54 protein-coding genes and 1 pseudogene (1 of these 55 only partly in view) are annotated in these 52184 nt (G+C 66.0%); 27 read left to right on the top strand and 28 right to left on the bottom strand.

Translation table 11 applies throughout. The features are described 5' to 3' along the window. The first annotated feature begins 89 nt into the window (after positions 1-89). The 3 genes from J0X27_RS17795 (at position 90) to J0X27_RS17785 (ending at position 1526) form a co-directional block, all read left to right on the top strand. Positions 90-437 (top strand): ArsR/SmtB family transcription factor, encoded by a 348-nt coding sequence (locus J0X27_RS17795; protein WP_207270470.1) that lies wholly within the window; start codon positions 90-92, stop codon positions 435-437. Beyond that, a complete protein-coding gene (locus tag J0X27_RS17790; RefSeq protein WP_207270469.1) occupies positions 434-745 on the top strand; it encodes a DUF7521 family protein in 312 nt (103 codons plus the stop codon). Before J0X27_RS17795 ends, J0X27_RS17790 begins: the two co-directional genes overlap by 4 nt. Before the next feature lie 391 nt (positions 746-1136). Continuing rightward, the gene (locus J0X27_RS17785) at positions 1137-1526 is read left to right on the top strand and encodes a universal stress protein (protein ID WP_207270468.1); all 390 of its coding nucleotides are present in this window, start codon (positions 1137-1139) and stop codon (positions 1524-1526) included. On the opposite strand, the gene J0X27_RS17780 is transcribed toward J0X27_RS17785, so the two are convergent. The 3 genes from J0X27_RS17780 to J0X27_RS17770 form a co-directional block, all read right to left on the bottom strand. Then, positions 1523-2311 carry a VOC family protein gene (locus tag J0X27_RS17780; protein ID WP_207270467.1) on the bottom strand — a complete coding sequence of 263 codons (789 nt, stop codon included), beginning with the start codon at positions 2309-2311 and terminating at the stop codon, positions 1523-1525. The two genes, J0X27_RS17785 and J0X27_RS17780, sit on opposite strands and share 4 nt — an antisense overlap. A gap of 48 nt (positions 2312-2359) precedes the next feature. Continuing rightward, complete coding sequence (locus J0X27_RS17775) at positions 2360-4075, bottom strand: Na+/H+ antiporter NhaC family protein (RefSeq protein WP_207270466.1); 1716 nt, start codon at positions 4073-4075, stop codon at positions 2360-2362. A gap of 210 nt (positions 4076-4285) precedes the next feature. Then, positions 4286-5398 (bottom strand): OBG GTPase family GTP-binding protein, encoded by a 1113-nt coding sequence (locus J0X27_RS17770; protein ID WP_207270465.1) that lies wholly within the window; start codon positions 5396-5398, stop codon positions 4286-4288. Positions 5399-5631: 233 nt separating this feature from the next. On the opposite strand from J0X27_RS17770, the gene J0X27_RS17765 reads away from it, so the two are divergent. Then, complete coding sequence (locus J0X27_RS17765) at positions 5632-7260, top strand: COG1361 family protein (RefSeq protein ID WP_207270464.1); 1629 nt, start codon at positions 5632-5634, stop codon at positions 7258-7260. An 11-nt stretch (positions 7261-7271) separates the two neighbouring features. On the opposite strand, the gene J0X27_RS17760 is transcribed toward J0X27_RS17765, so the two are convergent. Then, positions 7272-8579, bottom strand: a complete 1308-nt coding sequence (locus J0X27_RS17760; protein ID WP_207270463.1) for a tRNA(Ile)(2)-agmatinylcytidine synthase — start codon at positions 8577-8579, stop codon at positions 7272-7274. A gap of 175 nt (positions 8580-8754) precedes the next feature. Here J0X27_RS17760 and J0X27_RS17755 point away from each other — a divergent pair, with 175 nt between their 5' ends. Together J0X27_RS17755 and J0X27_RS17750 are read left to right on the top strand one after the other, a co-directional pair. Further along, on the top strand, positions 8755-8952 hold the full coding sequence (locus J0X27_RS17755; RefSeq protein ID WP_207270462.1) for a DUF8141 family membrane protein: 198 nt from the start codon (positions 8755-8757) through the stop codon (positions 8950-8952). Between the two features lie 214 nt (positions 8953-9166). Continuing rightward, complete coding sequence (locus J0X27_RS17750; protein ID WP_207270461.1) at positions 9167-10132, top strand: transcriptional regulator; 966 nt, start codon at positions 9167-9169, stop codon at positions 10130-10132. A gap of 161 nt (positions 10133-10293) precedes the next feature. Here the strand turns inward: J0X27_RS17750 and J0X27_RS17745 are convergent, their stop codons facing one another. Further along, a complete protein-coding gene (locus tag J0X27_RS17745) occupies positions 10294-10539 on the bottom strand; it encodes a glutathione S-transferase N-terminal domain-containing protein (RefSeq protein ID WP_207270460.1) in 246 nt (81 codons plus the stop codon). A gap of 127 nt (positions 10540-10666) precedes the next feature. Beyond that, positions 10667-12094 carry an NCS2 family permease gene (locus tag J0X27_RS17740; protein WP_207270459.1) on the bottom strand — a complete coding sequence of 476 codons (1428 nt, stop codon included), beginning with the start codon at positions 12092-12094 and terminating at the stop codon, positions 10667-10669. A gap of 203 nt (positions 12095-12297) precedes the next feature. On the opposite strand from J0X27_RS17740, the gene J0X27_RS17735 reads away from it, so the two are divergent. Further along, complete coding sequence (locus J0X27_RS17735) at positions 12298-12960, top strand: potassium channel family protein (RefSeq protein ID WP_207270458.1); 663 nt, start codon at positions 12298-12300, stop codon at positions 12958-12960. 216 nt (positions 12961-13176) lie between these two features. On the opposite strand, the gene J0X27_RS17730 is transcribed toward J0X27_RS17735, so the two are convergent. Beyond that, the gene (locus tag J0X27_RS17730; protein WP_207270457.1) at positions 13177-14238 is read right to left on the bottom strand and encodes a DNA methyltransferase; all 1062 of its coding nucleotides are present in this window, start codon (positions 14236-14238) and stop codon (positions 13177-13179) included. 119 nt (positions 14239-14357) lie between these two features. Between J0X27_RS17730 and J0X27_RS17725 the strand changes: the two genes are divergently transcribed. Beyond that, positions 14358-15335 carry a calcium/sodium antiporter gene (locus J0X27_RS17725; protein WP_207270456.1) on the top strand — a complete coding sequence of 326 codons (978 nt, stop codon included), beginning with the start codon at positions 14358-14360 and terminating at the stop codon, positions 15333-15335. A gap of 181 nt (positions 15336-15516) precedes the next feature. Further along, positions 15517-16590, top strand: coding sequence for a glutathione S-transferase family protein (locus J0X27_RS17720; protein WP_207270455.1), 1074 nt, complete (start codon positions 15517-15519; stop codon positions 16588-16590). A gap of 15 nt (positions 16591-16605) precedes the next feature. Here the strand turns inward: J0X27_RS17720 and J0X27_RS17715 are convergent, their stop codons facing one another. From J0X27_RS17715 to J0X27_RS17700, 5 genes are all read right to left on the bottom strand, one after another. Next, a complete protein-coding gene (locus J0X27_RS17715; protein ID WP_207270454.1) occupies positions 16606-16944 on the bottom strand; it encodes a DUF7535 family protein in 339 nt (112 codons plus the stop codon). Between the two features lie 126 nt (positions 16945-17070). Then, on the bottom strand, positions 17071-17613 hold the full coding sequence (locus J0X27_RS17710; RefSeq protein WP_224214527.1) for a hypothetical protein: 543 nt from the start codon (positions 17611-17613) through the stop codon (positions 17071-17073). After that, positions 17610-17864 carry a hypothetical protein gene (locus tag J0X27_RS18050; RefSeq protein WP_224214528.1) on the bottom strand — a complete coding sequence of 85 codons (255 nt, stop codon included), beginning with the start codon at positions 17862-17864 and terminating at the stop codon, positions 17610-17612. Before J0X27_RS18050 ends, J0X27_RS17710 begins: the two co-directional genes overlap by 4 nt. A gap of 84 nt (positions 17865-17948) precedes the next feature. Then, the gene (locus tag J0X27_RS17705; RefSeq protein WP_207270453.1) at positions 17949-18752 is read right to left on the bottom strand and encodes an NAD-dependent epimerase/dehydratase family protein; all 804 of its coding nucleotides are present in this window, start codon (positions 18750-18752) and stop codon (positions 17949-17951) included. 88 nt (positions 18753-18840) lie between these two features. Continuing rightward, complete coding sequence (locus tag J0X27_RS17700; RefSeq protein WP_207270452.1) at positions 18841-19854, bottom strand: alcohol dehydrogenase catalytic domain-containing protein; 1014 nt, start codon at positions 19852-19854, stop codon at positions 18841-18843. A gap of 106 nt (positions 19855-19960) precedes the next feature. Here J0X27_RS17700 and J0X27_RS17695 point away from each other — a divergent pair, with 106 nt between their 5' ends. Beyond that, positions 19961-20335, top strand: a complete 375-nt coding sequence (locus J0X27_RS17695; RefSeq protein ID WP_207270451.1) for a 2Fe-2S iron-sulfur cluster-binding protein — start codon at positions 19961-19963, stop codon at positions 20333-20335. A 77-nt stretch (positions 20336-20412) separates the two neighbouring features. Beyond that, complete coding sequence (locus J0X27_RS17690; RefSeq protein WP_207270450.1) at positions 20413-20847, top strand: thiol-disulfide oxidoreductase DCC family protein; 435 nt, start codon at positions 20413-20415, stop codon at positions 20845-20847. Positions 20848-20904: 57 nt separating this feature from the next. Here the strand turns inward: J0X27_RS17690 and J0X27_RS18045 are convergent, their stop codons facing one another. The 3 genes from J0X27_RS18045 to J0X27_RS17680 form a co-directional block, all read right to left on the bottom strand. Further along, positions 20905-21078: a cupredoxin domain-containing protein gene (locus J0X27_RS18045; RefSeq protein WP_242634250.1), complete on the bottom strand. Its 174-nt coding sequence runs from the start codon at positions 21076-21078 to the stop codon at positions 20905-20907. Positions 21079-21128: 50 nt separating this feature from the next. Further along, complete coding sequence (locus J0X27_RS17685) at positions 21129-22319, bottom strand: hypothetical protein (RefSeq protein ID WP_224214529.1); 1191 nt, start codon at positions 22317-22319, stop codon at positions 21129-21131. Positions 22320-22489: 170 nt separating this feature from the next. After that, positions 22490-23770 carry a DUF7405 family protein gene (locus tag J0X27_RS17680; RefSeq protein WP_207270449.1) on the bottom strand — a complete coding sequence of 427 codons (1281 nt, stop codon included), beginning with the start codon at positions 23768-23770 and terminating at the stop codon, positions 22490-22492. 108 nt (positions 23771-23878) lie between these two features. Here J0X27_RS17680 and dps point away from each other — a divergent pair, with 108 nt between their 5' ends. Then, on the top strand, positions 23879-24538 hold the full coding sequence (dps, locus tag J0X27_RS17675) for a DNA protection during starvation protein (protein WP_207270448.1): 660 nt from the start codon (positions 23879-23881) through the stop codon (positions 24536-24538). Positions 24539-24651: 113 nt separating this feature from the next. Beyond that, a complete protein-coding gene (locus tag J0X27_RS17670; RefSeq protein WP_207270447.1) occupies positions 24652-25131 on the top strand; it encodes an SRPBCC domain-containing protein in 480 nt (159 codons plus the stop codon). Positions 25132-25160: 29 nt separating this feature from the next. On the opposite strand, the gene J0X27_RS17665 is transcribed toward J0X27_RS17670, so the two are convergent. Further along, the gene (locus J0X27_RS17665) at positions 25161-25820 is read right to left on the bottom strand and encodes an HAD family hydrolase (protein WP_207270446.1); all 660 of its coding nucleotides are present in this window, start codon (positions 25818-25820) and stop codon (positions 25161-25163) included. A 258-nt stretch (positions 25821-26078) separates the two neighbouring features. Here J0X27_RS17665 and J0X27_RS17660 point away from each other — a divergent pair, with 258 nt between their 5' ends. Continuing rightward, a complete protein-coding gene (locus J0X27_RS17660; RefSeq protein WP_207270445.1) occupies positions 26079-27569 on the top strand; it encodes an HTTM domain-containing protein in 1491 nt (496 codons plus the stop codon). 152 nt (positions 27570-27721) lie between these two features. Then, a complete protein-coding gene (locus J0X27_RS17655; RefSeq protein ID WP_207270444.1) occupies positions 27722-28315 on the top strand; it encodes a DUF6735 family protein in 594 nt (197 codons plus the stop codon). 20 nt (positions 28316-28335) lie between these two features. On the opposite strand, the gene J0X27_RS17650 is transcribed toward J0X27_RS17655, so the two are convergent. Then, the gene (locus tag J0X27_RS17650; RefSeq protein WP_207270443.1) at positions 28336-30111 is read right to left on the bottom strand and encodes a DNA mismatch repair protein; all 1776 of its coding nucleotides are present in this window, start codon (positions 30109-30111) and stop codon (positions 28336-28338) included. A 313-nt stretch (positions 30112-30424) separates the two neighbouring features. Between J0X27_RS17650 and purF the strand changes: the two genes are divergently transcribed. Then, entirely contained in the window at positions 30425-31897 is a 1473-nt protein-coding gene (gene purF / locus J0X27_RS17645) for an amidophosphoribosyltransferase (RefSeq protein WP_207272109.1), read from the top strand. Between the two features lie 174 nt (positions 31898-32071). Here the strand turns inward: purF and J0X27_RS17640 are convergent, their stop codons facing one another. From J0X27_RS17640 to J0X27_RS17630, 3 genes are all read right to left on the bottom strand, one after another. After that, positions 32072-33301: an ArsA family ATPase gene (locus tag J0X27_RS17640; RefSeq protein WP_207270442.1), complete on the bottom strand. Its 1230-nt coding sequence runs from the start codon at positions 33299-33301 to the stop codon at positions 32072-32074. Between the two features lie 229 nt (positions 33302-33530). Then, entirely contained in the window at positions 33531-34226 is a 696-nt protein-coding gene (locus J0X27_RS17635) for a CPBP family glutamic-type intramembrane protease (protein ID WP_207270441.1), read from the bottom strand. 4 nt (positions 34227-34230) lie between these two features. Beyond that, positions 34231-34518 (bottom strand): DUF5789 family protein, encoded by a 288-nt coding sequence (locus tag J0X27_RS17630; RefSeq protein ID WP_207270440.1) that lies wholly within the window; start codon positions 34516-34518, stop codon positions 34231-34233. Positions 34519-34645: 127 nt separating this feature from the next. On the opposite strand from J0X27_RS17630, the gene J0X27_RS17625 reads away from it, so the two are divergent. Then, positions 34646-35650 (top strand): cell division protein CdpA domain-containing protein, encoded by a 1005-nt coding sequence (locus J0X27_RS17625; RefSeq protein WP_207270439.1) that lies wholly within the window; start codon positions 34646-34648, stop codon positions 35648-35650. Positions 35651-35706: 56 nt separating this feature from the next. On the opposite strand, the gene J0X27_RS17620 is transcribed toward J0X27_RS17625, so the two are convergent. Both J0X27_RS17620 and J0X27_RS17615 read right to left on the bottom strand, forming a co-directional pair. Then, positions 35707-36192 (bottom strand): metal-dependent hydrolase, encoded by a 486-nt coding sequence (locus J0X27_RS17620; protein WP_097378945.1) that lies wholly within the window; start codon positions 36190-36192, stop codon positions 35707-35709. Positions 36193-36401: 209 nt separating this feature from the next. Next, entirely contained in the window at positions 36402-36914 is a 513-nt protein-coding gene (locus J0X27_RS17615; protein ID WP_207270438.1) for a CinA family protein, read from the bottom strand. Between the two features lie 145 nt (positions 36915-37059). Here J0X27_RS17615 and J0X27_RS17610 point away from each other — a divergent pair, with 145 nt between their 5' ends. The 3 genes from J0X27_RS17610 (at position 37060) to J0X27_RS17600 (ending at position 40308) form a co-directional block, all read left to right on the top strand. Beyond that, on the top strand, positions 37060-38160 hold the full coding sequence (locus tag J0X27_RS17610) for a pyridoxal phosphate-dependent aminotransferase (RefSeq protein WP_207270437.1): 1101 nt from the start codon (positions 37060-37062) through the stop codon (positions 38158-38160). A gap of 147 nt (positions 38161-38307) precedes the next feature. Beyond that, entirely contained in the window at positions 38308-40035 is a 1728-nt protein-coding gene (gene ilvD, locus J0X27_RS17605; RefSeq protein ID WP_207270436.1) for a dihydroxy-acid dehydratase, read from the top strand. 117 nt (positions 40036-40152) lie between these two features. Next, positions 40153-40308, top strand: coding sequence for a hypothetical protein (locus tag J0X27_RS17600; protein WP_207270435.1), 156 nt, complete (start codon positions 40153-40155; stop codon positions 40306-40308). 16 nt (positions 40309-40324) lie between these two features. Here the strand turns inward: J0X27_RS17600 and J0X27_RS17595 are convergent, their stop codons facing one another. The 3 genes and pseudogenes from J0X27_RS17595 to J0X27_RS17585 form a co-directional block, all read right to left on the bottom strand. Beyond that, complete coding sequence (locus J0X27_RS17595) at positions 40325-40759, bottom strand: FAD synthase family protein (protein ID WP_207270434.1); 435 nt, start codon at positions 40757-40759, stop codon at positions 40325-40327. A 100-nt stretch (positions 40760-40859) separates the two neighbouring features. Beyond that, positions 40860-41357 carry a Mov34/MPN/PAD-1 family protein gene (locus J0X27_RS17590; protein ID WP_207270433.1) on the bottom strand — a complete coding sequence of 166 codons (498 nt, stop codon included), beginning with the start codon at positions 41355-41357 and terminating at the stop codon, positions 40860-40862. Positions 41358-41465: 108 nt separating this feature from the next. Further along, positions 41466-41570, bottom strand: a pseudogene (locus J0X27_RS17585) (AbrB/MazE/SpoVT family DNA-binding domain-containing protein); the annotation flags it as partial. Positions 41571-41789: 219 nt separating this feature from the next. Between J0X27_RS17585 and han the strand changes: the two are divergent. Further along, a complete protein-coding gene (gene han / locus J0X27_RS17580) occupies positions 41790-43694 on the top strand; it encodes a Hef-associated nuclease (RefSeq protein ID WP_207270432.1) in 1905 nt (634 codons plus the stop codon). A 240-nt stretch (positions 43695-43934) separates the two neighbouring features. Here the strand turns inward: han and J0X27_RS17575 are convergent, their stop codons facing one another. Next, positions 43935-44258, bottom strand: coding sequence for a ribbon-helix-helix protein (locus J0X27_RS17575; protein ID WP_207270431.1), 324 nt, complete (start codon positions 44256-44258; stop codon positions 43935-43937). 122 nt (positions 44259-44380) lie between these two features. Between J0X27_RS17575 and J0X27_RS17570 the strand changes: the two genes are divergently transcribed. The 4 genes from J0X27_RS17570 to J0X27_RS17555 all read left to right on the top strand — a co-directional run bounded on the left by J0X27_RS17570 (position 44381) and on the right by J0X27_RS17555 (position 49696). Further along, entirely contained in the window at positions 44381-45316 is a 936-nt protein-coding gene (locus J0X27_RS17570) for an A/G-specific adenine glycosylase (RefSeq protein ID WP_207270430.1), read from the top strand. Between the two features lie 102 nt (positions 45317-45418). Further along, the gene (gene purS / locus J0X27_RS17565; protein WP_097378934.1) at positions 45419-45670 is read left to right on the top strand and encodes a phosphoribosylformylglycinamidine synthase subunit PurS; all 252 of its coding nucleotides are present in this window, start codon (positions 45419-45421) and stop codon (positions 45668-45670) included. Next, positions 45671-46363, top strand: a complete 693-nt coding sequence (gene purQ / locus J0X27_RS17560; protein WP_207270429.1) for a phosphoribosylformylglycinamidine synthase I — start codon at positions 45671-45673, stop codon at positions 46361-46363. A gap of 117 nt (positions 46364-46480) precedes the next feature. Next, on the top strand, positions 46481-49696 hold the full coding sequence (locus J0X27_RS17555; RefSeq protein ID WP_207270428.1) for a PAS domain S-box protein: 3216 nt from the start codon (positions 46481-46483) through the stop codon (positions 49694-49696). On the opposite strand, the gene J0X27_RS17550 is transcribed toward J0X27_RS17555, so the two are convergent. Both J0X27_RS17550 and J0X27_RS17545 read right to left on the bottom strand, forming a co-directional pair. Then, entirely contained in the window at positions 49693-49857 is a 165-nt protein-coding gene (locus J0X27_RS17550; RefSeq protein ID WP_207270427.1) for a hypothetical protein, read from the bottom strand. The two genes, J0X27_RS17555 and J0X27_RS17550, sit on opposite strands and share 4 nt — an antisense overlap. Positions 49858-49914: 57 nt before the next feature. Then, a complete protein-coding gene (locus J0X27_RS17545; RefSeq protein WP_207270426.1) occupies positions 49915-51015 on the bottom strand; it encodes an archaeosine biosynthesis radical SAM protein RaSEA in 1101 nt (366 codons plus the stop codon). Positions 51016-51460: 445 nt separating this feature from the next. On the opposite strand from J0X27_RS17545, the gene J0X27_RS17540 reads away from it, so the two are divergent. Together J0X27_RS17540 and J0X27_RS17535 are read left to right on the top strand one after the other, a co-directional pair. Next, a complete protein-coding gene (locus J0X27_RS17540) occupies positions 51461-51721 on the top strand; it encodes a HalOD1 output domain-containing protein (protein WP_207270425.1) in 261 nt (86 codons plus the stop codon). 115 nt (positions 51722-51836) lie between these two features. After that, positions 51837-52184, top strand: partial view of an ATP-dependent helicase gene (locus tag J0X27_RS17535; RefSeq protein ID WP_207270424.1) — the 5' portion only. Its footprint extends 2484 nt past the window's final position; only the first 348 of its 2832 coding nucleotides appear in the window; it begins with the start codon at positions 51837-51839; its stop codon lies beyond the right edge, outside the window.

The raw sequence follows: 52184 nt of genomic DNA, 5'->3' as shown, positions 1-52184 counted from the left end.
GGTGCCCGTCGAGTCGCGAGCGCAGCGTTTTCTGAGCCAGAAAAACCGGACCGCTTTTCATATCGATACCGGAACGAAGGAGTAGACCAGTGAGTGAGGAAACTGACCTGTCGACCCTGCTTTCGGTCCTCGACGACGACTACGCACGGGACATCCTCACCCACACGAGCGTCGAACCCATGTCTGCCAGTACACTGAGCGAACGGTGTGACGCCTCCCTGCCGACGATCTACCGGCGACTCGACCGTCTCGAGGAGTGTCACCTCGTCACCGAAGAAACGGAACTCGCACCGGACGGGAACCACTACAGCGTCTACAGTGCGAACCTCGACCGGCTCGAACTGTCACTGGAAGATGGGTCGTTCTCACTCGAGATGTCCTATCGTGAGGAAGACGTCGCCGACAAGTTCACTCGCATGTGGGAGGGGATGCGATGAGCCGGAGCGTCGTTCGGATCGGCGAAGCGACGCTCCTCGAGTTGTTGACCGTGGCGAGTCTCTTCCTCGTTGCCCTTTTCGGGACGATCATCGCGTACCAGGCCTACCGTGGCTACCGCCGCAACGACGCCACGTCGATGTTCTATCTCGCCGTCGGACTCCTCCTGTTGACGCTGTTCCCGTTCCTGATCAACGTCGTCATCACGACGGTCGTCGATCCGGAGCAAATCGTCATCGCACTGCTCGAGAACGTGAGTCGACTGTTGGGGCTGGTTTCGATCACCTATTCGCTGTACGGCCGCCATTGACCGGTGACGCCGTCGGCTGGAGGTCGCTGAAACGACAGCCCAGAACGAGGATTTCAGCCATCGTCGACCGATATCTGGCGACCGCGTCGGGCCGAAGCGATCTGAGAGACGCTGCATCTACTGGCACGGAACGAAGCCGAGTGACACAGTACGTCCCCGCACGAGGGGGAGATAGCGGGGACGCGTGAGGTGGGTGTCGCAACCCGGGATGATCGGATACGGAGTCGCGGGGGACCGCCAAGGCGTGCGGGGATGGCCTCTCTCGTCCCCCACGCTCCCCTTTCGGTGCTGTCGTATTAGTACCGGAACCGCGTTTTCTCGGTCGGAAAATCCGAAAGTGTCAGCCGGGAACGTCCGCAGGTTCTTTGCGAGTACCGCCGTAGGGGTCGCTATGCACTATCTCGTCGGAACGGATTCCGTCCACACGATGGCAGCGGCCTGTGATTATCTCGACGATCGGGCGACCGCCGAGGATACCGTTACCGTGATCGCCGCCGCGCCGGCCGACGATCCACCGGCGCGCCGAGATGGCCAGGAAGCGCTGAACGTCGCTCCCGTTCGGCTCGCCACCGTCGGCGAAGTCGAGACGGCGCTTCGATCGGGGCCCCCCGCCGAGACGCTCCGCGAGGCGGCGGCCGAGCACGAGGTCGACGAAATCGTCGTCGGGGCCCACAGCGGCGATCCCGAGGCGACGCGCGAACTGGGATCGACCGCGCGACGACTCCTCGCGGCTGCGAGCCGGCCGGTCGTCGTCGTTCCGATCCCCGATCTCTCCGGTTAGAACGGGAACAGCGAGTCGGCCTCGAGGTCGCGCTCGAGGAGTTCGATCTCGTGGCCGTCCTGGTCTTTCGTGAAGGCGTACATGTCGTCGCAGCTCTCGGGGTCGCGGTAGTCGGCAGCGTCGCGTTCCATGAGCTGCTCCCAGTCCTCGTGGAGGTCGTCGAGGCGGACACAGAGGTGCCCCCAGGCGTCGCCCATGTCGTACGTGCGGCCGTCGTAGTTGTAGGTGAGTTCGACGGCCATCGCCTCGTCGGCCGCGTCCCGTGGCTCGACGAAGTAGTTCGCGAAGGTGTCGGATTCCCAGCGGCGGGTCTCGTCGTACTCGAACTTGCGGGTCCAGAAGCCAAGCGCCTCGTCGGCGTCCTCGACGCGGATCATCGTGTGATCGAGCGACCAGAGCGCACCCTCCTCGCGCTGGACGATCTCGATCTCGTGGCCGTCGGGGTCTTTCACGAACGCGTAGCGACCGCCACAGGATTCGGGATCGCGGTAGTCCTCGACGCCCTCGTCCATCAGTTGCTGGTAGTAGCCCTCGAGTTCGCCCTCGGGGACCCGGACGGCGATGTGGCCCCAGGCGTCGCCCACCTCGGGCTCTTCGCCCTCGTTGTGGGTGATCTCGAGCATCGCACCGTCCTCGTGCATCTCCTCGGGACCGAGATAGACGATCGTGAAGCCGTCGCCCTCGTGGCGATCCTTCTCCTCGTACTCGAGGTGGGTCTGGTACCAGTCGAGCGATTCCTCGAGGTCGGCGACGCGGATCATGGTGTGGTCGAGCGTTCCGTCCATAGACAATCACTGGCCTGCAGACGGCAAAAATATGGCGGAGATGGCGGCCTAGTCGAGGTCTTCCGGGGCGGATCCCGGTTCGGCGTCCGGCGTGCGATCCGTGCGGTCGACATCGACCGAGGACGCCCTGGGAACGAGGCCCTTGCGCTGGGCATCCACTGCCGACAGTCCGTAGACGAGTCCGACCAGCAAGACGACTCCCAGCGGCAGGAACAACACGGGTGAGACGCCCAAGAAGCCATAGAGCGCGTAACAGACGATCACGACGAACAGAACGGTGCCGGCGTAGTAGAGTTGCGTACGGATGTGATCGATGAGATCGGCCCCGGTGAACGTCGCCGAGAGCACCGAGGTGTCGGAGATCGGCGACGAGTGATCCCCGAAGATCGCACCCGAGAACACCGCGCCGACCATCACCGGCATGAGTTCGAACGTGCCGGTGAGTTCGTAGGCGACGCGGATCGAGATCGGCGTGACGATACCCATCGTCGCCCACGACGACCCCATGGTGAACGCGACGAACGCGGAGACGAGCAACACGACGATCGGGAGGACGGCCGGTGAGACGACACCTTCCGCGATGCCGGCGACGTAGCTGCCCGTACCGAGTTCCTCGGCGACCGCACTGATCGACCAGGCGAGGACCAGAATCGTCACCGCGGTCAGCATGAGGGCGAACCCGTCGAGTACCGTCTCGACGCCGTCACCGAGATCGAAGAGGTCGTAGGCCAGTCCGAAGAGGATCAGGGTCGCGACCATCGCGAACGACCCCCAGACGAGCGCGGCGGCGAAGTCGCCGGCACCGACGACGTCGACCAGTACCTGCACGAGGCCGTCGTTGTCGACAGCCGTCTCGAGCGACGTCGGCGCACCCGCCTCGGCCTGGTCCGAGACCCACGTCTGATAGCCGGTCCAGAACGCACCCGAGAGCGTGACCGCGATCAACACGAGGATCGGCGCGAAGAACGTCCGGAGCATCGGCCGCTCCTCGATCGGTGCCCCCAGATCCTTCTCGACCTCCTGGAGGGGCTGGGCCTCGTCGCGGTTTACCTTCCCCGTCCGCCAGGATCGGTGTTCGGCGTCGAGCATCTCCCCGTAGTCACGCTGGGACAGGACGATGATGCCCACCATCACGATCGCCAGTAGCGAATACGTGTTGAACGGAATCGATCCGACGAACGTCTGGAACGCCCCCGGCGTGTCGGCCGCGGCGAGGGCGTACTCCTCGCTCTCGACGAGGGCGGTGTATCCCTCGTCGATCATCGACAGCTGGAACGCGACCCAACTCGAGAGCCCGATCGTCGCCACGGGCGCGGCCGTCGAGTCGACGATGTAGGAGAGCTTTTCCCGGGAGATGCGCATCCGATCGGAAATCTCGCGCATCGTACTGCCGACGATCGCCGTGTTGGCGTAATCGTCGAAAAACAGGAGCAGTCCCAGTATCCACGTCGCCGCTCCGGCGTTGCGCGGAGTCTCGAGGCGGTTCGTCGCCCAGTTTCCGACGGCGGTCGCACCGCCGAGTCGCCAGATGAGCGCGACGCCCGATCCCAGCAACAGGGTGAAGATCAGGATCTGTGCGTGAAACACGTCCGCGATCGACTCGGCGATCCAGTCGAACGTTTGTCCGATGCCGATACTCCCGGTTGCGATAACGCCGCCCGACCAGATCCCCAGGAACAGCGAAAGGATCGGCCGCCGCGTCCAGATCGCGAGGACGATCGCGAGCAACGGCGGGACGAGCGAGAGTGCGCCGAAATCAGCCATACCTACCTAGTCTTCGGGCAGTCGTATATTTTTCACCGTTCCGATGCAATTCGTGGCAAATGAGATACCAGATTTGGTTTAGATGTGTGGGAGAGACGGCTTCAAACTTTCAAAATCCTATAAATTCACATTTTTGAATGAGGATGGCTCTATGAAACAGTCCCAGAACGCGTGTCGGGACGATACGTATTCGCGACGGGACCGGATCGGCTACCGACGCAGAATCAGTTTCAACACGTCCTCGTCCTCGAGGACGTGATCCTTCCCGACCTGCTGTTGATCGTGGGCGGCGCTGGGACCGGTCACCCGCGCGAAGCGGAACCGCTCTTCCATCTCCCCGCCGAGTTTCTCGACGGCCTCGCCGACGGTGGTCCCCTGCTCGACGACGAGCGGTTCCTCCCAGTCGATGCCGCGACCGGGTTTGTCCATGTAGACGCGGATGAGCCCGAGTCGCTCCCAGATGCGGTCTTTGAGTACGTCGAGGCCTTTCTCCTCTTCGGCGCTGATGAAGGTAACCTCCTCGGGGTCGAGATCGCGCTGGCGCAACTGCTCGTCGACCGTCTCCTTGTAGTCGGGATCGATCAGGTCGACCTTGTTGACGCAGGTGATCGAGGGGATGTACTCCCGGTTCTCCATCAGGCCGTCGACCAGCCGGTCGATGGAGACGTTCTCCTGGAGGTTCAGATCGGCGTTGACGTAGCCGTGTTCGCGGAGGACGTCCTTGATCGTCTTCTCGTCTAAGTCCTGGTCGGTACTCGAGGTAATCTTGATGCCGTCTTTGATCTTCGGTCGGACCGTGACCTTCGGGGGCTCCTGGTCGACGCGGATGTTGATGTCGTAGAGTTCTTCCTGGAGCCGATCGTACTGCTCGATTTCGAACACCGAGAGCATGAAGATGATCAGGTCGGCGTTCCGAACGACTGCGAGCACCTGCTGGCCGCCGCCTTTGCCCGCCGCCGCGCCCTCGATCAGCCCCGGCACGTCCAGCAACTGGATGTTCGCACCGCGGTGGTTCAGCATGCCCGGATTGACGTCCAGAGTCGTGAACTCGTAGGAGCCGGTCTCGCTCTCGGCGTTGGTCAGCGAGTTCAGCAGGGAGGACTTGCCGACGCTCGGGAACCCGACCAGGGCGACGGTCGCGTCGCCGTGTTTCTCGACGGAGTAGCCGCCGCCACCGCCGGAGCCGGACTGCTGGTTCTCGAGTTTCTCCTTTTTCTCCGCGAGCTTGGACTTCAGCCGGCCGATGTGGGCCTCCGTCGACTTGTTGTAGGGCGTATTGGCGATTTCCTCCTCGATTGCCTCGATTTCATCCTCGAGCCCCATTTGTCCGTACACAACCGGTCGTGCCGAAAAACCCTTTCGAGACACGGGCTGAACGAACACGGCGCGACGACCCCGACCGAACGCGGGGCCGTTCGAACCGATCCAACTGCTCCGTCGCCGTCTCCCGACTCCACGTCGCTCTCCTGGCGTCGAACGGACACTCGTTCCCTCCGACGTGTTCGTCTCACTAACGTTGTATTAGCTATACCTTCCTGTAGGACGTATGATAGCACATGCGACGGCGAGAATACGTTACGGCGGTTGGCAGTACTGCGGGGGCCTTCGCAACCGCAGGGGTGGGTGCCGGCCAGACGGGTACTCTCGAGCGCGTGTGTCCGACGGAACGCGCGACGGCGGTTCGACCCGGCGACGATATCCTGTTCGAGGCCGCGGCGACCCCGCCGGTGGAGCCGCCGGCAACCGACTGGCGAGTGGACGGCACCGATGGCCACGACGTCGCGCCCAACGCTCCGTTCTATAGCTACACCGACATCACGGGTCATCCGGCCGCCTACGGTCGGTTCGACGAGACCGGAACGTACGACGTGACCCTCGTCGTCGACGGGACGACCCTCTCCTGGACGGTCGAGGTCACCGAGAACGCGCCGGCGGCACCGAGTATCGACGTGACGTGCGACCCGGGGCCGGACGCCACGGTGACCGTCCACGACGAGATCGAAGTGACTGCAGTCGCCGCCGACGACGGGGGGACGCTCTGCCGGCTCTTCTGGCAGGAAGGGCGCAACGCTACCTACGTCGACCGCACCGATCTGTCGGGGGCGACGGCGACGGTCACGTACGAGACGACCGGGGGGAACGCCATCTGGTTCATCGGCGAGTATCCGATGATGGCGTGGGTCGCCTGCCGCGACGGGCGGCTCTCGGCCGCTCGAACCGACGGCCCGTCGGTCACGGCGTTTCACGACGTCGCGATCACCGACACGAACGCACCGGTTCGTGCCGGCGACGATCTCGTCGTCGAGGCCGAAATCGAGCCCCAGGGGAGTTCCACGTATCACGCGTTCGTCGACGTCGAGACCGATCTGATCGTCGGCCACGATCCCACCCACGTCGACAGCGAGACGGTCGCCGTCTTCACGGGACAGCGCGAGTCCGTCCGTCTCGAGTTCACGACGGCCACCGTCCGCAACACGCAGACGTTCCCGGTCCGCGTCGAGACCGCCCACGCCGCCTCGGAGACCGACGTCACCGTCATCGGAACCGACGATACCGGTTCGCGGGGTCATCTCGAGGTGACCGGTCTCGAGACGAACGCGCCGGTGACGGGCGGGGAGCGCCTCGAGGCGACGGCGGCGCTCGCGAACACGGGCGACGGACCGGCCAGTCGCGAGGTCGAGTTCGTCGTCGGCCACGATCCGACGACGGTCGATACGGCGGACGTGGTCGTCGCCGCGGGCGAGACGGAGACGGTCTCGCTGGGCTACGAGACCTATCCCGTCAGGAACGACGACGAGTTCCCCGTCCGCGTGCGGACGGGCGACGACAGCGCCGTCCAGTCGGTGCTCGTTTACGGGCGAGACGACGGTGAGCAGGGGAACGCGACGGTCGCCGTGTCGATTACCGGGACGAACGCGCCGGTCACCGGCGGGGAGTGGCTCTCGGTAACTGCCGCCCTCGAGAACACGGGCACCGCGACCGGCACGCACGAAATCGAACTCGTCGTCGGCCACACGCCCGAGGTCGTCGATTCCACGAGCGTGCGTCTCGCGCCGGGTGAGACGGGTACCGTTTCACTGGGGTACGAAACCTACCCCGTCTCGACCGACGACACCTTCCCGGTCGTGATCCGGTCACCCCACGCGAGCGACAGCCGGACGGTGACGGTTTTCGGAACGGACTGAGTCCGCCCCCCTTACCACTCGGGGTGTGTCGGCGCGTCGAACCCACCGCGGACGAGCGGCTTCGCGATGTGTCGGCGGGCACACGGGGGCACCTCGTACCAGCCGCGCTCGAGGTCGCGCTCGAGGGGCCGCTCGGCTTTCCCCGCAGTCCCGGTCCCACACGATCGACACCGATAGCCCTGGTTCCGACCGGCGCTGTCCATCGTTCGCCCGCAGTCCGGACAGGTCGGCGTGACCTGCTCGGTCCGAACGAGATCGCGGACAGCGAACTTCTCGAGCTTGAGCGTCCCGTCGCTCACCTCGCCGCAGACGGACACGTGGTCGCCGACGCGGAGGCGTCGAACCCGATCCCGGAATCGTTTGGTCGGCTCGAAGGCGACACAGGGTAGCCCCTCGCTCGCTCCCTCTTGGGGTTCGTCCCCGGTCGCAGTCGGGGCCGCGAGCTCGACGAAGACGTGGCCGCCACGGCGCGTTTCGGGCTCGCTCACGACCCGGCCCTCGACCCGATAGGCGCGCCCGTCGTCGAGATCGCCGATCGAACCGTTCCGGAGGTGGGCGTCCGTCCCCTGGTTCGTCACGAACGACTGGGTCGTGGCGACGGGTTCGCTCTCGATGCGCTCGGCGACCGACCGGACCGCGTCCGGATCGTCGCCGCGGATTCCGTGCAGGATCGGACCGGGCGTGTGGGGGACGCAGACGGGTTCGTCCTCGCCGCGGTCGACCGTATCCCAGACTTCGGGGTAGCCCCACTCCGCCGCCTCGAAGACGCTCTCGGGGTCGACCTCGCGGGGCGTCCCCCAGCGGTCGGGCTCGCGGTAGGAGATGTACTCGTGGGTCCACTCCGCGAGGGCTGCCCAGGCACCGACGGCGGCCAGCGCGCCGATCCGACCGCGGCCGTTCCCCGCGTGCCACGATCGGTAGCCACAGCGTTCGACGAGGGCCCCGGCGTCGGCGGGCTTGAGACGGTCGCGGATCGCCGCCAGCGCGAATTGCCCGACGTCGCGGGGAATCGCACGCTCCTCGGCGGCGTGGTCGGCGACGACGAGCCCCGGATTCGTCCGCTCGTCCCCGGTTTCGGCCAGTTCCTCGAGCCGTTTGCGGGCGATCTCGAACGCGCGGTCGGGATCGCAGTCGGTGTGGATCGCCAGCGCGGCGTTCCCCCGCGTCTTGTACTCGATGGCGGGGTTGAGGCGAACGAGGAGGATTCGCTGGACCGACCACTCGCTTCGACGCAGTTGCTCGGCGATCTGCGCGGCGACGTACGTCGTACACATCCCGCGCTCGCGCGAGTCGGTATCGTCGAGGGCGACGACGGTCATTGACGGTGCTTGGCGGGGGAACGGGTAACCCCTTTCGGGAGCGGCCGATCTCTCGCGTTCGTCACTGAGCGGTGGGATCGTGGCGTTCGATCACGCCCCCGTTCGGCTCCTCCCCCCGTATGATATTAAAATTCAGAAAACATTTCAAACTGATACTCTATGCACCGCTCACAGTATGTTCCGCTGGTTACAGTCCAAACCGTTCCAACAACAGATCGTGATACTCGCGCTCGTTCTCGATCCGCTCGGGTTTACGACGGGCTATCTTCTGGCTCCGTCGCTCGATGTCGAACCGCTCGTGGGCGGGGTATACGGGTTGGTCGCAGCGAGCCTCCCGCTCTCGATGTGGGTTCTGCGCTACGCCAGCCAGTAGGGTGCTCAACCGGACGGGTGCCACGTACTCGAGGGCCGACCCGTCGATACAGCAGCGAGGTGTACGATCCTGGTGGTATCGCTCGCGGCGTCAGGGCATCGTCGAGCCGGAAAACCCGTATATAAGTATACCTCCGGTACGGCGGCCAATCGCGACACGGCACACGGATACCCTGGGGAAAACGTCTTATAGGAGGAATCGCTTACAACCCCGTATGTCCCGCTCCGCACTTGTCGGCAACGTGACCGCGATGTTAGAGGACGCGGGATTCGCGGTAAGCGATCGGTGTGCGATCCGACCGAAGAGCTTCGATATCGCCGCGCGCCGCGGCGAGGACCTCATCCTCGTCAAGATCCTCGCGAACATCGACGCGTTCAACGAGGCGACGGGCCACGAGATGCGCCGGCTGGGCACCTATCTGGGGGCGACGCCGCTGGTCATCGGCCTGCGCAGTCGCGACGAGGACCTCAAACCCGACGTCGTCTACTTCCGACACGGCGTCCCCGTGTTCAGCCCCGATACGGCGTACAACCTGTTCATCGAGGAGGTCCCGCCGCTGATCTACGCCGCACCAGGCGGCCTCTACGTCAACATCGACGGTGACCTGCTGGCCGACGAACGCGAGGACCGCGACTGGAGTCTCGGCCAACTCGCCAGCGAACTCGGCGTCTCCCGACGAACCGTTTCGAAGTACGAAGACGGGATGAACGCCTCCGTCGAGGTCGCGATGGACCTCGAGGAACTGTTCGAGGCCCCCCTGACGAGCCCCGTCGACGTCCTCGAGGGGGCCGAGGACGTTCACGAGAGCGAGGCGACGCCGGACGACCCCGAGGCGGATCCGGACGACGAACAGGTGGTCGCCGTCCTCACGCGGGCCGGGTACAGCGTTCATCCGACGGCCCGATCGCCGTTTACGGCCGTCAGCGAGGACGAAGACGACAGCGACATCGTCCTCACCGGCCACTCGAAGTTTACCAAGGCGGCGGAGAAACGCGCCCGAATCATGAGTTCGATCGGGCAGGTCACGCGCACGCGATCCGTCTACGTCGTCGATCGGGCGAAACAGGACTCCGTCGACGGTACTGCGCTGGTCGAGCGCGACGAACTCGCGAAGCTCCGGAACGCGGCCGAACTTCGGGACGTCATCCGGGAGCGCTCCGAATACGAAGAGGCGGCCTGATCGCGTTCACTGGATTCTCCGTCTCGTTTCGATGGCTACTGTAGACGAGCGGTGAGCGTCGGTATCGGAACTCGCCGTCTCAGACGGTCTCCTGTCCGTCAGCGCCGGCGGGACCGGGACCGCCCTGCGGTCCCACCGGGAGATCGGGACGGCAAACCGTCTCAGGCGTACGTCTCCTCGAGATACTCGACGATGTCGTCGCTCTCGTTCATGCCTTCGACGCCGTTTGCCTCGTCGTTGATGACCGGGACGCCGGTCTGACCGCTGACGTTCTCGACTTCGGTGCGCTCGCCGTGGGAGCGAGGCACCTCGATGACGTCGTACTCGAGTTCGAGTTCGTCGAGTTTCGATCGGACCTTCGCACAGTACGGACAGCCGGGGAGTTCGTACAGCGTGATGTCTGCCATACGAGGCTAGTGCCGCGGAAGACGTATCAGGTCACCGGTCGACAGAGCGGTTGCCGGGACCGCGGTCGTCGACGGAGGAGGGTCAAACCGGCAGAGGAGCGTTTGGAACGGCACCCGGCGGTTGCCGTCAGAACGAGACCATGCCGGCGTCGACGGCAAAGTAGACGACGAAGTAGAGGATGAAGGTGACCGCGAGCGCCCACTGACCGGCCGACACGTCGTCGGCTTCGCCCATGGCACCTTTGACGAGCGGATAGCTCATGATGCCGGCCGCGAGTCCGTTCGAAATCGACGCAGTCATCGGCATGACCGTGATCGTCAGCCCGCCGGCGATCGCCCAGGCCGGATGCTGCCAGTCGATGTCGGTGACGCCCTGGAGCATGATGATGCCGACGACGACCAGCGCGAGGTAGGACGCGTACTGCGGGATGGCACTGATTACCGGAACGAGGAGCAAGGAGAGCAAGAAGAGGAGGCCGACGACCAGCGCCGTGAACCCGGTCCGCCCCCCTTCCTCGACGCCAGTCGAGGACTCGATGAACGTCGTCACCGTCGACGTTCCGATCATCGCCCCGACCGTGGTGCCGATCGCGTCAGCCATCAGCGGTTTTTCGATCTCGGGGAGGTTGCCGTCTTCGTCGAGGAAGCCGCCGATCTGCGAGACGCCGATGAGGGTCCCGGCCGTGTCGAAGAAATCGACGAAGAAGAACGTGAAGACCACCAGAACGAAGACGAGCGGATCCTCCGTGATCATCCCGAGGCCGTCGATGAAGCCGGCGACCAGCGGCGTGAAGTCGTACTGGACGCTCGCGACCAGACTCAGGACGCCCTCCTCGGTGACCTGCTCGTAGCTTCCGGGCGGAGTGAGCGTCCCCGGGGAGACGACGCCGACGACCGTCAACGCCCAACCGGCGACGGCGGTCGCGACGATCCCGATGACGATCGAGCCGCGAATCCCGCGGGCGTGCAAGATGAGCATCAACGCGAGCCCGGCGACCGAGAGCGCGGCGACGGCGCTCGTCGCGACGTTACCCAGACTGACGAGCGTCTCCGGATCGTCGACGACGATCTGCATCTCCTGAAGGCCCAAGAAGAGCAGGTAGACGCCGATCCCGGCACCCACTGCGAACTTGACCGGTTCGGGGAACAGTTCGATGATGTACCGTCGCGCACCGACCGCGGTCAGGAGAATGAAGACGACACCCTCGACGAAGACGGCGGCGAGCGCGACCTGCCACGGGACGCCGAGCCCGAGGACGACCGTGTACGCGAAAAACGCGTTCAGTCCCATCCCCGGTGCGAGGCCGAACGGCCTGTTCGCCCAGAACGCCATCACGAAGATCGCGGCCGCCGACGCGAGGATCGTCGCGACGGTAATCATCTGCGTGACCTCGCCGGAGTCGTAGCCCTCGAGCGCGATCGCCTCGCCGAGAATTGCCGGATTGACGACGATGATGTACGACATGGCCAGGAACGTCGTCAGTCCCGCGATCGTTTCCGTCTCGAGATCGGTATCGTGGTCGTCGAATCCGAAGAACGCTGCGAGTGCCCCCATATTGGATGTCCGAGCATAACCATACCGATTAGTTAAGCGTTCTTGTCCGGATCGACGAGAATCTATACACGCTTGTGGATAGGTGCCGGACGAGGCGTCGAATTCCGCCCCTCGAGTACTCGTTCCGGGCCGTCAGGGTCATGAGTCGCGAGGAGTGGTGGCCGGACCAACGTATTTGACCTCGGAGCGCGTACCACGCTCCCATGAGGTTTGTCATCGTGGGTTATGGTCGGGTCGGCTCGCGGACGGCAACGATTCTCGCCGAGGAGGGCCACGAGGTCGTCATCGTCGACAACGACGTCGACCGTATCGACCGTGCCAGCAACGACGGGCTCGAGACGGTCCGTGGTGACGGATCGGACGAGGACGTACTCGTCGACGCCGGGATCGAAACCGCCGACGCGATCGGCGCGTTCACGCCGGATCTCAACGCCAACTTCGCGGCCTGTATGGTCGGGACTCACCACGGCTGTCGGACCGTCCTGCGGATCGACGAGGACTACCGCGAGGACATCTACGAGAAGTACGCCGAGGAGGTCGACGAGATCATTTACCCCGAGCGGCTGGGCGCTGCGGGTGCGAAGACAGCCCTGCTCGGCGGCGATTTCAACGTCGTCGCCGACCTCGCTGCGAACCTCCAGTTGACCGTCCTCGAGATCCAGGCGGGGTCGCCGGCGGTCGGGAAACGAATGAGCGAACTCGAACTCCCCGAGACTGCACGGATCTACGCCCACGGTCGCGCACGCGAACCGCTGACGATTCCGCTTCCGGGTACCGAGCTCGAGGTCGGTGACGAGGTCGCGGTCATCACCGAAACCGATCGGTCGGACGCGGTTCGATCGGCGTTGTTGCCCGCGAACGCCTGAGGACGAACGGTCCCGGTCGCCAACAGGGACACTCCTCGGCGGACCGATCGTCGATTCGAATGGGGAGGGGGAGGGGGAGAGGAACGGGAGCAGGCGCGCGGCGGCGGGATGGGGGGAAGGAAACCGCCACGCGCCTGTTCGTTTCGTCGTCCCGGTACCAAATAAAACCGCGTCAGACGACCGCCCGACGGAAGTCGGACGCACCTCCCTCGCCGTTCAGTTTTCCGTTTCGGACGCCGCCTCGGGTCGGAAGACGAGGACGTTCTGGTGGACCATCGAGGGGACGAAGGAGAAGGGGTAGCCGTAGACGTGCAGGTCCTTCGTCGGATCGTACCAGATCTGGTTCGCCGCGAGCGTCAACGGTGCCGTCGATTCGATCGCCCGCGCGAGATCCGCCGAGAGGAACTCGTAGGACTGGTCGCGGTACATGTCACCGATGAAGACGACGACGTGGCCGTCCGGCGCGACGGCGTCCGTAAACCGGTCGAACGTGGTCGCCATATCGGCCAGCCAGTCGGCTTTCGTCCGGCGATCGTCGATCCCCTCGTCCGCATCGACGGCAGCCTCGTCGGTCGTCGCGCCGCCGAACGACCCCAGTTTGCTCTCTCGAGTCGCCCGCTCGTTGCGCGTCTGCTCGCGTTCGTCCATGTCCCAGTAGGGAACGTCGGTCAACAGGAGGTCGACGGACTCGTCAGGCACGTCGTCGATCAGATCGACACAATCGCCGTGTCGCATGTCCTGTTCGGCGAGCGGTGGCTCGCCACGTGCCCGGCGCTCCTCGTTTTCCGCCTCGAGGACCTCCCGGTAGATCTCGATCCAGCGCTCCGTGCGCTCGAAGCCGATCGCCTCCCGGAGGCCGGTGCCGTCGTGTTCGCAGAAACTCGCGCCGAGCAGGGTCCCGCCGACGCCCGCGAACGGATCGAGGACGGTGTCGCCGGCTTTGCTGAACCGGCCGATCAGCTCCGCACAGAGTCGCGGCGGTTTCTGGCCGCCGTGTTCGCTGCGCAGGTCGTGCTGGACGGCGGGTGGGTACCCCTCCGCGATCACGGACTTCGTGGCGTACTTCCACTCCTTGCCCGTGAGGTCGTTCACTCGATTGCGCTCGTCGTAGATCCCGCGTCCCTCCACGTAGCGCTGGTGGTCGGCCAGGTCGTCGGTATCGATCACCTCGCCGTCCTCCACCGGCAGGGACTCCTCCCGTGCACGGTCGGCGTCGAACGCGCCGTCGTCGTCCGTGAACAGGCGGCTCTGGCGGTGTCGATCCCCGTCGTCTGCCATACCTCGTGTGCTCACGCCGGTCGCATAAACGCTTGTTCTCCGGCCGCCCGGCGCGGGTCGGCCGCCGTTTCCGGTTGCCCGCCGTTTTTGACGCTTCCCTGCGAAAGTCCCTGCTATCGATGGTACTCGTGGGAGACGTCGTCCTGCTCGGTGTTGCCGTCGTTGCCCTGTGGATCGGTGCGCGGTCGCTCGTCACCGGCGCTTCGAGACTCGCCAGCGCGGCCGGCGTGTCCGCGCTCGTGATCGGCCTCACCGTCGTCGCCTTCGGAACCTCCGCGCCCGAGGTCGTCGTTTCGACCGGAGCCGCGCTCGAGGGCCGAGGTGACGTCTCGGTCGGAAACGTGGTCGGTTCGAACGTCTTCAATCTCGGCGTGATCCTCGGACTCGTCGCCGTTATCGCACCGTTTCGTGTGACGGAGACGCTCCTCCGCCGCGACGCGCTCGCGATGGCCGCGGCGACGGTCGTCGCGGCTGCCGTCCTCGTCGACGGCGTCGCGTCGCGGCTCGACGGGGCGGTCCTCCTCGTGGTGCTGAGTTGCTATCTCGGTGTGCTCTGGATCGCGATTCGACGGGAAAACGACGGTGCCGGCGGAAGATCCGGGTCGGCCGATGGATCGATGGCCGTTCCCGACGCCCGCGATCGAACCGAGGTCCGATTCGGTCTCGAGGGCGGACGCGTCCTCGCCGGTCTCGTTCTCGTCATCGTCGGGGGGCGCGTGCTGGTCGAGTCGGCGGTCGGGCTCGCGCTCGCTGCCGGTGTCTCGGAGTGGGCGATCGGTGCGACCGTCGTCGCGGCCGGCACCTCGATTCCGGAACTCGTGACCTCCGTCGTGGCCGCCCGTCGCGGCGACACGGAAATCGCCGCCGGGAACGTCGTCGGCTCGAACGTCTTCAACGTCCTCGGCGTGTTGGGAATCGCCGCGTTCACCCGACCGCTGACCGTCGATCCCGCCGTCTTCGTCGCGCTGACGTGGCTGGGCGTGCTGACCGCGTTCGCGACGGTCGTGCTCGCGACCGGACGACGAGTGACCAGACTCGAGGGCGTTGTTCTCGTGATCCTCGGTGCGGGTTATTCGATCGTGAGTCTGGGAGGCTGATACGATCCCCTGTCCGTCAGTGCCGGTGGGATCAGGACCGCCCTGCGGTCCCACCGGGACATCGGGACAACAAATCGTATGAGCCGACGGCCAGGAGAGCGACCGACGGCGAGCCGTCGTAAGAACCCGGTGACGCGAGTGTTAGCGAGACCATTTGTATCCAGCCACCCTCCGTTCGCGTATGAACATGCTCGTCGACGGCGAGTGGCGAACCGACGCCTACGAGTCGACTGACGACGACGGCTCGTTCGAACGGCAGACGACTCCCTTCCGGGACGAAATCCGGGACGATCCCGACGCCCGGTTCCAGCCGGAGGCCGGCCGGTACCACCTCTACGTCTCGTACGCGTGCCCCTGGGCCCACCGAACGCTCGTGACGCGGGCGCTGCTGGGACTCGAGGACGCGATTTCCGTCTCGATCGTCGATCCCTACCGCGGCGAGGACGGCTGGCAGTTCACGCCGGAGAAGGAGGGCTGTACGCGCGATCACGTCCGCGACGCCGACTACTTGCGGGAACTGTACGTGGCGGCGGATCCCGACGCCACCTGCCGCGTGACGGTCCCCGTCCTCTGGGACAAACGCGAGGAGACCATCGTGAACAACGAGTCCGCGGAGATCATGCGGATGCTCGACACCGAATTCGGGATCGTCGCCTCGCGGGACGTGGACCTCTATCCCGAGGGGTACCAGGACGACGTCGACCGGATCATCGACGAGATCTACGAGCCGATCAACAACGGCGTCTACCGCGCCGGCTTCGCCACGAAGCAGGGGCCCTACGACGAGGCCGTCGACGACCTCTTTTCGGCGCTCGACCGCTGGGACGAGGTGCTGGCCGACCAGCGCTACCTCGTCGGCGACCGGCTGACCGAAGCGGATATCGCGATGTTCACGACGCTCGTTCGATTCGACAACGTCTACCACACACACTTCATGTGTAACGTCCAGTACGTCCGCGAGTACGAGAACCTCTGGCCGTACCTACGGGATCTGTATCAGACGGGCGTCGCCGACCGACGGGAGGGGACGCCAGACGAGCGAACGGGGACCGAAGGGACCCGTGAAACCGTCGTCGCCCGGACGGTGAACATGGATCACATCAAGGAACACTACTACACGACCCACCCCGACGTGAACCCACACCGGATCGTCGCCCGCGGGCCCGACCTGGACTTCGAGGCCGCCCACGACCGCGACGAACTCCCCGGCGGCCCGCCGTCGGACCTCGTTCGGGCGACCAGTGCCGACGACTAGCCGAGAAAAAGGGCCTTACGATTCCGCCGTCGTCTGGTCCGCCTCGGTTCCACCGGCAGCGTCGACGCCTTCGGCGTCGGGCTCTTCGGCCTCTGCCGCCGCAGCTTCGGCAGCCTCGGTCTCGGCCGCTTCGAGACGGTCAGATCGACTCCGACCGGATTCGCGACGCCAGTCCTCGAAGCTGTGTTCGATTTCTTCGTCCGCGACGAACACCTTCCAAAGAACCCACGCGACGGCGATGACGGGAAGCAACGGGAGCAAGACGACCGCGAGTATCGCGGCCATGATATAACCGAACAGGGACATCTGGGTGTTCGGCCCGTAGCCCGTCGACTCGGACACCTTGACTGACATGCGTGTGGGGTACGAACGTGTCGGTATTCCGTCTTTCGATCCCGCGAGTGGTCGCGGGACCGCGGACACCTCCTCCGTCTCCGTTCGATCAGCCCCCCCGTGCGACAGAGCGGAGACGACGAGCCCTTACAGCTCGTAGTGGTCTTCGATTGTGAACGTCTCGTCGGGTTCCGGGACCCCGAATTCGGACTGATGAACGATCGCGGCCGACGTGTCGATCCCGTGGATGCCGTATTCGTACTCCGGTCCGCGCCGCACGAGCGGGTCCCCGAACGCCTCGAGTCGCGGTCCGTACTCCGACTCCAGAGTCTCGAGCGTCGCTCGGTCGACGACGATCCACTTGAACGACCCGCTCCCTTCGTCGAGGAGCAACATTCGCACGCCGATCGCAGCGAGAACGGTGTCGTTCAGTGCCGTCCCGAGCGCTCGGAACATGTTACTCGGCTGCGCTCCGTCAGTCGGTGGGTAGCGAAACGCGGCCGTCGCAACGGGTTCGTCCGTCTCGTCGACCACCACCAGTCTGAACGCCCTGGGATGATCCGGGTGTTCGGGCTCGATCCACTCGTCGGCCCCGATGCTCCGGAACTCGAACCCGTATCCGAACTCGGCGAGCGCCTCGTTCAGCAGGAACTCGAGGTTGCGTTTGTGGTGGTACGTGTGGTCCGTCACGACTCCCCTGGGGCTCCCGCTGAGCACGTCCTGTATCGTCCCCGTTTTCGCGGATCGTGGACCGCTGTCGGATCCGAGTCGCCAGACTGCGTCCCGTGAGAAGCGACGGCGTTCGTCGCATCGGGTATCGAATCGGGGGCTTCGATCGCGCCGTCGACGATCTCCTCGTCGGAGAGGCCGAACTGATGGAGGACGTCGACGACGTCCGCTGCAGCGGCGATCGCTTCGTCGGGTGGCGACTCGCGGCTCATGCAGTTACCACTCTGTCACGGACGCATATTCGTTCTGGTAAGTTGATACGCGTCCGCAGGTCCGGCTGTCGACGGATCGCGGGATCAGGCCGTCTCGAGGCCGTCCCGACCGTCCGACTCGTCGCGCAGGACGGCTTCGGCGTCGTCTCGCGGTCGATACCCGAGGTCGCGCATGGTTTCGGCGAGCGAGAGGAACCGTTCGGCGTTGTCCGAGATGCCGTGTGCGATCAGGGGCGATCCCTCGAGCGTCGCCGTCGCGGCCGCGTCGAGCAGCCGTCGGCAGTCGCCGGGACTGAGCCACATCGCGCGGGCGTAGCGCTCGCCGGCACCGTCGCGGTCCCGACACTCCTGGCGGAGTTCCTCGCGGGTGAGCAGCCAGCCGATCCGCAGGTTCACGACCTCGAGCCCGTGTCGGTTCGCGTAGTACGATCCCATCGCCTCGCCGAAGACCTTCGTGACGCCGTAGTAGGTGTCGGGGTCCGTCGGATCCTCGGGACGAACGATCTCGGGGTTGCCGACCGTCGACTCCGGCCGGATCCCCGAGACGGTGTTTTTCATGTTGACCGCGTGGTTCGAACTCGCGAAGATCACGCGCTCGAGGTCGTTCTCCGCCGCGGCCTCGAGGGCGTTGTAGACGCCGTCGACGTTCGGCCCTCGCACCTCGTCCCACTCCGCTCGCGGCGAGGGGTTGGCCGCGAGGTGGAGCAGGACGTCCTGGCCCTCGAGGGCGTCCACGAACGCCTCGCGCTCGGTGATCTCGAGGATCTCCGTCTCGAGATCCGGGGTCTCGTGGTGGGAAAAGAGCGTGAGTTCGTGGTCGTCGGGAAACGCGTCGATGGCCTCCCGACCGACGTTGCCCGCCGCACCGGTGATCGCGATCCGTGTCATACCGATTCGACAGCAGCGGGGCAGAAATAGGTCGGGGCAGCGTCTCCTTGCCTCGTCGTGAGTCAGTCAGTTCCAGCGTCGCGCGACCCTACGGTTCGACGACGATCTTGCCGACGCTCTCGCGTTCTTGCATCGCCGCGAAGGCCTCGTCCGTGTCTGCGAGCGCGTACGTCCGGTCGATTTCGGGTGCCAACTCGCCGTCTGTGGTGAGTTCGACGAGCCGCCGGAGGTCGTCCTGGGTACCCATCGTGGAGCCGACGACGCGCTTGTGGCCAAGGAAGAGGTTCGTGACGTCGATCGTCGACTCGTTGCCGGCCGTGCGGCCGCAGATCGCCATCGTGCCGCCACGGCGCAGTACCGACTGGCCGAGTCGGGTGAACTCGCCGCCGAGATGGTTGATCACCGCGTCCGGCGTGCCGATCGCCTCGACGCCGTCTCGGATCTCGTCGATCGCCGTCGATTCGATGCCGTGATCGAGGCCGAGGTCGCGGACGCGCTCGAGTTTCGCCGCCGAAGAAGACGTGCCGACGGTCTCGGCACCGAAAACGGATGCGAGTTGGACCGTCGCGACGCCGACGCCGCCGGTCGCGCCGGGGACGAAGACCAGGTCGCCGGGGCCGACCTCGGCCCGCCGGAGCATGTGAAACGCGGTCATGTACGCCGTCGGGATCGCGGCGGCGGTCGTCGCGTCGACGTCGTCGGGCAGCGGAACGAGCCGGTCGCCCCGCACGCAGGCGGTCTCCGCGAGGCCGCCGTGAAACAGTGCGAATCGCTCACACATGTTCTCGGGCCCCTCCCGACAGAACCGACAGGAACCACAGGTCTCGTTCGGACAGAGGACGACCCTGTCGCCGGGCTCGACGCCTCGAACGTCCTCGCCCACCTCGCTCACGACGCCGGCCACGTCCAGCCCCGTGACGAAGGGCAAGTCGTCGGCGTCGACCATCGCCGAGTCCCCCTCGAGGATCCAGAGGTCGTGGCGGTTGATGGCACAGGCCGTCACGTCGACCAGCGCCTCGCCGGGGCCGGGCTCGGGGTCGGGCCGGTCGATCGTACTCACTCCCTCGGGGCCGCTCAGGTCGGTGAAGGCTGCGGCTCGCATTGGGGTTGCGTCGGCCTCGAGGGTAAAGACCCTAGGGAAGCCGGCACTGGAGGGACTTGCGACCGTCCGGCCCAGTCCTTTTTCGCGGCGAGCACGATGTCTACCCGTGACGGAGCCCACCACGTGGGACGTCGAACTTCGCGTGCCCGACGACGCCGACCTGGCCCTCGCCGGCGAGTCCCGGACGCTCGAAGTCCGCGCCGACCAGTCGATCCTCGCGGCGGCCCGCGCGGCGGGCATCTGGCTCTCGGCGGACTGCCAGCAGGGGTGGTGTATCACCTGCGGCGCGAAACTCCTCTCAGGCGAGGTCGATCACAGTCAGGCCAAGCGGTACTACCCGGAAGACGAGGCGGCGAACTTCGTCCTCACCTGCGTCGCGCGTCCCCGCGCCGATTGCGTCATCGAAGTCGAACGGTACGGCGAACTGCTCCAGCATCGGGCCGACCACGACAGGCCGCCGGGGCGGTCGAAACTCGGCTAGGGACGGAGCGCGTCGCGGGGACGGTCCCGGCAACTGCCGTCCGAACGTTTTCCGGTCCCGTGACCTACGGAGTCGATATGTCCGGGCCCCAGTTCACGGGCATCCTGCTCTACGACGGCGACTGTCCGTTCTGCTCGGCCGTCTCGACCGCGATACGCCGACTCGAGTCCGTCGGCGTCGTTCCGTGGGACGATCCGGTCGCACGGGCGTTCCTCGAGGCCCAGTTCGGCGAGACACCGTTCGCGCTGTTTTTCGTCGATATCGATTCCGAGACGGTCTGGGCGGGTCGGGCCGCGGCGACCGAACTGTGTGAGCGCGCCGGTATGCCGGTCCTCGTCCAGGACATCGTCGACGAGACCTACGAGCGGTTCGCGGACGCGGTGCAGTCCGTCTCTGGAACTGACCGCGAGATCGATCCCTATCACGACGCGTATCCGCTGGCCGACGACGCCGCGGCGCTGGTCGACGAGCTGGCGGCCAACGGGAATCGGACGCACGTGCCGAACGCCTGACCGCGGCACCCGAATAGCGGGCCGCCGAGGCTTCGAGCCGTCCGCTCGGGGCCTCGATCACTGCACGTCGATCGTGCCACGCATCGACTCGGGATGGACCTGACAGTAGTATTCGGCCATCTCGGCCGACGCCGTCACCGTGACCGACTGCGTCGTGCCTTCCTCGCTCATGAAATCCGAGGCGAGCAGCTCCTCGCCGCTCTCGTCTTCGATGGCGACGTTGTGCTGCAGGCCGTCGCCGTTCTCCCAGACGAGGACGTACTCGGCTCCCTCCTCGAGCGTCAGGGTCGGGTTTTCCGTCCCCGAGATTTCGTCTGGAGCTTCTCCTTGCCATCCCGACGTTTCACCGACGAGTCGGATGTCGGCTTCCGCGTCGGCCTCGCCGTTCTCCTCGGTCTCCCCGTCGTCAGCCCCGGGGAACTCCCAGTCCGCGAACGGCCCCTCGACGATCTCGTCTTGTTCCCACATCGCGTGGATGAACGGTTGCGTGTCGCCGTTCGGAAGCTCGAACGCGGTCGGGACCGATCGGACACCGGGCCGTCGGGCGTCGGCCTGATCGGCAGGACCACACCGTGAGTGTGATGGAGCTGTCCCGCGATGGTGTTCCCCGACTCGAGTGGCAGTTCCTCGTCGAGGACCATCCGGTAGCGCTCGTCGCGCACCGTCTGGGTCGTCATGAAGTGGACGACGCGGAACCCCTCCTCGGTCGCCAACTCGCCGTTGACGTGGAGGTTTCCGACGCCCCAGGAGGCAGCGTAGGTGTACACGTTCGGAAACAGCGGCGAGCCGGTTCCCGTAATCCCGTGGAGCGTGCGGTCCATCACGACGCCACCGCCGGTCTCGTACCCTGGGATCGGCGGTTGGATGACGTGATCGTGTTCGATTTCGTACTCGTTGCCCGCCGGGTCGGTGAACTGCGCGTCGAGGTCGATCGTATCCGACGTCTCTCCGGGCGATCCCGGAAGGTCGTACGGCTGTCGGTCCCCGTAGGTGATCTCGACGGAGCCGCTCGTCACTTCGGCCTCGTCGCTGTACAGCGTGGGTTCGGTCAGTCGCTGCTGGGCGATCGAATCCTCGTCCGCGTCCTCGATCGGGTCGCGAGTCTCGTCCGGTGCAGCGACGAGGAACGGAAGGTCCTCCAGCAGTTGCGGAACGGACTCCCCGAGGGGCGAGGGGAACTGTTCGGCTTGCTCGATCCGTGCCTCGAGCAGGTCGGTCCCGTTTCGCGGGTTCTCTTCGGTCCCGAACACCATCGGGCTCAATCGCCGCTCGCCGGGACGCACCCAGTAAAACGCGTTCTCCGGCGCTTGCCGCACGGTCGCCGTCGCTACGGACTCGTCACCGTCGTCACCCCCGGATCCGTCGCCGTTTCCACGATGGTCTTCGGTCGCGCCGACGCCGTATGCGCTCGCGACGCCGCCGATCGATACAGCCGCCCCCAGTTCGAGGAACCGCCGTCGTGATGACGCCATACGCGACGGACACCGAGGATGCCGATAAAGGACGTCCCGGTGGTGTATGCTGGCCGAATAGCCATCGATCACGAAAGTGAGAGCGCCCCAAAATGCACGTCGAACGACACGTCACGGGTCGTGAGTGACGAACGAAGCCAACTCCCACGAGCTGACATCGTGCCGAGTCGCTAGTCCGGATTTGCCTCGGGTAGGGCCCGACGTCCCCGCGGGGGAACGAGGTAGTTCGCCCGGCTCCGGACGGTGAGATACTGGAGGATACCGTTGTTCGTCCGCGAACTGACCGAGCCCTCCGTCAGGTCGGTGCCAGTCATCTCCCGTCGCGTTGTGACGAAGTCGGCGATCGAGCGCTGCAGGGAGAGGAAGTGGACGGCCGCCTGACCGTCGTCGGTCGAGTCGAAGTCCCGCCGCAGGATGATCGGCTCGCCGTCCTCGCGGGCGCGAGCGGCCTTCTGTGCGTGACCGACCGTTCCCTCGTTTCGCGCGTCGTCGGCTGCGCTCCCGCCGACCTCGGCGACCCGGCTCGAGTCCCCGAGATTGTCGCCGGCACCCTCCACGAGGTCGTCTTCGGCGTGGGTCGGCGAGAACATCTTGGCGACGCGCTGGTCGCGGCTGTCCTGTTCGTACCACTGGTGGAGGTGCAACTGGATCTTCGAGAGGTGGATCGTCGTCCCGCCCGCGAAGGGGCCGTCCCGGATCGTTACCCGATCTTCGCTCGCCTGTGTCTTCCTGAACCCCGATTTGAACCCCATGAACATCGGGGCATCCTCCGGGACGGGCTCGCCGTCCGGAATGCCGCTGACGCCCGACTGGCGCTCCGCCGGGAGGCCGGGGCCGATGAATCCCGTTCGTCGCTCTGCGACGTCGAAGATGCCGTCGAACGTGTCCTCGACCGTGATGCCGTTGAGGTCGTCGAGTTCGCCCTTCAGGGCCTCTTCGACGCTCAGCGTGACGTGGCCGTGGTCGCTGGCGAGGTGGAGCAAGGCGTCGTACTCGTCGAGCCGGGGGTCCTCGATCGGGGCGAGCGCTTCGGGGGCGGGGAGGTCGACGCTCTCCGGAAGCTCCTCGTCGAACCGGTCGAAGTACGTCGGGCCGTAGCCGATCGTGAACGCCAGCCCGTCGTTTCCACGCTCGTACGCGCGTTCGAGGGTTCGGAACGCGGCCTCGAGCCGCTCGCGTTCGCCGTCGGCGGCTGCCGGGCCGTCCCCGACGTACTCGAGACCGAGCAGGAGGTGGTGCTCGGGCGGTTCGACGTTGCCGTGGTCGTCCGTCGCGAGGAAGTCGTTCCAGGCGTGTTGGCGGTCGGGAAGCTCCTCGGGAGCGCGCGTTGCCTGTGGGACGTCCTCGGTCTCTTCGCGCTGGAGGCAGGCAGCGAGTGCGCTCGCACCACCGATGGCGACGGCGCTGCGGACGAACGCACGACGCGACAGTCCGCGGTCCGAACCGTTCATACACGACCCTCAGGGGGTGACGAGTAAGGATATTGCGGTTACACCGATCGGAACGGTAGCAGTTGCAAGCAAAGATTGATGCCTCGAGTGCTGGGAGTGGACCGGTGAATGTCCGACGAGAAACCACACGCGGCAGGCGACGTCGATGCAGGAGACACGAGCGAGCGCGTCGGCATGGCCGTCCTTCGCGAGCGCGGGCTCGACCCCGAGGAACTGCGCGAGAAACTGATCGACGCGATCGGTGCCGAGTTCACGACGTACTACTACTATACGAACCTCCGAATGCACCTCGCCGGACACGAGGATTACAAGGAGATCACCGAGGACGCCCGCCTCGAGGACCGGGCGCACTTCGAACTGGTCGCGCCCCGGGTGTACGAACTCGGCGGTGCTCTCCCCAACGACATTCGGGACTTCGCCGATCGGGCCTCCTGTCCCGACGCCGAGGTCCCGACCCCGATGGCCGGCGACGGGAGCTTCGACACCGAGTCGCTCGACGCCGAGGGCATCCTCGAGGTGCTGCTCGAGGCCGAACGCTGTGCGATCCGGACGTGGTCGGAGATCTGCGATATGACCCACGGGAAAGACCCTCGGACCTACGACATGGCCTCGCGCATCCTGCAGGAGGAGATCGAACACGAGGCGTGGTTCGTCGAACTCCTCTCGATGGAGCGGGACGGCGAGATCAACCCGGCGGGTCACTTCGTCCGGGGCGAACCCGGCGACGCGCCGCTCTCGACGAACCGGCGGTTCAACGACAGCGCGTGAGCAACCCGGCGGTCCGAATCGATCGAGAATCGGGGCCGAGCCCCGGCGAATCGTCCCTCGGTTCGCGGTCGACGACCGGCACAGCCATCCGTCTTCGAGTGGTACACACCCACATGAAACAGGTCGAGGTGTTCGCCGAAATCGACGCCCCGCCAGCGGTCGTCTGGGAGGCCCTCCTCTCGTTCGACACCTACCCCGAGTGGGATCCCATCGAGGGCACCATTACGGGGGTCGCGATCGATGCGACGACCCCTCGGCGCGGGGCGGATGCGTCCGACTTCGGCCGGTTGCTCGACGGTCCGATAGCGATCACTGTCGAACCCACCCGACGACTCGCCTGGCTCGACCGACTCGCGGTCCCGTTCGCGTTCGATCGGTACCACGAGTTCCACCTCGACCCGATCGACGGTGAGCGCCCCGCGTCGGACGCGCGCGACGACGACGGTCGGCGCACCCGATTGCTCCAGCGGGAGACGGTTCGGGGCGCGTTCGTGCCGTTCACGTTCGACGAAGCTCGCGTCGAGCGCGCGTTCGTCCGGATGAACGAGGCGATCGCCGCCCGCGCCGAACGCCTGGCGAGCGCGCCCGCGTAACCGTCGCCGATCTCGGCGATGCGGCCCCGTCAGACCAGATCGGATACCGCCGCGAGCGACTCGAGTTCGTGGGCCGGCTCCCGCGAGAGCTCGTAGCCGGTGCGGTGATCGCGCCGGATGAACGCGGCGTCGATGTCGGCCGCATCGGCCGCGGCCACGTCGACCCTGCTGTCGCCCACGTACAGCGGGTTCTCGGCTCCCAGCTCCGTACACGCCCGTTCGAGGTAGTACGGCGTCGGCTTCTTGCGCTCGATGCCCTCGAGCGTCGGCTCGCGGCCATACCAGACGTCGAACCCCGCGAGATCGCAGTGCTCGAGGACGTTGCCGATCGTCTCGTGTTGATTGTTGCTGACGATCCCCGTCGGGACCGACAGCGACTCGAGGGTCGTAACGTCGTCGTAGTGGCGTTTCTCGCCGCGCCGGAGCTCTGCGAGCTGGGCCGCGATTGCGGCCTCTTCGCGGGCCGTCCAGAGTTCGTCGGGCTCGACGCCGTGGTCGGCCGCGAGCCGACGGAGGGAGGGAAGGTCCGGGCTGAGCAGCGTGTCGACGTGATCGGCAGCCGGATCGGTGACGCCGACGGTTTCGAAAGCATCGTGCATCGCGTCGATCAGCACGTCTCGATCCGTCGGCGTCGTCAGGACGCCGTCGTTGTCGAAGATGACCGCATCGTACGCCATCTGCGTTGTCATGTCCCACTATACGGCGTGGTAGGGTTTCGGTGTTGTCCCCGGTCACAGGTGCCGTCGTCGCGTCGGAACGGAGAGCCACGACAGCTACAGGAGATCGTCTGCCGTCGCCCACTGCGGTAGATCTCTACCTGCGGCTCGGTGGCCCCGCCGAACGGAGCCGGCCGTCGGTCGTCCCCCGAGAACGTTTCCGTCGCGAGAGTAACGAGAAAACACTTATACACCGACTGACAATCCGCGATCGACTTCAGTGGTCTCCCTATGACTGCCGCCGGATCCGAACGGACGACGACTGCTGGTGACGGGACGACGCTCGCAGCGTTTCGAGCCCTCGTCCGCTCGCGTCTCGGGATCGATCCGCGGGCGCTGGCCGCGTTCCGGATCGGATTGGGGCTCGTCGTCCTCCTCGATCTGTTCCTCCTCCGGGCACCGGGGCTCGCCACGTTTTACACGGACGACGGCGTCCTCCCGCGGTCGGCCCTCGCTGAGATCTCGCCCACGCTCGAGACGTGGTCGCTTCACGCCCTCTCGGGATCGATCTGGCTGCAAGCGATCCTCCTCGCGGTCACTGCCGTCGCCGCCGCCTGCCTGCTCGTCGGCTACCGACATCGGCTCGCGGCGATCCTCACGGCAGCGTTGCTCGCGTCGCTGTACGCGCGCAACCCGTATCTGGTCAACGGCGGCGACACGATCCTGCTGTCGCTGCTCGTCCTCGCAGCCGCCCTCCCGCTTTCCGGACGGTGGGCAGTTCGCGCCAGTCGCCTCGAGGACCCTCCCACCGCGCCGGACCGTCGCAGCCCGCCACGCGTGGTTTCGGCCGGGACCGCGGTACTCCTCCTCCATATCGTCGTCATCTACGCGATCAACGCGCTCCTCAAGTTCCGGAGCGACGCCTGGATGGCCGGGGTGGCGGTCCAGCGGATCTTCCAACTCCAGGAGTTCGTCGCCTATCTCGGTCCGACGGTCGCGACGTCTCCACTCGCCCTGTTCGCGATCAACTGGCTCTGGATCGCCGTCCTGTCGGCGTCGGTGCTGCTCGTGGCCGCCACCGGCTGGCTCCGAATCGCGACCGTGCTGGCGTTCCTCGGTGCGCACCTCAGCATGGCGGCGACGATGCAACTCGGTGCCTTCCCGTTCGTCATGTGTTCCGTTTTGCTGGTGTTTCTCCCGCCAGCGATCTGGGAGCGTGCCGACCGACTCGTCTCGGGAACCTGCCTCGAGCGCCGTCTCCGGTCCGTCGCGACGGTGTCGTCTCCGATTGGGATTTCGCCTCGGATTCGACGCGGGGGACGACTCGCCGTGGCGGTCCTGCTCGTGGGCGGCTTCCTCGTCGTCGTGAGCTGGCAGGTGGTCGCAACAGGAGTCGTCGATACCGATGCGGGTGAGGAGGGCAGGCTAGCAAGCGCGAGCTGGGCGTTTTTCGCACCCGACCCGCCGTCGTCCTACGGCTGGTACGTCGTGGAAGCCGACCGCGAGTCCGGTCCGTCGACCGATCTGGTCACCGGTCGGCCAGTCACGTTCGACCGTCCGCCGGACGCCCTCGATCGGTATCCGTCGACCCTCTGGAAGCGGTACGGAACGAAGGGGGAAGGCGCGGGCCAGCCGGTCCTCGAGTCGACGGCAGCGTACTTCTGTGATCGGGCTCCCGACGACGTCGAATCGGTGACCATCTATCGGGTCGAACAGCCGGTCGACGGGGACGGCCCGGTCGGCGAGCCCAGTCCGGAGGAGCGGATCGCCAGAACGTGTTGACCGCCGGCCTGGTACTGAACGGGTGGTCCGCGTTTCCGAGCCAGTCCGGAGGTTCAAGTACGGAGAGCCGACCAGACCCCTCGTGACCCGCGATACGGTATCCCACTCGCGTCTCGAGCGGCCCGAGCCATGCGGTTTCGATCGGGTGGATCATGGGCCATAGGGCGCTCGTGGCGTACCGGCGACCCGATCGGCTCTACGACCTGCGATACAGCCACTGGGGCGGCGAGACGGTCGCGCTCGCCGACGAGATCACCGCCACGACGCCACTGGCCGACGGCGCGATCGAGGGGGCGCTGATCGCCGACTCGATCAGTCGGGCCCGCATCCTGACGGCGTATCTCGACCCCTGCGTTTACGAGGCGCTGTACCTCGTCACTCCGTCACGGAATTACGACGTCGACGCCTACCGCGTCTGCTGGCTCGAGTGGGGTGACGGCCGCGACGGTGGTCGCGGCGCGATCGTCGCCGTCGACTCCGAGGAAGACGGGACGGTCAGGCGCTGGTTTCGCGCGACCAAGACCGCGCTGGGCGACATCATCGAGATGGGTGCGCTCTCGCGGCGGGCCGCACAGGCGTATCTCGAGGCACGCGTCTGCGAGGAGCGCGACGGCATCCCCTATACCTACGGCGAGTCGCTCGACGACGGGGAATCGACGTACACGCCCACGGCGGATCGGTGGCTCGAGGCGGAGCGGCGCGAGTCGGAGGATCGGACCGACGGAGGCGGCGAACGCGGCGAATAAGGGCCGGATCGATCCGGGATTCACTCGGTGCTCGTCCACCGAGCGTCCGCGAGCGTTCGCTGGACGACCTCGTTGCCGACCGCCTCGGCCAGGGTCTCGAACCCGTCCCGCTCGGTCCGGTCGCTGGCGTTGGCGACGAGCCGAGAGACGATGAACTCCGGCGTCGAGCGGCCGACGGTATCGAACCGGGGCTGGTAGTCGACGAGCAACTCGAGGTCGGGATTCAGCCCCTCGGCGAAGATGCCGTCGACCCGCGCCTCCGGCGGGAGCGGCTCCAGGTCGTCCGCGAGGTGGGTAACGAACACGCCGAGTGCCTCCCGGTCGACCGAGAGCGTGACGAGGCCGTGTAACAGGTCCGCCGCGCTGCCCGGTTCCGTGATCGCCTCGAACTCGTCGACCAGCATCAGCGTCCGTCCGCCCGTCGAGAGCGGCGGGACGATCGAGCGCAGGGTGGACTCGAGGACGCCGGCGTTGAAGCTCGCGTGTCGCCGGTGGAAGACCAGCGAATCGACGGGCGTGACGTCGGCCCGGTCCGCGGGGACCGGCAGTCCCATCATCGCCAGCAATACGACCTGACACAGCGTCTCGAGCAGCGTCGTCTTCCCGCCGCTGTTCGCGCCCGTCAGGACGGCGACGCGCTCCTCGCCGGGGACCGAGTCGACGCCGTCGGGGACGTCGGTCACGCCGTGGTCGCCGAGTGCGTAGGTGACGGACTGGACCGACTCGTCGTCGCGCGCGGCGAGCGTGAGGTTCCGTGCGTTGACGACGGAGACGGCCGCCGCGTCCCCGTCGACGAACGCGGGGCGGGTACAGTCGTACTCGAGCGCGAAGCGAGCCAGCGAGAGGTGGAGGGCGATGTCGTCGACGGTTTCGACGGCGCGATCGATAGCGTCACGAGCCGTCTCGAGCGTTTCCTCGAGGTCGGTCGCGACGGACTGCTCGCGCTCGTCGACCGCGCTGGTCAGGTCGCTGCGGAGCGTCCGCAGGGTCCCGCCGACGAAGTCGGTCGCGTCCGTCGCGTCGGTGGGCATCGCGTCACGAACCCGATCGATCGTCACGTCCGTCTCGGTCAACAGGTGATCCTCGAAGGACTGCCGGAACTCCTCGGCATCGTTGACGCCCGCCGAGCGCAGGTCCTCGATCACCGCGAGCGCGTTGGCGTCCATGTCCTCGACGGCACCCAGCGCGTCTCTGAGGCGATCGAGTTCGTCGTCCGCACCCGCTCGGACCCTGCCGCCGTCCAGCGCCGCCAGCGCGTCGGCGGCGTCCGCGAGCCGCTCGCGCTCGAGGTCCGCGATCGCGGCGAAGGGGCCGGAGTCGACACCGGCCTCGAGCAACGCCATCGCGGCCTCGACGGCGGCGTGCTCGCTCCCCTCGCGCTCGTCGTAGCGCTCGTAGGCCTCGAGGACGGCGGTGCGGTCGGCCTCGCCGAGGCCGACCCAGGCGTCGCGGGCCGCGAGCACGTCGTCGAGTCGGTCTTCCATCGCCGCCCGGCTATCGAGCGGCGTGAGCACTCGAATCCGGTCGGCAGCGCGTTGCGTGACGGCGTGTTCGACCGCCAGATCCAGCAACTCCTTGTAAGCCGACCGTGCGTCGCTGGTCGCCAATAGATCCATGCCCGCGCCGCCGGTCGCCCGGCGCAGAATGCGGGTCGCTCGACCCCGGGCGAGCCCGGCGTCGGCGAGCGCCCGGACGTCGCCGCTTTCGATCGCCCGAATCGCTCGTTCCCGCCCTAACTCGTCGACCAGCGTCTCCCGCGTCTTCGGGCCGACTCCCCAGTACTCCTCGAGTCGCATACGCGATAGGTTCGCAGCAACTGTCTTGAACACTGTGTCATTGGATCGACCGGTCGGGCGGAATCCCTGCCGTGGTCGGCCTCGAGTACGACGACCGGCCGTGGGGAGGCGACTCGTTTCTCACTACCGACAAAACGGGCCGAACTGCACCCGCTCCGAGAACGGGGTGACGACGCCGTGGATATGCACGAACGTGGATACTGACGAGAGTCGAGAACGGAATTCGACGCACAAACACGGGGATTTTTATCGGCTCGGTGCCCTACTGACTTCCATGACTGATGGGCGGGGCGAGACTCCCCGGCGAACAGGAATGACCGAAAAGTGCGGCGTCGTCGGCGTCTCACTGGCCGGTCGAGACGCGGCACGTCCGTTGTACTACGCGCTTTATGCACTCCAGCACCGCGGTCAGGAGTCTGCGGGGATCGTCACGCACGACGGGTTCCAACAGCACAGCCACGTCGAAATGGGGCTCGTGGGGGACGTCTTCGAGGAGGACGACCTCGACGTGCTCAACGGTTCGGCAGGGGTAGGCCACGTCCGCTATCCGACGGCCGGCTCGGTCGACTCCTCCTGTGCACAGCCCTTCTCGGTCTCGTTCAAGAGCGGATCGCTCGGGCTCTCACACAACGGCAACCTCGTCAACGCCGACGAGATCCGCGACGAACTCGCCGCCGCGGGCCACGCCTTCACCAGCGACGGCGACACCGAGGTCATCGCCCACGACCTCGCGCGCAACCTGCTCGAGGAGGATCTGGTCCGGGCCGTCAAGCACACGATGCAACGCATCCACGGCTCCTACTCGCTGACGATCAGCCACGACGACACGATCCTCGGCGTGCGCGATCCACGGGGCAATCGCCCGCTCTGTATCGGGGAACTCGAGGACGGCTACATTCTCGCCTCCGAATCGGCGGCGATCGACACGCTCGACGGCGAACTCGTCCGGGACGTTCGGCCCGGCGAGTTGGTCGTCCTCAAAGACGACGGCAAGGGGTTCGACTCCTACCAACTCGTCGAGGAGGAGCACACCGCCCACTGCTTTTTCGAACACATCTACTTCGCGCGCCCGGACAGCGTCATCGACGAGACGCTGGTCTACGAGGCGCGTCGAAACCTCGGCCGGAAGCTCTGGGAGGAAAGCGGCGTCGAGACCGACGTCGTGATGCCGGTTCCCGACTCCGGCCGCGCCTTCGCCTCGGGCTATGCCGACGCGGCGGGGGAGACGACCGCCGAGGGCGACCCTCGAGATGCGGACGACGACGGCGTCGAATTCGCCGAGGGGCTGATGAAGAACCGCTACGTCGGCCGGACGTTCATCATGCCGACCCAGGACGAACGCGAGCGCGCGGTCCGGCTGAAGCTCAACCCGATCAAATCCACGATCGAGGGCAAGACCGTCACGGTCATCGACGACAGCATCGTCCGCGGAACGACTTCGACCCAACTGGTCCAGTTGCTCAAGGACTGTGGGGCCGAGGAAGTCCACGTCCGCATCGGCGCACCGGCGATCGTCGCCCCCTGTTACATGGGCATCGACATGGCGACCCGCGAGGAGTTGATCGCCTCGAACAAGTCGACCGCGGAGATCCGCGACGAGATCGCCGCCGACAGCCTCGCCTACCTCTCGACCGACGCCGTCGCCGAGGTCCTCGGCAAAGAACGTATCGACCTCTGTCTGGGCTGCGTGACGGGAGAGTACCCCTACGACATCGACGGCGAGGAGACCGACCGCGACGTGCGCCGTCCCGACCTCGGCGATCGACGGCTCCCTGCGGACGACTGAAAGCGGCCTGCTTCGAGCACGGCGTGGCCGCGCTCTCGGAAACGGTCGATCAAATATACGCCTTCTCCGTTCGCTCGCGAATGTACCGGTGTCTTGCACGTCTCCAATGCAGTACTGAGTCCCCCCGAGCGGAACATCGAGCCAGTCCCGGACCGAACAGCGATCCGCGACCGATTACCGGAGACAGGCCGCCACGACCTCGAGCATGCCCTCTCCGCGGACTTCCTCGGCGAACAGCGGGACCCGCCGTACGTCGGTCCCGCGGAAGAGGTCCTGTGCTTCGGCTAACGCGGATTGCTGGACGTCCCAGCGGCGTTGACAGAACTCACAGTCCTCGAGGTTGGGCTGGAGGAACTCGCCGTCGACGTCGTCGGTAACGTTCGAGAGGGGCTCCATCACCCGGTTGACGACGACGGTGCCGACCGGAATCTCGAACTCCCCGAGCTGTTGGCGCAGCCGTTTGGATTCGAAGACGCTCATCTCCTCGGGTACCATGACGATCCGGAAATCCGTCCGCGCGGGGTCGCGCAGTGCGGCCCGCAGTCGCTCGATACGCTCGCGGAGTTCCTCCAGGTCCTCGAGGTCGCTCCCGTCGTCGAGGCCCTCGCTCCCCCCGAACATCCCCTTGACGCCGTCGATCATCCCGCTGATGCGCTGGCGGACCGTCATCAAGCGCCCCATCATCGTGTCCATGATCTCGGGCAACTGGAGGAGCCGAAGGGTGTGGCCCGTGGGGGCCGTGTCGACGATCACGCGCTCGAAGCGTTCGTCGTCCATGTACTCGAGGAGCAGTTGCATCGCGGCGGCCTCGTCGGCACCGGGCATCGCACCGCCGAAGAGCGCATCCATCGGCGAGTCGCCGCCGAGCACGTCGCCTATGCCGCCGAGGGGACCGTCCTCGCCGCCCTCGGCACCCGAGAACGGGGAATCGCCCCCGCTCTCGTCCCCAGCGAAGGGCGAACCCTCGTCACCGCCCCCAGCCGCGTCCCCGAAGGGGGTCGCTCCGTCCTCGAGTGCGGCGTCGGGATCGATCTCGGCCGCATAGAGGGGGATATCGTCGCGGATCCGTGCCGGTTCGGCCGGAACGTCGGTCTCGAAGGTATCGGAAAGCGAGTGGGCCGGGTCGGTCGAGACGACCAGCGTCCGGGTGCCACCGCGGGCGCTGTCGAGCGCGGTCGCGGCCGCCATCGTCGTCTTTCCGACGCCGCCTTTCCCGCCGTAGAGGACGTACTCGGGGCCGTCGATCGGCTCGTCGGACGGTTCGACATCGATGGTTTCGCGCGCTGATGGCTCCTCGTCGACCGAGTCGGTCGGCGTCACCTCGATAGTGTTCGTGCCGTCGTCGCTGTCCCTCGCTGTCGTCTCCTCGTCTTCGTCGGCCGGTTCGACGTCGGTGCCGCTCATACGCCGGGTACCCCGCGCCGACACGAGTATTCGTTGGTTTCTCGGCGGCGATCTCTCGGTCGTCCTCATCGCAGATTTCGGTTGCCGACGACGCGTGATCTCCCCGGCGGACGGCACGACAGGTCTCGTCCACCGTGTCACAGGGCCATCATACCGAGCGATCGTTTCCCCGTAATCACTCTGCCGTCGTTCAGTCGTGTGACGGCAGTACTGCCCGAAGCAGCGACCGTCAGACCGGAATCGGCACCCACTCGAGCAGTCGCAAGAGGAGGGTCGGCTCGAACAGCGGTTCGTGCAGGACGAGCCAGTCGAGCAAGACGAGCCCGCCCCCGTGAGCGACCACCGACGGGAGGATGGAGTCGGATTTGTAGTCAACGGCACCGAAGAGGACGTCCGTCGGGCCAGAGAGGACGAACTCGATCGGCGGTTTCGAGGTGTGGTGGAGCATGTAGACGACCGGACTGATGAACACCGCACCGATGCCGATCTCCTTGACGCCGACACAGAGCAGTCCGCGGTAGTAGGTCTCGGCGGCCAGGGCGAGCACCACGAGTTTGAGCGCGTGTGGAACGAACGCCGCTGGCGCGGCCGACGTCTCCCAGATCGGGTAGAACGCCCGGATCGTGGGCAGCGTCGAGCCGACGAGATAGAAGGGGAGCACGAACGCTGCGAGGAGGATCGTGTTCCGAACTGCGATCCGATCGACCCGCCAGCCGATGCGGTTCCCGTGCGAGAGCCCCAGCGCGAGCGGCCCTCCGATCAGCACGATCCCGTCGACGACGATCCGCTGGTCGAGATCGATAGGGACGAGTCGCATCCACAGCACCGTCAACACCGCACCGGCCAGCAGCGACTTCTGGACCCAGGAGAGTTGCAGTCGGGTTCGCAGCCGGTCGTCGGTGTGTCGGTCCGGCTCGGAGGCCACGGAGTTACTCGTCGGCGGTCGGAATCGGTCCCGTCCCGATCACGTCCCGGACGTGTCCCTCGAACTCCTGGTGGCGCTGGAAGTACGTCTCGTCGACGTCCTCGAGTACGGCCGAGAGCTCTCGGGGGCCGTCGGGCGTTCGAAGGACCGTGTCCCCCTCGAGTCGGTCGACCTCGCTCTTCTCTTTGGGCCAGGTCAGCCGCGAACTCACGCGGGCGAGGGGTGCGCCCTCGACCGGCGTCTGCTCTCCGAGCGTGACTGCCGGCGGCGCGTCTTCGTCGTCGTCGCTCATAGCGCCTCGTTTGCGAGGACGGCGATTCAACCTTTCGCTTCCGTCGACCGGCTCGAACGGAGAACCCCTCCGACAATCGAGATGTGTCTGACGTAGCGTTTTGTGGTGGGACGCCGAAAGCCTTCGCATGACAAGCCTGACGGAGGTTTACGACGGGACCGCGCCGGGGGTGACGAGTCGCCGCCTGTACACGGGAACGGCGCTCGTGCTTCTCGGCGCGGCCCTCGCCGTCGTGGCCGTACTCGTGGCGACGACCGACCTCTTCGGCGAGTTCGCGGTCGAGCTCTCGGGAGAGCTGGCCCCCAGGTTCGCGACTGTCCGCGTCGCGGGGATTCTGGCCGGGTTCAGTGTGCCGACCATCCTCGTGGGCGTCTTCGTCGTGTTGCCGGCCAGCCGGCGGGTCCAGGCGACGGCCGCCATCAGCGCGAGTCTCTGCCTGCTCGGGGTCGTCCTCTTCTGGCACGCCTATCCCCAACACTGGCGATACGGCGGCGAACAGCTCACGCTCGAGGTCTCCGCGATCTACCTGCTCGGGCTCCTCTCGGCGATCTGGTGTCTGTTCAGCGCCGTCGCCACCTTCAAGCGACGCAACGATCCCGGCGGGAACCTCCAGATGAACGTTACTCGCCACAACAAAACCGTCCTCTCGGTCGACGACTCGAACGACGCGGGCGGACTGGGCGGCATCGGCTTCTTCGGCGGCACGCCCGACGGCGACGTCGAGACACAGACCAACGCCGACACCGACGACGGGACCGGCGGAACCGGGAACACGACGCTCTCCTACGACGAGGACTCGGTTGACGCCCGCTCGTCGGGGCGATCGACGGGAGCGACGGGCACGACGGGGCCCCGAACGACCCCCGGCCGAGCAGGCGGCACCGCGACCAGCGACGGGGGGTCGGCTGCTTCGGACATCTCCTCGCCCCTCGAGACGGGCGACGGTCGCGACGCGGAGATCGTCGAATCATCGACCGAAACCCCCAGCGAACCCGCCGACCGCTACTGCGGGAACTGCAAACACTTCGAGTACGTTCGTTCCTCGGATGGAATGGTGCCCTACTGTGGGCGTCACGAGACCGCAATGGACGACATGGACGCCTGCGAGGAGTGGACGCCGAACCGGCGGTGACGGGGCAGCCACGAGAGCGGTCAGGACGCCGGTCGATCGGTTTCGAGCCAGCGGCTCTAGATCCCGAGTAACTGCCGTCCCATTTCGAGGCCCCACTGGGGAATCCGAAAGACGACCAGCGCGACGAGTAGCAGTTCCGCGACGGTGACGATCAGCATCATCAGGTCGGCGCGCTTGCTGCTGACCGCGACCCCGATCGGCAGGCCGAACTCCTTCTTCCAGACCGGATAGAACAGCGCGATACCGCGCTTGCTCCCCGCAACGTCGAGGACGTAGTGGGTCACGACCCCGATCCAGACGTACTCGAGATTGCCGAATACGTGGGGAAAGGCGAGAAAGCCGGCCAGAATCGGGAGGTTGTGCAGCGTCTTCCGGTGTTTGCCGAAGGCAGTGTCCACGTCCGGAAAGAGCGCCCCGAGTGCGACCGGGACGCCGATCATCACGATCGTTCTGAACGTCTCCAGATCCCCCGTCGGCTCGAGAAGATACCCCAGTCCAATGCTCAACAGGACGGCGTTCAGGACGTGCCCCTTCTTGTTCATCTAGCCGCATCTGGGAAGTCGACGGGGGAATAGTTTTCTCTCGAGACTGTCACTCGCCGCTGTCGGTTCCGGTAATGGGGAGCCAGGAACAGATCGCTTCCGACCGGGGACGCGTACGGACTCCTGTCGGTCAGTGCCACTGCACTCCCACAGCGGGCCGCCGGTGCGCCGGGACCCGGTGACAGCGGATCGTTTCACAGCGACCGCTCTCAACGCGCCTCGAGTTCCGCGAGCAGGTCCGCGAGCGCCTGGTCGACGGTTTTGGCGCGGACCGCCGCACGGTCGCCGTCGAAAACGTAGCGTGAGACGGTCGCGTACGACTCCTCGCTTCCCCACGGTGCCCCATGAGAAATACCGATGTAGACGGTGCCGACCGGGGTCTCCTCGCTCCCGCCCGTCGGCCCGGCGATCCCCGTCGTCGAGATCCCCCAGGTCACGTCCGTGACGTCTCTGATCCCCTGTGCCATCTCTCGAGCGACGGGTTCGGAGACCGCCCCGTGCTCGTCGAGCGCCTCGCGACTGACGCCGAGGTGACGGCGCTTGGCGTCGTACGCGTAGGTCGTCAACCCCGAATCGAAGTAGTCGCTCGCGCCCGGAACAGCGGTGATCGCCGCGCCGATCAGCCCGCCGGTACAGGATTCGGCGACGGCCAGCGTCTCCCCGGTGTCGCGCAACGCGTCGGCGACGTCCATCGGCAGGTCGCGGTCGATATCGTCGTTCATACTCGAGTCGATAGGGGGGCACCGTTGTGAAAGCGAGGGTTGCCGACTTCGGGTCGCCACTCGGACCGGCGATCGAGAACACCGATCCCGCCCGTTCGACGCGGAAAGGAAAAGACAAACGGTACCGGTCTTCCCAGTAGCTCCCATGAATTACGAGACGCCGCTGTTCTTCCACGTGATGGAGTACGCGGACGCGGCGGACCGCGACGTCATCGACATGGTCAGCGGGAACCCCGACTGGCAGCCGCCCGACGCGCTCCGCGAGGGACTCCGGGAGTACGCCGACCTCGAGCCCGACCGGTTCCAGTACCCGCCCAGCGAGGGCTTGCTCGAGTTGCGCGAGGAGATCGCAACGCGGCGGGGCGTCGATGCCGATCGGATCGTCGTGACCAACGGGGCCGGCGAGGCGAATTACCTCGCGATGGCGCGGGCGTTAGAGCGCGACAGCGGCGACGAGATCCTGCTGACGGATCCCGTCTATCCCTACTATCCGGGGAAGACGACGATGCTCGGCGGGACCCAGTCGTACGTCGCGACGGACGAGGCGGGACAGCTCGATCCGGACGACGTCCGCGCGGCCGCCAGCGCGGAGACGGCTGCCATCGTGGTGAACACGCCGAACAATCCGACGGGTGCGGTCTACCCCGCCGAAACCATGCGGGAACTCGTCGCTATCGCCGAGGAAGTCGATGCCGTGTTGATCAGCGACGAGGTGTACGACCACTACGATCTCTCCGGGGAGTTCGCGAGCGCGCTCGAGATCGATTCCGACCACCGGGTCGTCACCAACGCGGTCTCGAAGTCGATGGCGGTTACCGGCGTTCGAGTTGGATACGCCGTCTTCCCGCCCGGACTCGTCGCGAACGCCAAGAGCCGCCACATGCTGGTCAACGTCGCCACGACCCGGCCCGGTCAGTACGCGGTGTTGAAAGCGCTCCGGGAGACGGGACCCGACTACTACGAGCGCAACCGCCAACGGCTCCGCGATCGCGTCGAAACCTTCACCGATGCCCTCGACGCGGCCGGAGCGGAGTACACGTCTCCGAGCGGGTCGTTCTACGTCATGGCTCGGTTCGACGGCTATCCGGGCACGCTCGAGAACGTCGAGCGCCTGATCGACGAGGCCGGCGTTGCCGGGATGCCAGGCGAGGCCTTCGGCGACTCTCGAACCGAGTGGCTACGGTTCGCGCTCGTGACGCCGTGTGTCGAAGAAGCGGCCGAGCGGTTGGCACGGTATTTCGACTGATATCGTCGTCACTGCCGTCTACTCGCGCGACGGCGTCGCGGGCGACGTTCCCGGTCGAACGTCCGAACCGGTTCGGCCGGTCCTCCAGTTGCACGAAGGGTTGACCGAGAAAGGGTGACTTATACCCTTTCGAATCAAGATAGAGCCATGAGCAGCGACGACGAGTTCGACTACGGGAAAGACGAGCAGTTGCGGAGCCGCGAAGTGACGGAGGGGCCGGACAAGGCACCACACCGCGCGATGTTCCGTGCGATGGGGTTCGACGACGAGGACTTCGGATCGCCGATGATCGGCGTGCCCAATCCCGCGGCCGACATCACGCCGTGTAACGTCCACCTCGACGACGTCGCCGAGTCGGCCCTCGAGGGGATCGACGAGAGCGGTGGGATGCCCATCGAGTTCGGGACGATCACGATTTCCGACGCGATTTCGATGGGAACCGAGGGGATGAAGGCCTCGTTGATCTCCCGGGAACTCATCGCCGACTCCGTCGAACTCGTCTCTTTCGGCGAGCGAATGGACGGACTGGTCACCATCGGCGGCTGTGACAAGAACATGCCCGGGATGATGATGGCCTCGATCCGGACTGACCTCCCCTCGGTCTTCCTCTATGGCGGTTCGATCATGCCCGGCGAGCACGAGGGGCGGGAAGTCACCGTCCAGAACCTCTTCGAGGGCGTCGGTGCCGTCGCGGACGGCGAGATGGACAGCGAGGAACTCGACGAGATGGAGCGAAACGCCTGTCCCGGCGCGGGCTCCTGTGGCGGCATGTTCACCGCCAACACGATGGCCTCGATCTCGGAAGCGCTCGGCTTCGCGCCGCTGGGCAGCGCCAGCCCGCCCGCGGAGGCCGAATCCCGCTACGACGTCGCCCGCGAGGCCGGCGAACTCGCCGTCGAGGTCGTCGAGGACGGACGCAAACCGTCCGACTTCCTCAGCAAGGAGTCGTTCGAAAACGCCATCGCCCTCCAGGTCGCCGTCGGCGGCTCGACCAACGCCGTGCTCCACCTGCTCGCGATGGCCGCCGAGGCTGGCGTCGACCTCTCCATCGAGGAGTTCGACGAGATCAGTCAGCGGACCCCGAAGATCGCCGACCTCCAGCCCGGCGGCACGCGCGTGATGAACGACCTCCACGAGGTCGGCGGCGTCCCGGTCGTTCTCGATGCCCTCTACGAAGCCGACCTCCTCCACGGGGACGCGCTGACGGTCACCGGCAACACGATCGGCGAGGAACTCGAGCGAATCGATCCGCCGGCGATCGAGGAGTTAGACGTCGACTTCCTCTACACCGTCGACGAGCCCAAAAACGAGCAGGGTGCGATCCGGATCCTGACGGGCAACCTCGCGCCGGGCGGCTCGGTCCTCAAGGTCACCGGCGACGACGACCTCCACCACGAAGGCCCCGTCCGCGTCTTCGAGAACGAGGAAAACGCCATGGCGTACGTCCAGGAAGGCCACGTCGAGAGCGGCGACGTGATCGTCATCCGCAACGAGGGGCCACAGGGCGGGCCCGGCATGCGCGAGATGCTGGGCGTCACGAGCGCGGTCGCCGGCCAGGGCCACGCCGAAGACGTCGCGCTCATCACCGACGGCCGCTTCTCCGGTGCGACGCGCGGGTTCTCGATCGGCCACGTCGCCCCCGAGGCGTTCGCCGGCGGCCCCATCGGCCTCATCGAGGACGGCGACGTGATCACCATCGACATCGAGGAGCGAACCCTCGAGGTCGACGTCGACGAGGCCGAACTCGAGGCCCGCCGCGAGGAGTGGGACCAGCCCGAGCCCAACTACGAGAACGGCGTCCTCGCGAAGTTCGGCCGTGACTTCGGCTCGGCGGCCAACGGTGCCGTGACCAACCCCGGCGTAAAAAAGGAGTAGGCCGGCGGGTTCGGACGGAACCGGCACGTTCGGACCAGTGGCCCCGCAAAGTGGCCCCTTCGCTTTCCTGCACGACTCTTTCCCGGCCTTGTGACTCACTCACAGGTAGACCGACGCATGTGCAAATACTGTCTCGAGTGTGACTGGCAGATCACGACGGCCGACGGCTACACCGAAAAGGAGGTTTCGGAGAAAGCGATCGAACACTTCGTCGAGACGGGGCATACGGTCGATTCACTTCGGTTGCCGCCGCCGGTCGTCCTCCAAAACTGACTCGGTGCGACCGGGCTCACTCCCCCCGTCGCTCGAGGATCCGATCGATGATCAGCCGCGTCGAGAGGAGTTGGTCGTCGTCGCTCGACTCCCGACCGCTCGCCCGGCGTACCTCACAGTCGATCCCGCGAGCCTCGAGTTCGGCCGCGATGGCGTCGTCGTCGTGATGTTGGTCGTGGCCCAACGCGATCACGTCGGGGTCGATCTCCTCGATCGGGACGAAGATGTCCTCCTCGTGACCGAGCAGGGCCTCGTCGACGGCCTCGAGCGCGGCGACGACGTCGCGGCGCTGGGTGGCCGGGCAGATCGGTGCCTCCTTGTGATCGACGTTCGTCCTGCGGGCGACGATGACGGCGAGTTCATCGCCCATCGCGGCGGCCTCCTCGAGGTAGTGGACGTGGCCGGGGTGGAGGATATCGAACGTTCCCTGAGCGATGACCGTCCGCGTCATCTCTCCCTCCCTGTGGAGTGGGGGGCTGGCGGTTCGCGTGTCGATCCCGTCGCGGTTGAGTCGGTAGTCACTGGTGGCATCGTCTCGAGTCTCGGCAGTGTCATCGGCGCAGTTCCTCGTCGATATCCGCTTGCGTGAAATCGAAGAAGTCGTCGGTGTCGGGCAGGTCGACGTCGATCACGTTCAGTTGGGTCGGCTTGCCCTGCGAATCGAACGCCTTCCAGTCGGTCCGGCGGTAGGGCGCACCGATGATGACGTGGACGCTCCCGCGGCCGAACGTGTCCAGGTCGGCGTTGCTCGGGCGGATGACGCCGTTGGGATGGGAGTGAATGCTCCCCAGCGCCTTCACGTCGTTTGGAATCTGGTTCGTCTTGACGGTCGCGCTGACGCTGTTGGACTCCGTGCCGGGCACCACGAGGATGTCCGTGATGACCAGGCCCTCCCGGTCCAGTCCCAGGCGATCGGCCTCGGTCCCCCGGAGAAACCCCATGTACTCGTTGGGATGGGTCTCCTCGGAGGACTCGAGGGCGAACTCGAGGGTCTCCTCGGCGATGCCGAGGATCTCGCTCGAGCGAAACAGCGCGTCGAACAGCCCCATATCACCCTCTGAGGCCTTGCGGTTGCTAAACGTTCCGATGCGTGGGTTCCCCTGGAACTGCGTCTTTCGGAACGCTGTCGTCGAACGCGACTTCCGTTACGCCGGCGTCGTCGTCGGTTCCTCCTTTCGGATCTCGTACCCGGTGCCGGTCTCTTCGAAAGAGATCTCGTCCCCCGGTTCGATTCCGAGTCTGTCCCGGATCTCCTTGGGGATCGTGACCTGTCCTTAGTGGTGGCACGGAGCATGATTACCGGTATACGTACGGAGTAATACTGATACCGTATTACTCCGGAAATCGTTTCCGGGAGAGACTATTTCCATCACGCTCCGACCGGCAGCGGATCCCGTCGACCGGTTCAAAAACCAGCGCCTCGAGTCGACATCCCTTCTTGACAAGGGTTATACGCGACCACCCCCAAACGTTGAATCAAGATGACGCGTGACTCCGCCGGGGAACCCGGCGCAGACGACGGGGATTCCGTCGTTTACGATCTCGCTTCCGATTGTACCGCCGACGACATCGAACACGGCCGCCCCTATCTCGCCGAAATCAACGGCATCGTCGACTACGGCGTCTTCGTCGATCTCTCCGACTCCATCTCCGGACTCGTCCACGAATCCGTCCTCGAGGGCACGTTCGCCGTCGGCGACGAACTCGTCGTCGAACTCGAGAGCGTCCGCGACAACGGTGACCTGGCCTTCGAGACTGTCGATATCGATGACTACACCCTCGAGGAGGTCGGCCACGACTACTCGCTGACGGGGACCGACCGCCTCGAGAGCAATATCGGCGATCAGATCCACCTCGAGGGGACGGTCACACAGGTCAAACAGACCGGTGGGCCGACGATCTTCCACGTCTCCGACGAACACGGCGTCGTTCCCTGTGCTGCCTTCGAAGAGGCCGGCGTCCGCGCCTACCCCGCCATCGAGGTCGGCGACGTCGTGCGGGTAACTGGCACGCCGGAACACCGGGAAGGGTCGGTCCAAGTCGAAGTCGACGGCCTCTCGAAACTCGACGGCGAGGCCGCCGAGGAAGCCCGCGAGCGCCTCGAGGACGCCCTCGACGCTCGCGCCGAGCCCCACGACGTCGAGCCCCTGATCGACTGGCCGGCGTTCGAAAAGCTCCGTCCGAACCTCGAGGAAGTCGCGCAACTGCTCCGACGGACCGTCCTCGAGGGCCGACCGATCCGGGTGCGCCACCACGCCGACGGTGACGGAATGTGTGCTGCCGTTCCCGTTCAGATCGCACTCCAGCGGTTCATCGCCGACGTCCACGAGGACGCGGACGCGCCGCGTCACCTCATCAAGCGGCTGCCGGCGAAAGCGCCGTTCTACGAGATGGAAGACGCCACGCGGGACCTCAACTTCGCGCTCGAGGATCGCGAGAAACACGGCCAGCAACTGCCACTCCTGCTCATGCTGGACAACGGTTCGACGGCCGAGGACGTTCCGGCCTACGAGACGCTGGCCCACTACGACATCCCGATCGCGGTCGTCGACCACCACCACCCCGACCCGGATGCGGTCGAGGACCTGCTCGATGCCCACGTCAATCCCTACCTCCACGGCGAGGACTACCGGATCACGACGGGGATGCTTTGCGTCGAACTCGCGCGGATGATCTACCCCGATCTCACCGACGAACTCCGCCACATCCCCGCCGTCGCCGGCCTCTCGGACCGCTCGAAGGCCGACGCGATGGACGACTACCTCGCGCTCGCCGACGAGGAGGGATACGACGAGGACCGTCTCCAGGACGTCAGCGAGGCGCTGGATTACGCCGCCTTCTGGCTGCGCTACAACTCCGGCGACCAACTGATCCAGGACCTGCTGCAGGTCGACAGCGACGACGAGGACAGACACCGCGAACTCGTCGAGTTCTTCGCCGACCGCGGGCGCGAAGAAGTCGACGAGCAACTCGACGCCGCGATGGCCCACCTCGAGCACGAGACGCTCGAGAACGGCGCGCACCTCTACCGGATCGACGTGGAGAACTACGCCCACCGCTTTACCTACCCCGCGCCGGGGAAGACCACGGGCGAGATCCACGACCGGAAGATCGAGGAGACCGGCGATCCGGTCATCACGGTCGGCTACGGCCCGGACTTCGCCGTCCTCCGGAGTGACGGCGTCCGGCTGGACATTCCGAACATGGTCTCGGAACTCGAGGCCGAGATCGCGGGCGGCGGCGTCTCCGGCGGCGGCCACCTCGTCGTCGGTTCGATCAAGTTCGTCTCCGGCAAGCGCGAGGAAGTGATCGACGCCTTGGTCGAGAAGATGGCCGAGGCGGACATCGACGAAGCGCTCTCGAGTGCGGCCCCGATCGACGACTGAGACGGTCCGCTGTCACTGTTTCTTGGCGCACCCGAACGCGGGTGGCGGGTTCGCCGGCACTGAACGGGCCCGTATGAACCCCCGTTCCTCGTTCCCCGTTTTTCGACAGTCTGCGAGGCGGCTCGAGGGGTACCGACGACATCGGTCCGTCCGCAAAAACGGGGTTCGTCGCGTTCCACGTCGTCGACCCCGAGTACCCGCCGAAAAGGCGCTACATGACCCGTCAGGCTCGACGCTCGCCTAGAACTGGTAGCGCCGCTCGTCGTCCATCGTCGGATACTGGTCCGCGCCGGTCATCTCCTCGAAGGTCATGCCCGAGAGATACTCGTCGTAGGTGACGTCGTAGGCCGACCGCAGTTGGAAGTCGAGTTTGCCGGTGTCGACGGTCGACTGAAAGAGCATGTGGATCGCCCGCCGGACGAGTTCGTCGGTCTCCTCGGGCTCGAGTGCGGTCTCGAGCAAGGCGAGTTCGTTGCGCGTCTCCCGATCGAGCGAAACGGCGAGTTCGTCGTCGATAGTCGTATACGAGTCCGTGACGTCGTCGGTGAGATCGTCGAGGCTCATACGAGTTCGGTCTCGAGCGTGCCGGATAGGCCTTTCGTGGTCGTCGCGTCGGCGACCGACGGAAGCGACGCCACGCGGCCGGGACCGTCACCAGTAAGGGGGCCCAGTCGCTAGGGGGATCGATGAGTGATGCCGAGCCATCGGCCGAGGAGTGGTCGTTGCCCGACGACCGGCCGGCCGTCCGCGAGGCGCTGATCGCGTGGTACGAGGACGACCACCGCGAGTTCCCGTGGCGACGGACCGACGACCCCTACGAAATCCTCGTCAGCGAAGTGATGAGCCAGCAGACCCAGCTCGGCCGCGTGGTCGAGGCCTGGGAGGAGTTCCTCGAGCGGTGGCCGACCACCGCCGACCTCGCCGACGCCGACCGCGCCGACGTCGTGGGGTTCTGGACGGCCCACAGTCTGGGGTACAACAACCGGGCGAAGTATCTCCACGAGGCGGCCCGACAGGTTCAGGGGGAGTACGGTGGCGACTTCCCCGACACGCCCGCGGAACTCCAGGAACTGATGGGTGTCGGCCCGTACACGGCCAACGCGGTGGCGAGTTTCGCGTTCAATAACGGCGACGCCGTCGTCGACACGAACGTCAAGCGAGTGCTCTATCGGGCGTTCGACGTTCCCGACGACGACGCGGCCTTCGAGGACGCCGCGAGCGACCTCATGCCCGAGGATCGCTCGCGAGTCTGGAACAACGCGATCATGGAACTGGGCGGCGTCGCCTGCGAGCAGACCCCACGGTGTGACGAGGCCGGCTGTCCCTGGCGCGAGTGGTGTCACGCCTACGCCAGCGGCGACTTCACCGCTCCCGACGTGCCGACCCAACCGAGTTTCGAGGGGAGTCGCCGGCAGTTCCGCGGTCGCGTGATCGGGACGCTCCGGGAGTACGAGGAACTCGAGATCGACACCTTAGGTCACCGGATCCGCGTCGACTACGCGCCCGGAGGCCAGTACGGCCGTGACTGGCTCACGGGCTTACTGTCCGACCTCGAGTCGGATGGGCTGGTCGAACTCGACCGCGATGGCAGCGACGGCCCCGTCGCGCGGTTACAGCGCTAGGTGCTCCCGGTGGCCGATCGGTGACGGGAGACGGTATCCACGATCGTGTATTACGGAGTCAAGGCGAAAGCGTTTTTGAGCACGGTTACGGGGTATGATGTAATGACCGCCTACACCGCGACGGTGACGGTTCGACTCAAACGGGGCGTACTGGACCCCGAGGCCGAGACCACGAAGCAAGCCCTCGAGCGGCTGGGCTTCGAACTCGAGGAGTTGCGGTCGGCCGATCGCTTCGAGGTCGACCTCGAGGCCGATTCCGCGGACGGCGCACGCGAGCGCGCAGACGAGATGGCCGAACGGCTGCTGGCGAATCCGACCATCCACGACTACGACGTGGAGGTCGCAGAACGGTAGATGACGGTTTCGATCATCCGCTTTGGCGGCTCGAACTGCGATCGCGACGCGAAACGGGCACTCGACTATCTGGATATCGACGCCGAGATCGTCTGGCACGAGGACGGACTGCCCGAGGAGACGACGGGTATCGTCATCCCAGGTGGCTTTTCCTACGGCGACTACCTCCGGGCGGGGGCGATGGCGGCCCGCTCACCGATCATGGCCGACGTTCGCGAGGCCGCGGCCGCGGGCGTTCCGGTTCTGGGCATCTGTAACGGCGCACAGATCGGCTGTGAGTCCGGCCTGACCGAGGGTGCGTTCACGACCAACGAGAGCGCCCGGTTCCAGTGTGAACACGTCCATCTGCGCGTCGAGCGTAACGATACGCCCTGGACCGCCGCCTACGACGAGGGCGAAGTCATCGACGTCCCGATCGCCCACGGCGAGGGCCGCTACGAGATCGACGACGACCGGTTGGCAACTCTCGAGGACGAGAATCGCGTGCTCTTCCGGTACTGCGAGGAAGACGGGACGACGAGTCCCGACGCGAATCCGAATGGTTCCAAACACGATATCGCCGGCGTCCTCGGCGACCGCGAGTCCGTCGCAGTGTTGATGCCCCATCCCGAACGGGTAACCCTCCCCGACATCGGTCCGACGGACGGACAGGGTATCCTCCGGGGATTCGCGTCGCCGAGAAACGGCGTCTAGAGCCCGTATTCGATTTTTTCTACGAAACGCCTCCACGTTAAACGGAATGAACGAATCCGTGAACCGAGTCCAAGACTAATACGTTCGGGGTTCTTGTAGTCGACTGGAATACAGGGAATGTCCACGAACACCGGACCGAACGCTCGAGTTGTGGTCGTCGGTGCCGATACCGAGATCGGTCTCGAACGCGCCCTCGAGGGAGACGGCGTGACTACCGAGCGGGTTCGGACCATCGCGGCGTGCCTCGAGTCCCTCGCGACTGCCGACTGCGTCGTGATCGAGGGCGCACCCCCCGACGTCGGTCCGGTCGACTGCTGCAGGGCGATCCGGGAGCAGTGTCCCGCGATTCCGATCGTGATCGTTCCCGAGGACGGGAGCGAAGCACTCGCGGGCGCAGTCGTCGCCGCGGGAGCCGACGGCTACGTTCCTCGTTCACAGGTGTCCGACACCCTCCGCTCGCGGCTGGATGCAGTGCTCGAAACCCAGGCAGCGACGGATCAGCCTCGACACGCCGGGCCCGAGGGGGTCGTGACCGATACCACTCCGATGACGTCGGTCGCGGAGCCGTCCAATCGCCTCACGGCCCTCGTCGAACAGTCGCCGCTCGCGATCGTCGAGTGGACCCCCGCCGAGTTCGCCGTTCGAAACTGGAACCCGGCCGCGACGGAGCTGTTTGGCTATACCGCTGCCGAGGCGATCGGCGAGTCCGCCCTCGAGTTGCTCGTCCCCGCGGACGAGCGACGGGCGGTACGCGAGGAGTTGCGGTCGCTCGTCGACGGCGGCCTCACGGACCCGTCCTGGCGTGAGAGCTGTAACGTCCGCAAGGACGACACGACAGTTACCTGCGAATGGTTCGACATCCCGCTGGGCGCAGACGGCGAGATCGAGGGCGTCCTCTCGTTCGGACGGAACGTCACGACCGATCGCAAGCGGGCAAACGCACTCGAGGCGCTCCAGGAGACGACCCAGAAACTCCTGCGAGCCGAATCCGCCGAGGAGATCGGGGATATCGTGTTGACGGCGACCGAGGACGTAATCGATCGCTCGTTCGCCGGCATCCGGCTCTACGACGAGGAGAGTGAGACGCTCGAGGCCACACGCATCACGTCGACGCTCGAGGAATACACCGACAGTATCCCATCGGTCGGCCCCGGAGAGACCGTTTTCTGGGAGGCCTACAGCAATCAGGAACCGACGATCGTCGAGAACGTCCCGATGGACCGCGTTCCGTACGACATCGGGGCGGAAATCGGGACCGCACTCTTCCAACCGCTGGGCGATCACGGGCTGTTTACGGTCGCGGCACCCGGCGATGACACCCTCGACGACACCGAGATCCACCTGATCCACGTCCTCGCGAGGACCGCCGAAGCGGCGCTCGATCGGGCGGCTCGCGAACGCGAACTCGAGCGGACGAAGACCGTCGTCGAGACGGTCGGTGATTACGTCTATCAGCTCGATCTCGACGGCCGGTTCGTCACCATCAACGATACGACGATGGGCGAGATCGACTACGATCGCGACGACCTGCTCGGCGAGCACGTCTCGAAGCTTCTCACGGACGAGAGCGTTGACCGCGGACAGCGACACATTCAGGCGCTCATCGACGGCGAACGACGCATCGCGACCTACGAGGTCACCCTCACGGGACCCAACGGCGAGCGGACGCCGGGGGAGGTCAACATGGCACTGTTGCGGTCCAACGGCGAGATCGATGGGACGGTCGGCATCGCTCGAGACATCAGCGACCGCAAACGGATGAAACAACAGCTCGTCGACAGGAAGTCGAAAATAGAGGGGCTTCACGACGTCGCGTCCCGGCTCGACGACTGTCAGAACCGCGAGGAAATTTACGAAGTAACCGTCGAGGCCGCCGAAGACGTGCTCAACTTCGATCTCTGCTGTGTCGACAGGGGCCAGGAAGGGTCGCTCGTCAAACGGACTATTTCGTCCACTCTCGAGGCGGACCTCGAGGGAGAATTGCCGGTCGACGACGGCATTGACGGGAGATCTGATCGGACACAACGACCCTCCCGGATCGACGACGTCCAGGCGGACGACAACGCGGTGGCCAGCGTCGACGGTCTCAGGTCGGTACTGAGCGTCCCGATCGGCGATCACGGCGTGTTTCAGGCCGTTTCGATGGAGCCGGGCGCGTTCACCTCGGCCGACGCGGAACTGGCGGAGCTCCTGCTCTCCCACGTCACGGACGCACTCGACCGAATCGCGTTCGAAGAGCGGTTGCGAACCGAACGCGATCGCTTCGCGGCGCTGTTCGAGAACATTCCCGATGCCGTCGTCAGCGTCAGCCAGCTCGAAGACGGCCCGGTGGTCGAGGCGGTCAACCCGGCGTTCGAGCGGGTCTTCGGCTACGACGAGGCGGATCTCGTCGGCGAGCCGCTCGACGAGATCATCGTGCCGCCGGACAGGACAACCGAAGCCTGGACGCTCAATCGCCGCGGAAGCCGGGGCGAGGTCGGCGAGGCCGAGGTCAAACGACGGACGGCGAACGGATTGCGCGATTTCAGACTCCGCGTCGTCCCGATGGAGATGGACGGCTCGTCGGACCGTGCGTTCGGACTCTACACCGATATCACCGAGCAGAAACAGCGACAGAAGCGCCTCGAGATCCTCAATCGGGTCCTGCGTCACGACCTGCGCAACGGGATGAACATCATCGACGGCTGTGCGGAGATGCTCGACACGAGCGTCGACGACGCCGACCGCGAGTACGTCGAGACGATCCGCTGCCGGACGAGCGAACTCACCGCACTCGCACAGAAAACCCGTGCCGTCGAGCGCGTCCTCGACCGCGAGGAGGTCCCGAGCGGGCCGATCGACCTCGTCACGGCCGTCGAGCGTGCAGTCGCCCGCCTCGAAGACACCTCCGACATCGAAATCACCTGTTCGCTGCCCGAGCGAGCCGTTGCTCGAGGCGACGAGTACCTGGAAGCGGCCGTCTTTCAGATACTCGAGAACGCCGTCGAACACAACGACCGGCCACAGCCCTCCATCGACGTGACGCTGTGTAACCGGCCGTCCGACGGGCTGTTGACGCTCTCGATCGCCGACGACGGCCCCGGTATCCCTACCGAAGAACGCGACCTCCTCGAGGGCAACCAGGAGATTACGCCGCTCCGCCACGCGAGCGGCCTCGGGCTCTGGCTGGTCAACTGGGTCGTCACGCAGGCAGGTGGTCACCTGTCGTTTACCGACAACGAACCCCGTGGCACCGTCGTCACACTCGAGGTGCCTCGCGCCGATTCAGCAGCCCTCCGGTCCACGTCGGGCGACACGGCTGCGGGGGACGACCGGAGCCGGCTCGAGTTCTAGCGGCCCCACTCGTAGAACCACCAGCTCACCCCGAGCAACACGAGGCCCGCGCCGAGCGCGGACGTCGCTGGCTCGGGAAACACGAGCAAGAGGAGGCCGACGACGACCAACACGGCGGGCTCGAGTTCGTTCCAGTAGTCCGAAAACGACGGGTATCCCATACGGCTGGTAGTGGGTCGACGAGGAAATAACACATCCCGTCCCACGCAGCGTGGGTGCTATCGCGTCAGGGGCTGGTTGAAGCTTCGCTCGCGCTCGATGACCGTCTCCCAGGTCAGCTCACACTCACAGGAAACCTGCTCGAAGACCGTCGGATCCTGTCGGAGGTCGAAGTCCTTGATCGCCTTCTGGACGCGGTCGTCACACTCCTGGCAGTTGTGCGGGCCCCGATCGGAGCCGTGCCCGACCGGATCCGAGACGACGATGGCGTCGACGGCCGCCGTCGCCTCGAGCACGTGTGCGACCGACCACAGCCACGGCGGTCGGTAGCCATCGTTGAAGTAGAGGTCGTCGACCATGGTGTAGCGCTGGACGTTACAGGGGTTCATCGAGACGGTGTGACAGCCCTCGACGTCGGCACAGCGCTCGATCGACGAGATCATGTCCGCGACGGCTTCGGACTCGGTGAGGAAGGGCGGTTTCATCAGCAGGTAGGCCTTGATGCCGGCCTCGACGTCCTCACCTGCCTCCTCGTCGGCAGCCGCGGCTTCCGTGCAGGCGGCCTCGAAGTCCGCGAAGTCGAAGTACTTGTTCACGCAGTCGTGGCGGACCCGATCGGTGGCCGTCTCGAGGCCGATCGCGACGTCCGTGTCGATGCCGTGCTGGGTGAAGTCGGCGATCTTTTCGCGATCGACGAAGTCGGGCAGCGACTCGACGACGATGCGCTCGCGGTCGGCGAACGTGTCGGCGATCGCTCGTCTGGATTCCGCGCCGACCTCGCGCTCGTCGAGGAAGGAGCCGGAGGTGTAGATCTTGATGAGGTCGGCGGGATCGTCGGCATTGTCGGCTTCGTGGGAGAGACAGACGTCGATCTGGTCCATCAGGGCGTCGTGGGAGACGGAGCCGCCGTCGACGCTTTCCGCGACGTAGCCACACATCGTACAGCCGCCGGCGCGGGCCCACCGACAGCCGCCGGTGTTCAGGATGATCGTCAGGCTCGATTTGACGCCGCCGGGGGTGTTGTCCTCGTCGAGCCAGACTCGGGTAGGCTCGTGGGGATCGTAGCTGGCCTCCTTGCGCGAACGGATCTCGCGCATCACCTGATTGTGGGCGTCCATGCCCTTGCCCTGCTCGTAGACGTCCGGGCTCGGTTTGCTCATTACCGCCGTTACCCGTCGGAACGGTAAAGGCTCGTCGTCCTCGACCCCGTCTGTGGTCACTATCCATCCCTGGGAGACGATCGACGAGTAGTACGAACCGATTCACGGACACGAAACGGCGTCCCGCTCCCGATTGCGTCGACCGGAGACCGCGAGGTCGAACTGGCACGCCGGCGACTCGCATCACAGTGGATTCGAGGGTGGGTTGGTAGGTGGTGTGTCTCTGAACCGGCCTCGGCGAGGGCCGGACCGCCAGCGTTCCAGTCGACCGCGGTCCACGTACCACTATGTGAAAACGGATATAAACGTGTTTTCGATTCCAACAGTCGTCCGGTCGGTCGCGCCGGTGAAACGGCCGAGCAGCGGGGAAATCGTCCGACGGACGTCTGCCACGCGTCAGAAACCTATCGAGGGATTCATTGGGAGGGTCGTTGCGACGTACCGTATGTCGAACTCGACACCGACCAGTCTCAGGGTCGTACAGGGGGTAGCGGCACACGAAGGGGTCGATCCGATGAATCTCGAGCCGCCGCTACACGAGGTGATCGATACCGACGCGCTCGATGCCCTGTATCGTAAGGCGGACGCCTCGAGCGTGAGGATCGAATTCACGTATCGTGAGAACCACGTCCGGATCGACGAGTCGGGACACGTCGACGTGACGGACGCGACCACGGACTGCGGTAGTTCGACCGCAGTCGAGTGACAGCGGGACCCCGCGCACGGAGCGGGGCGGCTCCGAGTTCGTGCCCTCCGTCGCCGGTTTCACTTCCACTCCGCTGTCCAAACCCTCTTACAGCCCTGTCCCGCAGACGACGATAATGGACGGGAACGAGCCCCGCGAGTTGCCGGTCGCCGACGACGACCTTCCGTTCGATCCGGCCGAGACGACGATCGGGGACGGGGACGTGTTCGAGTTGCTCGAGCCCGCAGTTCAGGAGTGGTGGCTCGAGGAGTTCGGCGAGTTCGTCCCCGAGAACGACGGGTTCTTCACGCCGCCACAGCAGGGTGCGATCCCGAAGATCCACGAGGGGACGAACACGCTGGTCTGTGCGCCGACTGGCAGTGGCAAGACCCAGGCCAGTTTCTGTGCGATTATCAACGAACTCTACCGGCGCGATCGCGAGTCCGCAGCCGTCGACGACTCCGCCGATCCGGACCCGGACTCG

The sequence above is a fragment of the Natrinema longum genome, assembly GCF_017352095.1.
GTDB classification, from domain to species: Archaea; Halobacteriota; Halobacteria; order Halobacteriales; family Natrialbaceae; genus Natrinema; species Natrinema longum.
This window is presented reverse-complemented; position numbering and strand designations above follow the sequence as displayed.

What these genes read in the sequence shown, in the direction of transcription:
- J0X27_RS17790 (WP_207270469.1), top strand. Translation starts at nt 434, where the DNA reads ATGAGCCGGAGCGTCGTTCGGATCGGCGAAGCGACGCTCCTCGAGTTG.
- J0X27_RS17785 (WP_207270468.1), top strand. Translation starts at nt 1,137, where the DNA reads ATGCACTATCTCGTCGGAACGGATTCCGTCCACACGATGGCAGCGGCC.
- J0X27_RS17780 (WP_207270467.1), bottom strand. Translation starts at nt 2,311, where the DNA reads ATGGACGGAACGCTCGACCACACCATGATCCGCGTCGCCGACCTCGAG.
- J0X27_RS17775 (WP_207270466.1), bottom strand. Translation starts at nt 4,075, where the DNA reads ATGGCTGATTTCGGCGCACTCTCGCTCGTCCCGCCGTTGCTCGCGATC.
- J0X27_RS17770 (WP_207270465.1), bottom strand. Translation starts at nt 5,398, where the DNA reads ATGGGGCTCGAGGATGAAATCGAGGCAATCGAGGAGGAAATCGCCAAT.
- J0X27_RS17765 (WP_207270464.1), top strand. Translation starts at nt 5,632, where the DNA reads ATGCGACGGCGAGAATACGTTACGGCGGTTGGCAGTACTGCGGGGGCC.
- J0X27_RS17760 (WP_207270463.1), bottom strand. Translation starts at nt 8,579, where the DNA reads ATGACCGTCGTCGCCCTCGACGATACCGACTCGCGCGAGCGCGGGATG.
- J0X27_RS17755 (WP_207270462.1), top strand. Translation starts at nt 8,755, where the DNA reads ATGTTCCGCTGGTTACAGTCCAAACCGTTCCAACAACAGATCGTGATA.
- J0X27_RS17750 (WP_207270461.1), top strand. Translation starts at nt 9,167, where the DNA reads ATGTCCCGCTCCGCACTTGTCGGCAACGTGACCGCGATGTTAGAGGAC.
- J0X27_RS17745 (WP_207270460.1), bottom strand. Translation starts at nt 10,539, where the DNA reads ATGGCAGACATCACGCTGTACGAACTCCCCGGCTGTCCGTACTGTGCG.
- J0X27_RS17740 (WP_207270459.1), bottom strand. Translation starts at nt 12,094, where the DNA reads ATGGGGGCACTCGCAGCGTTCTTCGGATTCGACGACCACGATACCGAT.
- J0X27_RS17735 (WP_207270458.1), top strand. Translation starts at nt 12,298, where the DNA reads ATGAGGTTTGTCATCGTGGGTTATGGTCGGGTCGGCTCGCGGACGGCA.
- J0X27_RS17730 (WP_207270457.1), bottom strand. Translation starts at nt 14,238, where the DNA reads ATGGCAGACGACGGGGATCGACACCGCCAGAGCCGCCTGTTCACGGAC.
- J0X27_RS17725 (WP_207270456.1), top strand. Translation starts at nt 14,358, where the DNA reads ATGGTACTCGTGGGAGACGTCGTCCTGCTCGGTGTTGCCGTCGTTGCC.
- J0X27_RS17720 (WP_207270455.1), top strand. Translation starts at nt 15,517, where the DNA reads ATGAACATGCTCGTCGACGGCGAGTGGCGAACCGACGCCTACGAGTCG.
- J0X27_RS17715 (WP_207270454.1), bottom strand. Translation starts at nt 16,944, where the DNA reads ATGTCAGTCAAGGTGTCCGAGTCGACGGGCTACGGGCCGAACACCCAG.
- J0X27_RS18050 (WP_224214528.1), bottom strand. Translation starts at nt 17,864, where the DNA reads ATGAGCCGCGAGTCGCCACCCGACGAAGCGATCGCCGCTGCAGCGGAC.
- J0X27_RS17705 (WP_207270453.1), bottom strand. Translation starts at nt 18,752, where the DNA reads ATGACACGGATCGCGATCACCGGTGCGGCGGGCAACGTCGGTCGGGAG.
- J0X27_RS17700 (WP_207270452.1), bottom strand. Translation starts at nt 19,854, where the DNA reads ATGCGAGCCGCAGCCTTCACCGACCTGAGCGGCCCCGAGGGAGTGAGT.
- J0X27_RS17690 (WP_207270450.1), top strand. Translation starts at nt 20,413, where the DNA reads ATGTCCGGGCCCCAGTTCACGGGCATCCTGCTCTACGACGGCGACTGT.
- J0X27_RS17685 (WP_224214529.1), bottom strand. Translation starts at nt 22,319, where the DNA reads ATGGCGTCATCACGACGGCGGTTCCTCGAACTGGGGGCGGCTGTATCG.
- J0X27_RS17680 (WP_207270449.1), bottom strand. Translation starts at nt 23,770, where the DNA reads ATGAACGGTTCGGACCGCGGACTGTCGCGTCGTGCGTTCGTCCGCAGC.
- dps (WP_207270448.1), top strand. Translation starts at nt 23,879, where the DNA reads ATGTCCGACGAGAAACCACACGCGGCAGGCGACGTCGATGCAGGAGAC.
- J0X27_RS17670 (WP_207270447.1), top strand. Translation starts at nt 24,652, where the DNA reads ATGAAACAGGTCGAGGTGTTCGCCGAAATCGACGCCCCGCCAGCGGTC.
- J0X27_RS17665 (WP_207270446.1), bottom strand. Translation starts at nt 25,820, where the DNA reads ATGACAACGCAGATGGCGTACGATGCGGTCATCTTCGACAACGACGGC.
- J0X27_RS17660 (WP_207270445.1), top strand. Translation starts at nt 26,079, where the DNA reads ATGACTGCCGCCGGATCCGAACGGACGACGACTGCTGGTGACGGGACG.
- J0X27_RS17655 (WP_207270444.1), top strand. Translation starts at nt 27,722, where the DNA reads ATGGGCCATAGGGCGCTCGTGGCGTACCGGCGACCCGATCGGCTCTAC.
- J0X27_RS17650 (WP_207270443.1), bottom strand. Translation starts at nt 30,111, where the DNA reads ATGCGACTCGAGGAGTACTGGGGAGTCGGCCCGAAGACGCGGGAGACG.
- purF (WP_207272109.1), top strand. Translation starts at nt 30,425, where the DNA reads ATGACCGAAAAGTGCGGCGTCGTCGGCGTCTCACTGGCCGGTCGAGAC.
- J0X27_RS17640 (WP_207270442.1), bottom strand. Translation starts at nt 33,301, where the DNA reads ATGAGCGGCACCGACGTCGAACCGGCCGACGAAGACGAGGAGACGACA.
- J0X27_RS17630 (WP_207270440.1), bottom strand. Translation starts at nt 34,518, where the DNA reads ATGAGCGACGACGACGAAGACGCGCCGCCGGCAGTCACGCTCGGAGAG.
- J0X27_RS17625 (WP_207270439.1), top strand. Translation starts at nt 34,646, where the DNA reads ATGACAAGCCTGACGGAGGTTTACGACGGGACCGCGCCGGGGGTGACG.
- J0X27_RS17620 (WP_097378945.1), bottom strand. Translation starts at nt 36,192, where the DNA reads ATGAACAAGAAGGGGCACGTCCTGAACGCCGTCCTGTTGAGCATTGGA.
- J0X27_RS17615 (WP_207270438.1), bottom strand. Translation starts at nt 36,914, where the DNA reads ATGAACGACGATATCGACCGCGACCTGCCGATGGACGTCGCCGACGCG.
- J0X27_RS17610 (WP_207270437.1), top strand. Translation starts at nt 37,060, where the DNA reads ATGAATTACGAGACGCCGCTGTTCTTCCACGTGATGGAGTACGCGGAC.
- ilvD (WP_207270436.1), top strand. Translation starts at nt 38,308, where the DNA reads ATGAGCAGCGACGACGAGTTCGACTACGGGAAAGACGAGCAGTTGCGG.
- J0X27_RS17600 (WP_207270435.1), top strand. Translation starts at nt 40,153, where the DNA reads ATGTGCAAATACTGTCTCGAGTGTGACTGGCAGATCACGACGGCCGAC.
- J0X27_RS17595 (WP_207270434.1), bottom strand. Translation starts at nt 40,759, where the DNA reads ATGACGCGGACGGTCATCGCTCAGGGAACGTTCGATATCCTCCACCCC.
- J0X27_RS17590 (WP_207270433.1), bottom strand. Translation starts at nt 41,357, where the DNA reads ATGGGGCTGTTCGACGCGCTGTTTCGCTCGAGCGAGATCCTCGGCATC.
- han (WP_207270432.1), top strand. Translation starts at nt 41,790, where the DNA reads ATGACGCGTGACTCCGCCGGGGAACCCGGCGCAGACGACGGGGATTCC.
- J0X27_RS17575 (WP_207270431.1), bottom strand. Translation starts at nt 44,258, where the DNA reads ATGAGCCTCGACGATCTCACCGACGACGTCACGGACTCGTATACGACT.
- J0X27_RS17570 (WP_207270430.1), top strand. Translation starts at nt 44,381, where the DNA reads ATGAGTGATGCCGAGCCATCGGCCGAGGAGTGGTCGTTGCCCGACGAC.
- purS (WP_097378934.1), top strand. Translation starts at nt 45,419, where the DNA reads ATGACCGCCTACACCGCGACGGTGACGGTTCGACTCAAACGGGGCGTA.
- purQ (WP_207270429.1), top strand. Translation starts at nt 45,671, where the DNA reads ATGACGGTTTCGATCATCCGCTTTGGCGGCTCGAACTGCGATCGCGAC.
- J0X27_RS17555 (WP_207270428.1), top strand. Translation starts at nt 46,481, where the DNA reads ATGTCCACGAACACCGGACCGAACGCTCGAGTTGTGGTCGTCGGTGCC.
- J0X27_RS17550 (WP_207270427.1), bottom strand. Translation starts at nt 49,857, where the DNA reads ATGGGATACCCGTCGTTTTCGGACTACTGGAACGAACTCGAGCCCGCC.
- J0X27_RS17545 (WP_207270426.1), bottom strand. Translation starts at nt 51,015, where the DNA reads ATGAGCAAACCGAGCCCGGACGTCTACGAGCAGGGCAAGGGCATGGAC.
- J0X27_RS17540 (WP_207270425.1), top strand. Translation starts at nt 51,461, where the DNA reads ATGTCGAACTCGACACCGACCAGTCTCAGGGTCGTACAGGGGGTAGCG.